Source organism: Pseudomonas sp. WC2, from assembly GCF_050586545.1.
Classification (GTDB): Bacteria; Pseudomonadota; Gammaproteobacteria; order Pseudomonadales; family Pseudomonadaceae; genus Aquipseudomonas.
In genome coordinates this window covers 343,204-385,882 of sequence record NZ_JBOBDR010000003.1, presented here as the reverse complement: position 1 = coordinate 385,882, position 42,679 = coordinate 343,204, and the positions used below count along the sequence as shown (strand labels likewise).

Below are 42,679 nucleotides of genomic sequence, written 5' to 3'. Positions count from 1 at the left end.
CATATCACACACCACATGTCTCAGGATTGCCCCGGCACATTCGGCCAAAGATTCGACACCAGAAACAACCGCTCCGCCTCTTCCCATTCCCCCCGCGCATTTTCGGTCAGGCGCACCAGCAACTGCGCTGGCGCCAGCGGCTCCAGATCCTCCAGCCACATCCGCAAATGTTCAGTGGTCCACGTCTGATCCGCCGGATAATGCGCCGGTGCCAGCCAGGCATGGCGGGGCAGGGGCTGCCAGCGCCCGGCCGGGCGTTGCGCGACGAACGCCGCCCAGTCTTTCTGATGCAACCAACTGCCACGCAAATGTTGCGGGTGCGCACCGCTCGGCGATTCAGCCTGACCCGGCCACGGATAGAGCAGATAACCGCCCAGCCACAGCTGTGCACTGAACACCTCGATATCCAGCTTCGCCAGCACTTCACGGCTCTCCGGGCGCGCCGAAATCGGCAATTGATGTTGCGCCAGATGCGCCAGTTTGCGGTCCAGTCGATCATGGCAACCCGGCCCCAACCATTGCGCCGAGTCACGACCGTCACCCTCCTGCGGGCCGAGGTAAAGCTTGATCGCCAGTTCCAGGTGATGCACGCCATCGCGATCACGCAGCAGCATGTCCAGTTCGCCGAGGGTGTGGCCCTCGCGGCGAATCGGCAGGTTGGCCGCAATCAATTCGATGCCGGGCGCATGCTCCACGGCGAACTGCCACAGCCGCTCGTAATACAGGCCCAGGCGCCGCGTGCGCGCCTGCGACAACCAATGCAGCAAGCCATAACTGTCGCGGTCGAGCTCACGCAACCAGTGCTCGAGGCGTTCGGGGTCATGCACCCAGTCGCTGCCGGCCAACGGATGGCGTTGCGGCCATGGCGTGGTGGCGAGCATCGGCGGGGCGAGGATCACCCACGCCAGATCCCGCACCTCCGGGTGACGTAATTGGTGGGGCAACTGGAGCAAATCTGGAAATAGGATCATCTTGCGAGCATAGCCGTAAACACGAGCACACCCTTGAGGCTGAAAGGATTTTGTCTAACCGGCGCTTTCGCCCATAATCGTGGTTTTCGCGTTTTCGATTGTCCGCAGAGGTCCCATGGAGCAATTTCGTAATATCGGCATCATCGGTCGCCTGGGCAGTTCCCAGGTGCTGGATACCGTCCGCCGACTGAAACGGTTTCTGCTCGATCGTCACCTGCATGTGATCCTCGAAGACACCATCGCCGAAGTCCTGCCGGGCCACGGCTTGCAAACCTCGTCGCGCAAGATGCTCGGCGAAGTCTGCGACATGGTCATCGTCGTCGGCGGTGATGGCAGCCTGCTCGGCGCCGCCCGCGCGCTGGCCAAACACAATATTCCAGTGCTCGGCATCAACCGTGGCAGCCTCGGGTTTCTCACCGACATCCGCCCGGACGAGCTGGAAGTCGAAGTCGCCAAGGTGCTCGACGGCCACTATCTGGTGGAAAACCGCTTCCTGCTGCAAGCCGAAGTTCGCCGTCACGCCGAGGCCATCGGCCAGGGCGATGCGCTCAACGACGTGGTGCTGCACCCGGGCAAATCGACGCGGATGATCGAGTTCGAGCTGTACATCGACGGCCAGTTCGTCTGCAGCCAGAAGGCTGACGGCCTGATCGTCGCCACGCCGACCGGTTCCACCGCGTACGCGCTGTCTGCGGGCGGGCCGATCATGCATCCCAAGCTCGATGCCATTGTGATCGTGCCGATGTACCCCCATATGTTGTCAAGCCGGCCAATCGTGGTCGATGGCAACAGTGAGCTGAAAATCGTCGTGTCGAAAAACATGCAGATTTACCCGCAAGTCTCCTGCGACGGGCAGAACCACTTTACCTGCGCGCCGGGCGATACCATCACCGTCAGCAAAAAAGCGCAGAAGCTGCGCCTGATTCATCCGCTCGACCATAACTACTACGAAGTCTGCCGCACCAAGCTCGGCTGGGGCAGCAAGCTGGGCGGTGGAGGCGACTGATGCTCGATCCCGCGCGCAGTTATGACCTGATTGGTGACGTGCACGGATGCGCCCTGACCCTTGAACACTTGTTGGACCGCCTCGGTTATCACAAGCAGGGCGGGGTCTGGCGGCATCCATCGCGCATGGCCGTGTTCGTCGGCGACATCATCGACCGTGGCCCGCGCATTCGCGAGGCGTTGCACATCGTCCATGACATGGTCGAGGCCGGTCAGGCCCTGTGCATCATGGGCAACCACGAATTCAACGCGCTCGGCTGGAGCACCCCGGCGCCACCGGGCAGCGGCAAGCAGTTCGTCCGCGAACACACGCCGCGCCATGCGCGCCTGCTCCACGAAACCCTGACTCAATTTGAAGGCCATCCGGCTGACTGGCATGACTTCCAGCGCTGGTTCTACGAATTGCCGTTGTTTGTCGATGCCGGGCGTTTCCGTGTCGTCCACGCTTGCTGGGATGCCGGATTGATCGAACCGCTGCGCGCGCTGTTTCCCAATGGCTGCATCGACGAGCACTTCCTGCAAGCCTCGGCGGTGCCGGACAGTTTCGCCTGCACCGTGTTCGACCGTTTGCTGCGCGGCACCGACATGCGCCTGCCGGATGGTCTGACCATGACCAGCGGCGATGGTCTGGTGCGTTCGTTCTTCCGCACCAAGTTCTGGGAAGACGATCCGAAAACCTACGGCGATATCGTTTTCCAGCCTGATGCACTGCCAGATCCGGTGGCGCAGAAGCCGCTAACCTCCAGTGAAAAAAACAACTTGCTGCGCTACGGCGTCGACGAGCCGTTGTTGTTCGTCGGCCATTACTGGCGCAGCGGCAGACCGGCGCCGATCCGCCCGAATCTGGCGTGTCTGGATTACAGCGCGGTGCTGTACGGCAAACTCGTTGCTTATCGTCTGGATCAGGAAACACGTCTGGATCCCAATAAATTTGTCTGGGTCGATGTCGAGCGGCCGGAGGTGCTGCAATGAGTGCGGTAGCGGTATTGCGTCTGCCCTTGGCGGTGGATTTGAGCGGTTTCGTCAAGCTGCTGCAGCGCATGCAGGTTCCCCATCGGGTCAGCGAAGAGGCGGGCGAACAAGTGTTGTGGGCACCGTCTGAGATCAGTGAAGACGTGCGTTCGCTGTACGAGCGGTTCCCAGCCGGCGATCCCGATCAGCAACTGGATATCCCCGTCGCGCAGACCGCGAAGCGCCCGAGCTTCGCGGAACAATTGAAGTACGCCAAAGCCACCGGGTTTATTCTGCTGCTGTGCCTGATTGTCGGCGGCCTGACGTATCTGGGCGAAAACCTGCAAACCTTGCGCTGGCTGACCTTCCTCGATTTCCAGGTGGTCGGCGAGTACATCCATTTTGTGCCGTTGGCCGACAGCTTGGCGGCGGGGCAGTGGTGGCGGCTGGTCACGCCGATGCTGATCCACTTCGGCATCCTGCACCTGGCCATGAACGGCATGTGGTATTGGGAGCTGGGCCGGCGCATCGAGTCGCGTCAGGGCAGCATCAACCTGATCGGCCTGACGCTGTTGTTCAGCCTCGTTTCCAACTACGCACAATTTGCCTGGAGCGGCGCGACCCTGTTCGGCGGCTTGTCCGGCGTGCTCTACGGTTTGCTCGGGCACTGCTGGATCTTCCAGCTGCTGTCGCCGAACCCGGCTTATCGCCTGCCGCGCGGCGTGCTGGTGATGATGCTGGTGTGGTTGCTGGTGTGCATGTCCGGGCTGATCTCGATGATCGGCTTCGGCGAAATCGCCAATGCGGCGCACGTCGGCGGGTTACTCATCGGATGCTTCACCGGTTTGTTGGGCGGTTTGTATAACCGCCGTAAACTGGCCGCCTAAATTTTCAGCAGATAAAGAGCACGGAGACCCTGATGTCCTCTTTTAACGACATGATCAACAACATCACCCCGGACATCTACGAGAGCCTGAAACTGGCCGTGGAAATCGGCAAGTGGTCCGACGGTGGCAAGCTCACCGCTGAACAGCGCGAACTGTCGTTGCAGGCGATGATCGCCTGGGAAATCCAGAACCTGCCTGAAGACCAGCGCACCGGTTACATGGGCCCGCAGGAATGTGCATCGAAGTCGATCGAAGTGCCGAACATCCTGTTCAAGTCGGATGCCATCCATTGATCGAGATTGGCCGCGGTGCAATCAGTAAAATGTCGGCGCGCCTCGACGGGCCGAACGTGCAATACGCGTTTCGTCTGGATGACGTCGAGGTGCCGGTCAACCCATTGATCGGCACCACGGTGCGTCTGGAATACCTGGGGGCGATCCATTGCACCCATTGCGGGCGCAAGACCAAAACCAGTTTCAGTCAGGGTTATTGCTACCCGTGCATGACCAAACTGGCGCAGTGCGACCTGTGCATCATGAGCCCGGAACGCTGCCACTTTGATGCCGGCACCTGCCGCGATCCAGCGTGGGGCGAGCAGTTCTGCATGACCGACCACGTGGTTTACCTTTCCAACTCGTCGGGCATCAAGGTTGGCATCACTCGTGCTACCCAGTTGCCGACTCGCTGGATCGATCAGGGTGCCTGTCAGGCGTTGCCGATCATGCGCGTCTCGACACGGCAGCAATCGGGCTTCGTTGAAGATCTGTTCCGCAGCCAGGTGGCCGACAAAACCAACTGGCGTGCATTGCTCAAGGGCGATGCGGTGACGGTGGATCTGGCGCAGGTGCGTGACCAGTTGTTTGAAAGCTGTGCTGAGGGTCTGCAAGGTTTGCAAGAGCGATTCGGCCTACAAGCTATTCAGACGATTGCCGATGTCGAACCGCTCGAGATCCGCTATCCAGTCGAGCAATACCCGGCCAAAATCGTCAGCTTCAACCTGGACAAGAACCCGATTGCCGAAGGCACGCTGTTGGGGATCAAAGGCCAGTACCTGATCTTCGATACCGGCGTGATCAACATTCGCAAGTACACGGCTTATCAGCTCGCCGTGCATCAATAAGGACTTCAGCATGCGCACCGAACAACCGAAGATGATTTACCTGAAGGACTATCAGGCGCCCGAGTACCTGATCGACGAAACACACCTGACCTTCGAGTTGTTCGAGGACCACAGCCTGGTTCACGCGCAACTGGTGATGCGCCGCAACCCGGCCCGTGGCGCGGGCCTGCCGCCGCTGGTGCTCGATGGCCAGCAGCTGGAATTGCTTTCGGTGACCCTCGCGGATCAGCAGTTGGCTGACGCCGATTACCAGCTCACGGAAAACCACCTGACCCTGCAACCGACCAGCGAAACCTTCACGGTCGACACCAGCGTCAAGATCCACCCGGAAACCAACACCGCACTGGAAGGCCTGTACAAGTCCGGCACGATGTTCTGCACCCAGTGCGAGGCCGAAGGTTTCCGCAAGATCACCTATTACCTCGATCGCCCGGACGTGATGAGCAAGTTCACCACCACCGTGGTCGCCGAACAGCACAGCTATCCGGTGCTGCTCTCCAATGGCAACCCGATCGCCTCGGGCCCGGGCGAAGACGGCCGCCACTGGGCGACGTGGGAAGACCCGTTCATGAAACCGGCGTACCTGTTCGCGCTGGTGGCCGGTGACTTGTGGTGCGTCGAAGACAGCTTCACCACCATGACTGATCGCAACGTTGCATTGCGCATTTACGTCGAGCCGGAAAACATCGACAAGTGCCAGCACGCGATGAACAGCCTGAAGAAGTCGATGCGCTGGGACGAAGAGGTCTACGGTCGCGAGTACGATCTGGACATCTTCATGATCGTCGCGGTCAACGACTTCAACATGGGCGCGATGGAGAACAAAGGCCTCAACATCTTCAACTCCAGCGCCGTGCTCGCTCGCGCCGAAACTGCGACCGATGCTGCACACCAGCGCGTGGAAGCGATCGTCGCTCACGAATACTTCCACAACTGGTCGGGCAACCGCGTGACCTGCCGCGACTGGTTCCAGTTGTCGCTGAAGGAAGGCTTCACCGTGTTCCGCGACTCGGGCTTCTCTGCCGACATGAACTCGGCCACGGTCAAGCGCATTCAGGACGTGGCTTACCTGCGTACCCACCAGTTCGCCGAAGACGCCGGCCCGATGGCCCACGCCGTGCGCCCGGACAGCTTCATCGAGATCTCCAACTTCTACACCCTGACCGTTTACGAAAAGGGCTCGGAAGTGGTCGGCATGATCCACACCTTGCTCGGCACCGAAGGCTTCCGTAAGGGCAGCGATCTCTACTTCGAACGCCACGATGGTCAGGCAGTGACTTGCGATGACTTCATCAAGGCGATGGAAGATGCCAACGGCGTCGACCTGACCCAGTTCAAGCGCTGGTACAGCCAGGCGGGTACACCGCGTCTGGCGGTGAGCGAGTCGTACGACGCCGCGGCGAAAACCTACAGCCTGACCTTCCGCCAGAGCTGCCCGGAAACCCCGGACAAAGTTGAAAAACTGCCGTTCGTGATTCCGGTGGAACTCGGCCTGCTCGACAGCCAAGGCAACGAGATTGCCTTGCGTCTGGCTGGCGAAGCATCGGCGCAGGGCACCACCCGCGTGATTTCGGTGACCGAAGCTGAACAGACTTTCACCTTCGTCGACATCGCTGAACAGCCACTGCCATCGCTGCTACGCGGTTTCTCGGCGCCGGTAAAACTGAGCTTCCCGTACAACCGCGATCAGTTGATGTTCCTGATGCAGCACGACAGCGACGGTTTCAACCGCTGGGATGCCGGTCAGCAACTGTCGGTGCAGGTGCTGCAAGAGCTGATCGGCCAGCATCAGAAGGGCGAGAGCCTGAAGCTTGACCCGCGTCTGGTGTCGGCGCTGAAAACCGTGCTGTCCGATGAGTCGCTCGATCAGGCGATGGTCGCGGAGATGCTGTCGTTGCCGGGTGAGGCCTACCTGACTGAAATCAGCGAAGTGGCGGATGTCGAGGCGATTCACACCGCTCGCGAATTTGCCCGCAAGCAACTGGCGGACAGTTTGTTCGAAGCGCTGTGGCTGCGTTACCAGGCCAACCGTGATCTGTCGAAGCAAACGCCTTACGTCGCTGAAGCCGAGCACTTCGCCCGTCGCGCATTGCAGAACATCGCGCTGTCGTACCTGATGCTCAGCGGCAAAGCGGAAGTCCTCGCGGCGGCGCTGGAGCAGTTCGAAAACGCCGACAACATGACCGAGCGCCTGACCGCGCTGGCGGTGTTGGTCAACTCGCCGTTCGAAGAGCAGAAGGCGCTGGCGCTGGCCAGTTTCGCCGAGCACTTCAAGGACAATCCGCTGGTCATGGATCAGTGGTTCAGCGTGCAGGCCGGCAGCACCTTGCCGGGCGGTCTGGAGCGCGTGAAGGCATTGATGCAGCACCCGGCGTTCAACATCAAGAACCCGAACAAGGTGCGTGCATTGGTCGGCGCGTTTGCCGGGCAGAACCTGATCAACTTCCACGCCGCGGATGGCTCTGGCTATCGCTTCCTCGCGGATCTGGTGATCGAACTGAACGGCTTCAACCCGCAGATCGCTTCGCGCCAACTGGCGCCGCTGACTCGCTGGCGCAAATACGACAGCGCTCGTCAGGCGTTGATGAAGGCTGAGCTGGAGCGGATTCGGGCGTCGGGGCAGTTGTCGAGTGATGTGTACGAAGTCGTCAGCAAAAGCTTGGCGTAACGCATAACGAAATGTGGGAGCGAGCTTGCTCGCGAAAAGGGCGTGTCAGTGACGCAAATGTCATCTGATACACCGTATTCGCAAGCAAGCTCGCTCCCACAATGGTTTACGTTTAGTCAGTTATTTCAGGTCAAAACGATCCAGGTTGGTGACTTTCGTCCACGCTGCGACGAAGTCCTTAACAAACTGCTCCTTCGCATCCGCACTGGCATACACCTCGGCCAATGCGCGCAACTGCGCGTTGGAACCGAATACCAGATCCACGCGGGTCGCCGTCCATTTCACGCTGCCGCTTTTGCGGTCACGTCCCTCGAACTCATCCGCATCCCTCGAAGTCGGCTTCCACTCCACGCCCATGTCCAGCAGGTTGGTGAAGAAGTCGTTGGTCAGCGCTTCAGTCTGGCTGGTGAAAACACCATGACGGGTTTGCCCGACGTTGGTGTTCAACACCCGCAAGCCACCGAGCAACACAGTCATTTCCGGCGCAGTGAGGGTGAGCAGTTGCGCCTTGTCGATCAGCAGCGCTTCGGCGGAAACGGTGTACTTGGCCTTGCTGTAATTCCGGAAGCCATCGGCAATCGGTTCAAGAAACCCGAACGACTCAACGTCGGTTTGCTCTTGGCTCGCATCGGCACGTCCCGGCGTGAAGGGCACTGAAACCGAATGACCGGCGTTCTTCGCCGCTTGTTCGATACCGGCGTTACCGGCCAGCACGATCAGGTCGGCCAGCGAGACTTTCTTGCCAGCGGCACCGCTGTTGAACTCGTTCTGAATCCCTTCGAGTGCGCTCAGCACCTTGTCCAGCTGCTCAGGCTGGTTGGCCTGCCAGAATTTCTGCGGCGCCAGACGCAGACGTCCACCGTTGGCGCCGCCGCGTTTATCCGAACCCCGGAACGTGGAGATGGCCGCCCAAGCGGTCGAGACCAGTTGCGATACCGAAAGACCCGAGCCGAGGATTTTGCTTTTCAGGCCGGCGGCGTCGCTGTCGTCGATCAGCGGATGCGTGACATCAGGAATCGGGTCCTGCCATAGCAGTTCTTCGTTCGGCAGTTCCGGGCCGAGGTAGCGTGACAGCGGGCCCATGTCGCGGTGAATCAGCTTGTACCAAGCGCGGGCGAAGGCATCGGCCAGTTGATCCGGGTTGGCGAGGAAGCGCCGCGAAATCTGCTCGTAAGCAGGGTCGAAGCGCAGCGCCAGGTCAGACGTGAGCATGGTCGGCGAGAGTTTTTTATTCGGATCATGGGCGTGGGGAACGGTGCCGGCACCGCCGCCATTTTTCGGAATCCACTGATGCGCGCCGGCCGGGCTTTTGGTCAGTTCCCATTCGAAACCGAACAGGTTTTCCAGGTAGTTATTGCTCCAGCGTGTGGGCGTGGTGGTCCAGGTCACTTCCAGGCCGCTGGTGATGGTGTCGGCACCTTTGCCGGTGCCGAATGCGTTGCGCCAGCCGAGGCCCTGTTCTTCAAGGCCGGCGGCTTCCGGCTCAGGGCCGACGTTGTCGGCCGGGCCGGCGCCGTGGGTTTTACCGAAGGCGTGGCCGCCGGCAATCAGCGCCACGGTTTCCTCGTCGTTCATGGCCATGCGGCCAAAGGTTTCACGGATGTCGTGGGCGGAAGCGACCGGATCCGGATTACCTTCAGGGCCTTCCGGATTCACATAAATCAGGCCCATCTGCACGGCGGCCAGCGGGTTTTCCAGGTTGCGTTCGCCTTGGTCGGTGCGGCTTTCTTCTTTGCCGTGCAAATCCGGTTCGGCGACCAGTGTGCCGTCACCGGGCTCCTGCATGGGTGCCTTGTCTTTGCCATAGCGGCTGTCGCCGCCCAGCCATTCATGCTCCGAGCCCCAATACACGTCTTCGTCGGGTTCCCAGACATCCGGGCGACCGCCCGAGTAACCGAAAGTCTTGAAGCCCATGGATTCCAGCGCGACGTTGCCGGTGAGGACAATCAAGTCAGCCCAGGAAATGTTGCGGCCATATTTCTGTTTGATCGGCCACAGCAGACGCCGGGCCTTGTCGAGGCTGACGTTGTCTGGCCAGCTATTGAGTGGGGCAAAGCGTTGCTGGCCAGAGCCCGCGCCACCGCGGCCATCGGCGGTGCGATAGGTGCCAGCGCTGTGCCAGGCCATGCGTACGAAGAGCGGACCGTAGTGCCCGAAGTCGGCCGGCCACCAATCCTGGGAGTCGGTCATCAGCGCGGTGAGGTCTTGTTTCAGCGCCTGGAAATCCAGGCTCTTGAAGGCTTTGGCGTAGTCGAAATCCTTGCCCAGCGGGTCGGACTTGGGCGAATGCTGGCTAAGGATTTTCAGATTGAGTTGATCCGGCCACCAGTCACGGTTCGTCGTACCACCACCGGCAGCGTGGTTGAACGGGCATTTCGATTCGTTTGCCATGTTCGGGTCCTTATCAGGTCTTCTACGGCCGGCTCGTGCCGACTTCGGACTAGTAAGGCTAGACCCGACTTGGCAAGTCAGCTAATAGCCCGACTATTGGACGTTGATAGGGAAAGTCTCTCAGGTGCTATGAACGGAGGTGGTTCGGATCTGCTTTTTTATTCCGAAAGGTTCTAATTAACCTGTCACAAATGACAGTTGTGGGCAGGTTGTTTAATACGTCTACTTTCATACGTCGCGGAAACTCTCGAAGTCCGCTGGATAAATGCCAAGGAATTGATTATGACCACGCAGGAAAAAAAGCCAGGGGTTGGTGAATTCACCGCAGAGGTCGACGGTGTGCCATTTCTCAAGACAAACGTAGTTGTGCTTCATTTTGCGAACGAGGATTACTTTATTCTGGGGTATGAAGGGGATATGAATAAGGTGGTTTTTTCCGTTCCCACCGCACTGCCGGGTGAGGGGCCGCATAAGGTGGAACATTACCACGATGGGCTGCAATGGGATGTCACGATCAACGAACGCAAATCTCTGGTGGGATCAGGCTCAACAACAGTGACCTTCGATAAAAATCGAGACAGTATCGAAGGAACTATTGATTTCACGTTGGAGGATAAAAGGAAAGTGACCGGGAAATTCAATATTACCAACAAGTGGTGAGTCCATTGTGGGGGCGCCCATTTGCGCCCCGTTTAACGTCACTTACTTCAACTCGATTGCGCCGTATCATCCTCCGGCACTTCGTCAATGATGTCTTCCTGCCCCGGCAATTGCGTGATCACGCTGAAATCGGTCACTTCGACTGAGCCTTGCCCATATCCCAATAGATGAAAAGAGAAGGCTTTGCGCGGCTGCGGGTTGTCGAAACTGAAATCCATTTCCAGCGGTTGGTCGGCCGTGGCGACCATTTCTGCCGGCAGCCCCAGCTGCACGTCCTGCTCGAACTCTTTGGCCTTGAGCTGAATGTACGCCGCTTGCTGCGGGTCGATCGAGCGCACGGTCAAGCGTACGCGGGTGTGCGAGCCCTTGGGCATTTCCAGGTATTGCGCGCCGATCAGGTTGTCGGCCCAGTCATCCTTGATCTGCGCTTGCAGCGGGATGACGTTGGTGCTGCCGAACTGGTAGCGATGATTGAGCGGTGTGCGCAGCAGCGACAGGTCCAGCGCGTTGGCGCGCGCGGCAATCTGCCGGGCCGGGTGACCGCTGTAGTTGCCTTTGTAGGTGGCGCTTTCGGCGATGAAACCGGCGCTTTCGTAGTAGCGGCAGCGGCGCGGCATGTCGCACTCGGAGAAGATCCCCTGACCGTTGTGGTAGCGCAGTTTGCCGTTGGTGAACGACATGATTTCGCGACCGGAATCGTAATCACGGAACAGCGAGCGACCGCTCAACGCTGAAGGCACTGGCAGATCGAAGTAGTCGAGAATTGAGGTGCTCAGATCGACGTGGCCATAAACCCCTTTGTTAAGCCGTGGCAGTTGCTCGTGCTCCGGCGCCAGGGTCAGGTTGAAGCCCCACGAAGAGGCCAGACGCACGCCGTCGATGCCGTGGGATTCGTCCGAGGTGATCACCACCAGCGTGTCTTTCAGCACACCTTGGCGTTCGAGACCGCTGAGGAACTGGTTCAGCGCATCATCGAGATAGCCGACGGCGGCCTGTTTAGGCGTTTCGTAGCGCTCCAGATACTCCTCCGGGGCGGAGTAGGGCTGGTGGGTGCCGACGGTCAGCAACGTCAGCATCCACGGCTTTTTCTGCTTTTTCAGTTGGCCGACGTAATCCAGCGCGCCTTCGAAGAACGCCTTGTCATCCTTGCCCCACGGGAATTCGAGGTAGTTGGTATTGGTGAACCATTCCAGGCCATGGGTCGCATCGAAACCGATGTGCGGCATGATTTTGTCTTTGGCCATGAAGCGCAGCCCGGCGCCTTGCAGGTAATGGGTGCTAAAGCCGTGCGCACGCAGTTGCGCTGGCAGACAGGCCTGATTGCGCTCGTGCAGGGTGAGCATTTCCACGCCCTTGGGCGTGCCGTTGTTGAGTTTGTCGTAATCGCCACACAGCATCGCGTACAGGCCGCGAATGGTCTGGTGGGTGTGCAAGACGTAATCCGGCGTGTTCATCCCGCGCTCGGCCCAGCGGCTGAGATTGGGCATCAGGTCTTCCTGATAGTGACTGCCGATGGCCTCGCGGTTGGCGCGAATGTAAGCGCCGGGAATGCCTTCCAGCGCGATGATCAGTACGTTGCGCGCCTGACCGGGCGCGGTCAGCAATGGCTGGCCGTTGAGATCGACATCGGTGAGCCCGGCCATGGCGGGGGCGGCTTCTTCAACATCGCCGTCGAGCCATTCTTCGGCCTGAATCTGCAGGTCGGCGACCTGTGAGGCGAGCAATTGGTGCGGCAGGTTGTATTGGCGCCACGGGTCGTCTTCGTTGGGCCATTGGTTTTGCACACCCCAATGTGCCGCGAACAGCACCAGTGGAACGCTCCACAACGCGCGGGGCAGGGCGGGGCGGGAAACACCGCGTGCGGTGAACCGGGTCAGCAGCCAGAATGCCAACGCCAGTAACAGACTGATGCCGACGGCGGGATGGGCCAGCCCGCCACCGGTGGAGTTTTCCACGAATTGCGGGTCGATCAGGTAATGAATGTCGCCAGGCGTCGGCAATCGGCCAACGGCACTGACCAACTCGGCTGTCGCCACCGCCAGCAGTCCCCAGAACAGCAACACCGGCAAGGCGAGCCACCACGCCCGACGATGCAATAACACCACCAGCAGGCTGCCGATGGCGAAGTCCGACAGGTAACCCACTGGCGTCGACCAGCCCAATGCCGCGCGCAGGCCTGCCGGCACGATCAATACCAATACAATCAGAGAGAAGAGGCGGGCATTGGGCTGCCGCAACCGGTGAAAAAGAGCACTCACAAAAAAAGACCTTCCAGTCATCAAAACGTCAAAAAAGTGTGGGCGATGATACCAAGGGTGGGCGGTCTGATCGCCCTTTTAAACGCTGGGGCGGTCCGCTGTCCGGGTCGCTGATGACGATGAGGATCGTCTGCAGCCCGGACGGGCTCTCAGGTTGCACGGCAATCGGCCGCATTGGCGTAATGGGATTTATTGTTTCAGGCTGTTTAAGCAGTCGAGACCGAAGAAGATCCCGCGTGAAAACGGGCCGACGTTTTGTGCCGGGCAAACGTCCTCGTGCTATCGATATGCGATAAAGGTATTTAATTTCTGTTTTTTATAGCGATAAAGTCAGGCCTTTCAGCACACCACTTCCTGCTGCGAGGTTGTCATGGCCACACCGTTCAAACGTTCCGCGCTGACTCTGTTGGCCGCTTCCCTAGCAGCGAGTGCGCTGTTCAGCACTGGCGCCCAGGCCGAAGGCAAGATCAGCATCGCCCAGCAATTCGGCATCGGTTATCTGATTCTCGATGTCGTGCGCGATCAGCAGCTCATCGAGAAGCACGGTAAAGAGCAGGGCCTCGACATCAAGGTCGACTGGAACAGCATTTCCGGCGCCACGGCGATGAACGAAGCGCTGCTGACCGGTTCACTGGACGTGGTTTCCGCTGGCGTGCCGCCGATGCTCACCGTGTGGGATCGCACCAAAGGCAAGCAGAACGTCAAAGCCATCGCTGCGCTGGGCTCGATGCCCAACTACCTGCTGACCAATAACCCGAACATCAAGACGCTCAAGGACTTCAGCGACAAGGATCGTATCGCCGTGCCAGCGGCAGGCGTGGGCTTCCAGTCGCGCACTTTGCAGATCGAAACCGCCAAGGAATTCGGTGACGACCAGTTCAAGAAATTCGACAACATCTCCGTCAGCCTGCCGCACCCCGACGCCACAGCGGCATTGATTGCCGGCGGCTCGGAAATCAACTCGCACTTCTCCAGCCCGCCGTTCCAATACCAGGCCCTGCAAAACCCCAACGTGCACAAAGTGTTGAGCTCCTACGACATCCTCGGCGGCCAAGCGACGTTCAACGTGCTCTACACCACGGAAAAATTCCACGACGAAAACCCGAAAACCTACAAGGCGTTCTACGACGCATTGGCTGAAGCCGAGAAAATCATCAAGGCCGACAAACCCGCCGCAGCCCAGGCCTACATCCGCGTAGAGCAATCGAAGTTGCCGTTGGCGCTGGTCGAGCAAATCGTCAAAGACCCGGAAATCGATTTCACCGTGGTGCCGCAACGCACGTTCATCTACGCCGAGAAACTGCAGGAACTCGGCGTGCTGAAGAACAAGGCGGGGAGCTGGAAGGATTACTTCTTTGAAGAGGCGCATGGTGGCGCGGGTAGCTGACTGGGCGATTAACAATGAGGGGGCGGAGCGTTCTGGACAGGGAGATGGCCACTTAGTAGCATTCGCGGCCTATGGATTTCTATCCCGAACGTCGGCCGACGCACCAAGGACCCCTCAATGCACAAGTTCACCCATGGCGATGTAACCGTTGATTTCACCGTGTTGAGCGGTGAAGTGGTGGGCAGCGAGAAAATGAGCGAAACCCGCATCACCTCCACCGGTGGTAACGGTCAATTCGACAGTAACGGTCAGCCCATCGCGGTGCACATCAACTCGGTGATGGTGATCAACCATGAGTTCTGGATCAGAACGGCGGATGGCATCGAGCACGATGTAAGTTTCCGTGGGCTCGATATTCCTTTGCGCAGCGGCCAGCACATTTCGCTGATCAGCGCAGTGAGCAACGATGGCGAGAAGTTGCTGCACACTCATCTGCAAAACCATTCCTCGACCAAGACCTACTTGATTCGCGACGCCAAAGCGCTGAACACCGATCTGGGCCTGTCACCGTTTCGCTGGAAGCCCTTGCTGATTGCCTTCGCCATGTGGGTCGGCATCGGTTTGCTCGCCGGTGTGTTGGGCTTTCTGGTGGGCACGGGTTATTACATCTATGAGTGCGTCAAAGGCTCCAAGCGCAAGAAGCTGTTGATTGCCGAACTGGAAGCCTTTATGGCCCGTTTGAACCAGCAGGTCGAAAGCCAATACCACGCAGGGCGCTCCGGCCAGGTGCAAATGCCTGAGCAAGCCGCTGAGCAACCTCAGGCCCAAGCTGTCGCCGAACCTGCGGGCATGACCAGCAGCAGCGTGCGTAAAGCGCTGTCGCGTAACGGTTGAGTTGTTTGGGTTGTCTTCACGCACAAAAAAAGGGGCGGTCCGATCATCGATCAGGCCGCCCCTTTTTATTGCCGCTCAGTCAGATCAATGCATCTTGCTGTGATCGTGACCTTCCATGTTGGTCAGCGCGCGAACCGGCGCTTTGACTTCGATGGTTTCTTTCTCACCCTTGGCGTTCTCGACGGTCAGGGTCAGCGGCACGCTTTCGCCTTCTTTCAACTGAGCGCTCAGGCCCATCAGCATCACGTGGTAGCCATTCGGATCAAGCTTGACGGCTTTGCCGGCCGGCAGTTCGACGAACTTCACCGGGCCCATGCTCATGACGTCGTTCTTCATGGTCATTTCGTGGATCTGCACGTCTTTGGCCACAGGCGTGGCAACGCTGAGCAGCTTGCTGTCGCTGTCGGCGGTGACGGTCATGAACGCGCCGCTGGCGGTTTGGGTCGGCACGGTGGCACGGACCCAGGCGTCGTCGATTTTGGTCTGTGCCGAGGCCTGGAACGCCAGGCCCATCAGCGACAGGGTCAGTGCGGCACGTTTGATGTGGTTCAGAACAGGGTGCATCAGCAAACCTCCATAACAGTAAGCAAGTCTTCCGTGCATTCTTCTGCCGAAAGCGAGGTGGACAGGCCCATGCGCAAGCCGCCACGGGAATCGTAGACGTAGCTGGTCGACGTGTGCGAGATGGTATAGGTGTCGCCCGCCGGGACTTTCTCGTAGAACACGTCGAATTCCTTGGCGGTGGCCTTGGTTTCCTCAACGGTGCCGTACAGCGCGACGAAACTCGGGTCGAAGGCCTTCATGTAGGCGTCGAGGATTTCCGGCGTGTCGCGTTCGGGGTCGAGGGTGATGAAGATCACCTGCAGACGATCGCCGTCCTTGCCCATCAGTTTCTTGATTTTCGCCGCGCGGGCGAGGGTGGTCGGGCAGACTGCCGGGCACTGGGTGAAGCCGAAGAAGATCATCGGCATCATGCCGCGAAAGCTCGACAGCGACATGGTTTCGCCGTCGGTGTTCTTCAGCTTGAAGGTGCGTCCGAGGATCTTGTCACTCAGATCCTTGCCGTACTTGTACGACAGTTGGCCGCGGGTGTCGCAGCCGGCGAGCAGGCCGAGCCCGAGTACGCCCATTCCCGCAAGCACCTTGCGGCGAGTCAACAAAGCCGTCATCTAATACCGCCTTTTGCAGCCCGTCAGTCGGCAGGACTGGCGGGGGGTTAGCCGTAAAAGCGGCGCATGATACCAAACTGAGACCAGACGACGGCTGCGGATCGCCGTGCGGCGCAGGATAGGGCGACAAAAGGTGTAAGAAAAAGTGACGACTGCTCACTGCATCTGCGCTGCATCGGGCCTCGGTCACGAATTCCAGCGCAGCCGCGCCGTGATGAACAGCTACTCGGCGTTGACGGCTCAGCAAAAACAAGCCGACGCGAGGCAATCTGAAGCCTGCCCTGACAAGCGGGCTTCAGCTTTTTGCAGTACCGAGGACATCGCTCAATGGTCGTCGATGGCCAGCAGACCACTGACCCGTGAAACCAGTGTGTCGACGGCGAACGGTTTGGTCAGCACCTGCATGCCCGGGCCGAGTTGGCCGTTGCCGATCACCGAGTTTTCCGCATACCCGGTGATGAACAAGGTCTTGAGTTTCGGCCTTATTTGCCGGCCTGCATCGGCCATCTGCCGGCCGTTCATGCCGCCCGGCAAGCCGACATCGGTGATGAGCAAGTCGATGTGTTCAGTGGAGCGCAGGGTTTCCAGGCCCTCGACGCTGTCGCCCGCTTCCAGCAGGTGATAACCGAGGTCGCTCAGGACATCCTTGAGCAACATGCGCACGGTGGGTTCGTCGTCGACAATCAGGATGGTCTCACCCGCTTTTACCTGCGCAGAGGTGGTGCTTTGCGCATCATCGTGAGGGTTGATTGCATCGCCGCAGTATCGTGGCAGGTAAATCAACATCGTCGTGCCCTGACCCACGCTCGATTGCACCCGCACCTGACCACCGGATTGCTTGGTGAAACCGTAAATCATCGAAAGCCCCAGCCCGGTGCCTTGGCCCAGGGGCTTGGTGGTGAAAAACGGGTCAAAGGCTTTGGCGATCACCTCAGCACTCATGCCGGTGCCGGTGTCGCTGACCGACAGGCACAGGTATTGCCCTTCGGGCATGTCCAGCGCCCGCGCCGCTTCAGCATCCATGGCGCGGTTGGCGGTTTCGACGGTGATGCTGCCGCCATCGGGCATCGCATCGCGGGCGTTGATGCACAGGTTGAGCAGGGCGTTTTCCAGTTGACTGGCGTCGACCAAGGCCGGCCAGAGATCAGCGGCGGTGACCGTCTTCAGGCGAATGCTCGGGCCAACCGTGCGCTGGATCAGCTCGCTCATGCCGGCGATCAGCGCATTGATTGCGGTCGGTCGCGGATCGAGGGTCTGGCGTCGAGAGAAAGCCAGCAAGCGATGGGTCAGGGCGGTCGCGCGTTTAGCGGCGTCCTGGGCGATCAGCATGTATTTGTCGATGTCGTTCACACGACCTTGGGCGATGCGTTTTTCCATCAGCTCAAGCGATGCGCAAATGCCCGCCAGCAGGTTGTTGAAGTCGTGCGCCAGACCGCCAGTGAGTTGCCCGACCGCTTCCATTTTCTGCGATTGGCGCAGCTTTTCTTCGGCCTGCATCAGGTCTGCGGTGCGCGCTGAAACCCGCTGTTCCAGTGTGTCGTTGAGCGCTTTCAGGGCGGCGGTGACGCGGTCGCGTTCGGCTTCGACATTGCGCCGGTCTTCGACGTCGATAAGCACGCCGGGAAAGCGCAGCGGCGTGCCGTCTTCGGCGCATTCGACGCGACCGTTCGCCTCAATCCAGGTGTAATGACCATCGGCACCGCAGACCCGGTACTGGTGAGAGTAGGGACCGCCGCGGGCGATGACTTCATTGATCGCCGCCGTGAGTCCATCGCGGTCATCGGGATGCACGGTCCTCACCACTTGCTCCAGACTCAGACCGTCGCGGCCCAGCGCTGGATCAAGGTTGAACACCCGGGCAAAGCCTTCATCGACGCTGAAACGATCGCTGGGCAAATGCCAGTGCCAGGTGCCGATAATGGCGCCGGCGGAGAGGGCGAGTTGCACCCGTTCGACGTTTTCCCGAGCGACTGCTTCGCTGATGCGCAAGCGCTCCTGCGCGGCGCGGCGCTCGGTCACGTCGCTGAAGAAAATCGCGATCTGCCGTTCGGCCGGGTCGCCGACACGCACGGCGCGCACGTCGAACCAGCGTTCGAAGGTATTGGCGTAGTTCTCGAAGTTCGCCGGCTCGCCGGTCTTGGCGACGTGGCCGTAAGTCTCGAACCAGAAGCTTTCCAGGTTGGGCGCAAACTCCGTCACCCACTTGCCGCGCAGGTTGACCCCGGCCTGACGTTCGAACGCCGGGTTGGCCTCGACAAAGCGATAATCGATCGGGCGGTCGTCGGCGTCGAATTTGACTTGGACGATGGCGAACGCGGCTTCGATGGTTTCCAGAATGGTGCTGAAACGCTCCTCGCTGCGGCGCAGTGCGGATTCGGCGCTGCGCGAGCGCGTCAGGTCGAGCATCGCCCCGATCATGCGTTCGGCCTGGCCGTCGGCGTTGCGAATCAGATGGCCGCGATCCAGCACTTCGGCGTAGGAACCGTCCTCACAGCGGAAGCGATACTCAGCGCTCCAGAGGGTGCCCGCGCCATCAATTGCCGCGCGAATCGAGGCCTCGACCCGCGCACGATCCTGCGGGTGGATCTGCGCAAACCGCCAGTCACAAGTGGGTGCGATGGCCGCCAACGCATAGCCATACGCTTCCTGCAGTGCGTCGCTCCAGAGGATCTTGTCTGTCGTCAGATCCCAGTCCCAGACGGCATCGCTGGTCGCCTTGACGGCCAGGCGCAGGCGCGTGACCTCGGACTCAAGCTCCTCGCGAGTAAGCTGTTTCAGGATGTCCACCCTTCATGCGTTGTGTTTGTTTGCCTTGCGCGCAATCAGCGAACTGCCGTGAGCTTTCACAAGTTTTGTCAGGCATTGACCCGAGGCGTCTGGTTTAAGTTGCACGGGGGCCACGGCTCAAGCGCTTTCATAACGATTCGCCGCGATCCAGTCGGTCCAGCAGGCTCTGCCCGCGTTGCCAGAGTGCCTCCTGCTTTTCTGGCGACATGCGATCGAGGTTTTTGTAGATCATGCCCATGCGTTGATTGCCGCGCAGCAGGTCGCCGTGGCGCATCAGAAAATGCCAGTACAACGCATTGAACGGGCAGGCGTTGTCAGCCGTGGTTTCGCGCACGGAGTAAGCACAGTCGCGGCAGTAGTCGGACATCCGATTGATGTACTGGCCGCTGGCGCAATAAGGCTTGGAACCGAGGTAACCGCCATCGGCGTGCATGACCATGCCGAGGGTGTTGGGCAGCTCGACCCAATCGAACGCGTCCATGTAAATGGCCAGATACCATTCACAGATCTCGCTGGGCGCGATGCCGGCGAGCAGGGCGAAATTGCCGGTCACCATCAGGCGCTGAATGTGATGGGCGTAGGCGTGTTTGAGGCTTTGGCCGATGGCTTGGCGCATGCAGTTCATCTGCGTGGCGCCGGTCCAGTAAAACTCGGGCAGAAGCCGCGTGTTGCCGAAAGCGTTGCCTTCGGCGTACTCAGGCATGGCCAGCCAATAAACGCCACGGACGTATTCACGCCAGCCGATCAGTTGACGGATAAAGCCTTCGGCAGCATTGAGGGGAATGCTGCCTGCCCAATAGGCCGACTCGACATCGCTGCACAACTGCCGCAAATCCAGCAGGCCAATATTGAGCGCGGCGCTGATGCGCGCATGGAACAGAAACGGTTCGTCACTGGCCATGGCATCCTGATAATCGCCGAACCCGGCCAGGCCATAGTCGAGAAAGTACGCCCACAACGCTTGGGCGTCGGCGTGGGTCACCGGGTAGTTGAATGTATCGAGACTGCCGTAGTGATTGGCGAAGCGTTCCTTGACCAGTGCGAGCACGTCGTGGGTGATTGCATCGTTGGCAAACCCCACCGGGTAGGGCGCCTTGACGGTTTTGGGCAAGCTTTTGCGATTGTCTTCGTCGAAGTTCCACGCGCCGCCGACCGGGGTGCCGTCACCGTTGAGCAACAGACCGCTTTTGCGGCGCATCTCGCGATAGAAGAACTCCATGCGCAGCTGTTTTTTGCCAGCAGCCCAGGCGCGGAATTCGTCGCGACTGCAGAGGAAACGGTTGTCGGCATGCCAGTGAATCGGCAAGCCACAGTCCTTGAGCGACTGCTCCAGACGCCAGTCGCCGCATTCGGTCAGGTGCAATTCGCTCGCCTGCAGGTGCGCCTGCCAGCGGCGTAACTCGCCGGGCACCGAGCCGCTGTTCTGCGGGTCGTCGAGGGTCACGTAATGCACACGCTGGCCTTGGTTCTCCAGCGCCTGCGCGAAGTGACGCATGGCGCTGAAGATCAGCGCGATTTTTTGCGGATGATGGGCGACATGGCTGGCTTCCTCCATGACCTCGACCATCAGCACGCTGTCGCGTTCGCGATCCAGACCGGCCAACGAGGCCAGATCAAAAGACAACTGGTCACCGAGGACCAGGCACAGCCGATGGATTTTGTTCATGGGCACGGATTCAGCGTAATGAGCGGCAGCAGGGCGCCGAGCGGACGTTTAGACGTTAAGTCCGGATAGTTGTACAGATTGTAGTTGGTGTATAGGTTTTTGTGCGTGAGATCGATATAAAAGCACAGCCAGCGCGCCTGAGGTTCCAGGTGCGCTGGCTGTTTTAGAAGAGATGTTTAACGTTTAACCGGGATAAACCGGGTAATCCACATAGCCCTCGGCATTGCCGCCGTACACGGTGGCCGGGTTCAGTGCATTTAGCGGCCAGTCATTGGCAATGCGTGCCGGCAGATCGGGGTTGGCCATGAACGGGCGACCGAAAGCGACCAGGTCCGCCAGCCCCGACTCAAGCAGTTGCGCACCGGATTCCGCGGTGTAACGCCCGGCATAAATGATCGCGCCGCTGAAGGTGTCGCGCACTGCCTGACGAAACGTTTGCGGCATCGCCGGCGCGTTGTCCCAATCGGCTTCGGCGATGGACAGATAAGCGATGCCGACGTCCTGCAGCACTTTGATCGCTTCGATGTAGGTGGTATGCGGATCTTCCTCGACCATGCCCAGATAAGTCCGCGCTTCATCGGTGGTGGTGAACAGCGGAGCGAAACGCACGCCGACTTTTTCCTTGCCGATGCACTCAGCCACGCCAGCGACCACTTCTTTCAAAAAGCGCAGACGGTTTTGCAGCGAACCACCGTATTGATCGGTGCGCAAATTGCTGTGGGCAGAGATGAACTGGTTGACCAGATAGCCGTTGGCACAATGCAATTCGATGCCGTCGAAGCCGGCGTCCATCGCGTTGCGTGCCGCCTGGATGTACAGCTGAACCAGCTTCTGAACTTCATCGGTGCTCAGTGCACGAGGGGCCGACGGCGGGACCAGTTCACCGGCGCCGGGCGCGGTTTCGATGAACACGCTGACACGGTCAGTGGCCACGGCGGAGGCGGACACGGGAGCGGCGCCACCCGGCTGCAACGCGGTGTGGGAGACGCGGCCCACGTGCCAGAGCTGAGCGAAAATCACACCGTCGACGGCATGGACAGCCTCGGTGACTTTGCGCCATCCGGCGATTTGCTCCGGCGTATGAATGCCCGGCGTCCACGCGTAACCCTGGCCACGAGGCTCGATCTGCGTGCCTTCGGTGACCAGCAAACCGGCGCCGGCGCGCTGTTGGTAATACTCGGCCATCAACTCGTTGGCGATGTTGCCCGGTTGAGTGCTGCGCTGGCGCGTAAGGGGCGGCAGGACAATGCGGTTTTTCAGGGTGTGGTTGCCCAAAGTGGCGGGTGTGAAAAAAGGGCTGTGGGTCATGGGTTACCTTGTCTGTGGTTTATTAGACCAGTCGACTATTTATTGAGCGAAAAAATAACGCCGAGCAATACGCGCCCGGCGTTCAGAGGGTTGTGCGAGGGTTTCAGCCGAGCATTTCCAGCAGCTTTTTGGCGACAGCCGCGGAGCTGGCAGGATTCTGGCCAGTGACCAATTGCCCGTCAGCAACCACATGAACCTGCCAGTCAGCGACTTTCGAGTAATGGCCGCCGAGACGCTGGAACTCGTCCTCGATCAGGAACGGCACCACATCGGTCAGGCCGACGGCAGCTTCTTCGGCGTTGGTGAAACCGGTCACCTGACGATGCTGCACCAGTGGGTTGCCGTCGGCTTTAAGAGCGTGACGCAACACACCCGGTGCATGGCAGACAAAACCGTGTGGCTTGTTGGCGCGGTCAAAGGCTTCGATCAAGGCGATCGATTGCTTGTCTTCGGCCAGATCCCACAGCGGACCGTGGCCACCTGGGTAAAACACGGCATCGAAGCCATCAGCGCTAACGTCGGCCAGGCGACCGGTGTTGGCCAGTGCCTGTTGCGCGGCCGGATCCTTGCGGAAGCGATCGGTCTCGGCAGTCTGGGCATCGGGCTCATCGCTTTTCGGGTCCAGCGGCGGTTGGCCACCGGCCGGAGAGACCAGGGTCACATCGGCGCCGGCGTCCTTGAAGGCGTAGTAGGGCGCGGCGAACTCTTCCAGCCAGAAGCCGGTTTTCTTGCCGGTGTCGCCGAGTTGATCGTGGGAAGTCAGAACCATCAAGATTTTCATAGAGCACCTTGTTTGGAGCGGGTGTCTTCGAAGGAGCGAAGGATTCGCACATCGGCCACACCGGTCAGAATACGTTTGTCGGGGCGCAGCATAGATTCCAATTAGACCAGTCGTCTAGTAATTTTTTATCCTGGGGTTTTTCATCGACAGGTGTGGCAAACTTCCGTTCCTCGAAATATACGACTGGTCTATTGCCTGGTAATGTGCGCCCCATGAAACCGACCTACGACGACACCCGCCAACATTTGCTCGACACCGGCCACCGGATGATGGCCGAGAAAGGCTTCACCAGCGTCGGCCTCAACGAAATCCTGCAAACCGCCGGCGTGCCCAAAGGCTCGTTCTATCACTACTTCAAATCCAAAGAGCTGTACGGCCAGGCCTTGCTCGCGGATTACTTCGTTAGCTACCTCGCCGACATGGAGCGGCGCCTGACGCTGCCGGGGTTGAGCGCCTACGAGCGGCTGATGGATTACTGGCAGGGCTGGCAGAACCGCTGCACCCTCGAAGGGCATGGCGATGAGTGTCTGGTGGTCAAGCTCAGCGCTGAAGTGGCCGACCTGTCGGAGTCGATGCGCCTGACGTTGCGCGATGGCGCCGAGCAAGTGGTGGCGCGCATTACCCTGTGCATCGAGCAAGGCCAGGCCGAAAACAACCTGCCTCAAGGCGACGCCCGGCATCTGGCGGAAACCCTGTATCAGCTGTGGCTGGGCGCGAGTTTGCTGAACAAGCTGCAGCGCACCGGGCAGTCGCTTGAGACTTCGATGGCGATGACGAAGCAGCTTTTAGGCGTTTGAGCTGATCCCTCGGGTATTCCCTACAACCGCGCATCATTGTCCTGTCTGAGTGGACGGTGAAACACATTCCAGCCGATTTATCCCTTTTCGATGCGTCAGTAATCTGTGTCCAACTTGAACGCAACAACACACTCCAACATCGAAAAGGGACGCAGACCATGACCACTCCAACTTACAACCGCTTGAACAAAGACGACGCCATCGTGCTGCTGGTCGATCACCAGACCGGTTTGATTTCGCTGGTGCAGGACTTCTCGCCAAACGAGTTCAAGAACAACGTGCTGGCCTTGGCTGATCTGGCCAAGTTCTTCAACTTGCCGACCATCCTCACCACCAGTTTCGAGCAAGGCCCGAACGGTCCGCTGGTGCCGGAGCTGAAAGAGATGTTCCCGGACGCGCCGTACATTGCTCGCCCAGGTCAGATCAACGCTTGGGATAACGAAGATTTCGTCAAAGCGATCAAAGCCACCGGCCGCAAGCAGATCATCATTGCCGGTGTGGTCACGGATGTGTGCGTAGCGTTCCCGACCTTGTCGGCGCTGGCGGAAGGGTTTGAGGTGTTTGTGGTGACCGATGCATCCGGCACCTTCAACACCACTGTGCAACAAGCCGCGTGGAGCCGCATGACCCAGGCTGGCGCACAGCTGATGAACTGGTTCTCGGTGGCGTGTGAGTTGCACCGCGACTGGCGCAACGACATTGAAGGCTTGGGCAATCTGCTGTCGCAGCGTATCCCGAACTACCGCAATCTGATGAACAGCTACTCGGCGCTGACGGCTCAGCAAAAGTAAGCCGACGCGATGCAAACGAAAAAGCCTGCCCTGAAAAGCAGGCTTTTCGTTTTTCCGCGATTGCTGTTTAGCCTGCCAGCGTCGCGTTATCGATCACGAAGCGATATTTCACATCGCCCTTGAGCATACGTTCGTAGGCGTCGTTGATCTGATCGGCGCGGATCAATTCGATGTCGGAAACGATGCCGTGCTTGGCACAGAAATCGAGCATTTCCTGAGTCTCGGGAATGCCGCCGATCATCGAGCCGGCAATCGTGCGGCGCTTCATGATCAGGTTGAACACGTTCGGCGATGGGTGCGAAGTGGCTGGCGCGCCGACCAGGGTCAAGGCGCCGTCGCGTTTGAGCAGCACGAGAAAAGCGTCGAGGTCGTGTGGCGCAGCGACAGTGTTGAGGATCAAGTCGAATGTCTTGGCGTGCGCGGCCATTTCTTCGGCATTGCGCGACACCACAACTTCGTCGGCGCCCAGTGCTTTAGCCGCTTCGCGCTTGGATTCTGAAGTGGTGAAGGCCACCACATGCGCACCCATGGCGTGGGCCAGTTTGATGCCCATGTGACCGAGGCCACCGATGCCGACTACGCCGACTTTTTTGCCCGGGCCTGCATTCCAGTGACGCAGTGGCGAGTAGGTGGTGATGCCCGCACACAACAGCGGCGCAACGGCGGCCAGTTGCGCTTCGGGATGACCGATACGCAGCACGTAGCGCTCGTGCACGACAATGTTTTGTGAATAGCCGCCCAGCGTCCAGCCCGGCGCGTCCGGGGTCGGAAAGTTGTAGGTGCCGATCATGCCGTCGCAGTAGTTTTCCAGACCCGATTCGCAGTCGTCGCAGTGTTTGCAGCTGTCGACGATGCAACCGACGCCGACCAGATCACCGACTTTGTAATCGGCGACATGGGCGCCGACGGCCGAGACGCGACCGACGATTTCGTGGCCCGGTACGCAGGGGAATTGGGTGCCGGCCCATTCGGCGCGCACCTGATGCAGATCCGAATGGCAGATGCCGCAGAAGGCGATATCGATCTGCACATCGTGGGCGGCCGGGGCGCGGCGGGTGATCTGCATCGGCTCAAGCGGTTTGTCGCCAGCGTGGGCACCGTAGGCTTGTACAAGCATGGGAACATCCTCAATCGGTTGGTCGTGTTGCCATTCTTGCTGTTCTGCCCGCCAGCGAAATAGTGCATTCCTGTGCAATCCTTGCCTGATCCTGTGAGCGGTTGTGACGTTGCGTTGACAGACGCCCGCGGTGTTTGCCGTTAATCTGCCGACTCGCTGACTAAAACAAGATAAAAACGGAGTCATTGATGCAACCGATTCGTCTCGGTCTGGTGGGCTACGGCAAGATTGCCCAGGATCAACATGTGCCGGCGATCAACGCCAATCCGGCGTTTACGCTGGTGTCTGTCGCCACCCAGGGCAAGCCTTGCCCGGGTGTAGAAAACTTTCAGTCGTTGGGCGAGTTGCTGGAGAACGGCCCGCCGGTTGACGCGATTGCCTTCTGCACGCCGCCACAAGGCCGCTTCGCCTTGGTGCAACAAGCGCTGGCGGCGGGCAAACATGTGTTGGTGGAAAAGCCGCCGTGCGCGACCCTGGGGGAAGCGCTGGCGCTGGTGGATCAAGCGGCGGAGCAGGGCGTCAGCGCCTTGTTCGCCTGGCATTCGCGCTACGCGCCGGGCATCGCGGCCGCCCGCGACTGGCTGGCCACGCGGACACTGCAGAGCGTGCAGATCGACTGGAAAGAAGACGTGCGCAAGTGGCACCCGGGGCAAGCGTGGATCTGGCAACCCGGCGGCCTCGGCGTTTTCGATCCGGGCATCAATGCCTTGTCGATCGTCACCCATTTGCTGGCGCTGCCGCTTTTCGTCGAATCGGCGGAATTGCGCGTGCCGAGCAACTGCCAGTCGCCGATTGCTGCCTCGATCAAAATGTCTGACCCACGCCTTATCGACGTGCGTGCCGAATTCGATTTCGACCATGGCCACGACGAACTCTGGAGTATCCAGATTCGCTGCGCCGAAGGCACGTTGCGCCTGGACAACGGTGGCGCGCTGTTGAGCATCGACGGGGTGCGCCAGACCGTTGCCGAGGAGGGCGAGTACGCGGCGGTGTACCGGCATTTCCAGCAGTTGATTGGCGAGAAGACCAGCGACGTCGATGTGCAACCGTTGCGTTTGGTCGCGGACAGTTTTTTTGTCGGCAGCCGAGTCTCGGTTGAGGCGTTTTACGATTAGAGGGTGTTCGGCTGTCCCGGCCCAGTGATTTGGGTCGCCCAGCGAAAGCCTGCCCTTAACGGCAGGCTTTTTCGTTTGTACACCGTTCGTCCAGTGCCCGGCACTTGCGCTGCGCGGTCGTCTCTCACGTTTAGGCACGGATTTCCCGTGTACCCGTACGGAGCAGCAAGCATGGACATCGATGAAAATGCACCGGGCAACCGCTCACAGCAAGACGTTACCCGCACCACCGACAATGAGACGGGGCATGATCCGAAACGGGATGCCCCCGAGGCTCCATTGCCTGCCGACGATGAGTCGCCGGTCGATGAAGACATGACGGATGTAGAGGCCAACAACTCGGTGTCGAGCGAGCATCCTGAGTCGCAATGACTGGACTGAACAAGTGTGAGGGGCAAGCCATGACCACGTCATTCAAGGTCGGCGACGCGGTTCACTGGAACAGCGAGGCCGGCGAGATTCGCGGCAAGGTTGTCAAAGTGCATACCCGGGATGTCGAGTTCATGGGCCGCCATCGGCCGGCTTCCAAGGATGATCCGCAGTACGAAGTCAAAAGTGACAAGACCGGGCATCTGGCGATGCACCACGGCGCCGCGCTTCATCGCGCAAAATGACCGATCTAATGCGACGAAACGAACTCGGATGGCTTGGCTGGCGCCGGTAAAGCATACGTCGCCTTCATCCATTCAATTTCCGCCTGCGGCGTCCGGCCAAAAAAGCGTTTGAACTCGCGACTGAATTGCGAGGCACTTTCATAGCCGACGTCGAACGCCGCCGCCGAGGCGCTTATGGCTTGGCGCAGCATCAGCAGGCGCGCTTGATGCAAACGGGTCGACTTCAAATATTGCATCGGCGAAGTGTCGGTCACGCTGCGAAAATGCAGGTGAAAACTCGGCACGCTCATGCTCGCTTCGTGGGCGAGTTGTTCGACGTCGAGGCGCTGCTGATAGCAGCTGTGAATCTTGCGGATCGCCCGGCTCACCTTGCCGAAATGCCCCTGACGATGCAGCGCGGCGCGCATTGATCCGCCTTGCTCGCCGGTGAGAATGCGGTAATAAATCTCGCGCACCAGCGCCGGCCCGAGGATCTGCGCCTCACCGGCCACGCTCATCGCCTCAAGAAAACGCAAGGTCGTGGCGCGCAGCGAATCGTCCATCGGCGAGGCGTACATGCCTTTGGGCTCGGCGTCGCTGGGGCCATGCACCTCATCGACTTGCAGCATCAACTCGCTGGCCAACTGGAAATCCAGGTGCATGTAAATCGCGAGCATCGGCTCGGCAGCCGTGGCGTCCGTTTCCATGGTGAACGGAATCGGCACCGACACGACAAGATAATGCTGGGCGTCGTAGACGTAAGTGTCTTCACCCAGATAACCGCGCTTGCGACCCTGGCAGAGGATGACGATGCCGGGGTCGTAGAGCACCGGGGTGCGGGTCAGCGGTCGATTCGAACGCAGGAAACGCACATCATCGAGCGCGCTGAGGTTGTAGCCCTCGACCGGGGCGAGGGTTTCCATCAAGTGCACCATGCGCGCGGTGCTGGCATCGGCCTGCGTCATTGCTTCCTCTCTCAGTGATCGGTGGAGCGGCTCAGCGCTTGCCATTGATCAATCTCGTCGAGCGCCTGTTGCAGTCGGTCACGCACCAGCGCCAACGCATCGCTGCCGAGCAGCAGATGGGCGGGCGGCGCGGGGCTGGCGATAATCTGCAGCATCGCTCGCGCAGCCTTTTGCGGGTCGCCGAGCTGCTTGCCGCTTTTCGCTTCCCGGGCTTGGCGGATCGGGTCAAAACTGGCGTCGTAATCGGCAATGCTGCGCGCAGTGCGTTGCATCGAACGCCCGGCCCAGTCGGTGCGAAACGAGCCGGGCGCCACCGCCGTGACGAAGATATTGAAGGGCCTCAGCTCTTTGCTCAGGGTATCTGAGATCCCTTCAAGCGCAAATTTGCTGCCGCAGTAATAGGCGATGCCGGGCATCGTGATGGTGCCGCCCATGGATGTGATGTTGAGAATGTGGCCGGCGCGACGCTGGCGGAAGTAGGGCAGGAAGGCCTTGGTCACGGCGACCGCGCCGAACACATTGACGTCGAACTGACGGCGCATGTCCTCCAGCGGCGATTCTTCGAAAATGCCTTCGTGACCGTAACCGGCGTTGTTGACCAGCACATCGACCGGGCCGTGCGTCGCTTCCACTTGGGCGACGACGCTGTCGATGCGCTGGACGTCGGTGACATCGAGCATGACTGCGTAGGCGTTATCGGGGGAAAGTGACTGAACGCTTCGCAAATCGGCTTCGTTGCGCACGGTGCCGATGACGCGGTGCCCGGTAGCAAGCGCTTCTTTGGCCAGAGCATGGCCAAAGCCGCTGCTCGCGCCGGTGATGAACAGGGTTTTGCTGCGACTCATGACAATCTCCCAAGCTCAGGTGTGGAGCCATGGTAGCGATCTGCATACGGCGCACCTATGCCGGTTCGTCTTCGAGCCTTGCCTATTCCTATCAGGCGCTGTGGCGTTCTCGCGTGGCCCACCAACACAACAGCGAGCCTACGGTCACCAACACCGCCCCTTGCCAGAACTGTAGGTTCAGCGCCGCGCCCAGCCACACCGCGGCAAATGCCGAGGACAACACCGGAGCCGAATACGAGGCGGTGGCAAGCAGGGTGAGGTTGCCGCGCAGAATGCCGATGTTCCACAGCGCGTAACCACCGGCCATGGCGGTACTTGCGGCAATCAATTCCAGGCTGTTGCGCAGGTTGAAAGCAGGCAGAACTTCGTTGCTCAACGCGTATTTGCCCCATAGCACAAGCGCAGTCAGAGCGAAAAACAACACCACCAGATTTTGTCCGCCCGCATAGCGTCGAGTGATGTTGCAGTACAACGCAAACGTGATTGCGCAGGCCAACGCCAGGCTGTAGCTCAATGGATTGGATTGAACGTTGGCCACAATCGAATCAACGGAAAGGCCATTGCCACTGACCACCCAGACAATCCCGAACAATGCCAGCGCGGTCCCCGGCACAATCATCCAGCGCGCCTTTTGCCCGTTCATGACAATTGCCAACAGCACGGTCAGGCAGGGCCACAGGTAATTGACCACGCCCAACTCGATCGCCTGATGGCGGTTACTGGCAAAACCCAGCGCGAGAGACAGGCACACTTCATAGGCAACAAACAGCGCGCTGCCCCAGATCAGATAACGCCACGAGGTCGCGCGCAGTCGCGGTCGGCCGAGCAGGGCCACGAGCATCACGGCACCGAGAGAATAGATCAGCGCCGAACCACCCAGAGGGCCGAACATCTCGCTGACGCTGCGGATCAGGGCAGCGGCGGTGCTCCACAACAGGATCGCCAACAAGCCACAGGCTGTGGCGCCTCGCTCACTTCTGACTGACATCAACGTTCTCTATCGCGACGGTTTGTTCACTGCGCTGGCTGATCAGGCAGCGCCACACTTTCAGCTCAAACCGTGTCGTTGTTTCCAGTCTCCCGGATAAACCACGTAGCCAAACAATGCATGGCCGCCGTAAACGAGCTCGGTGCCTTCGGGAATCCACAGCATCTGTCCGGGTTCGACCCGATGATGCTCGCCGTTGGCCTTAAGCTCGAAGCAGCCTTCGATGACAAAGATGACTTCGTCATAGAGCAAAGTCCAGCTGACCTCGGCGCCTTCCCAGCGAGCGAAGCCGACGCCGAGATTCGGCGAGACTTCGTTGCTCAGCGCGCGAGCAACCATCGCGCCGCCGGGCGGGCCGCCGCGATGAACGAAGTCGAGGTCGCGATGGTCGATCCGCCGCACTGGGCCTTTTCCAGAGGCGCTGCTCACAGTTCGCTCCGGCTGTTCCACGCGGCCAGGCGGATGCGAGTGCGGACGCCCATCCCGAGTAACGGCTCGGGCGGATTGCGCGACGGCATGCCGGTGACATTGCGAATATCGCTCAGCGATTGCGAGTCGGCGCCGACGGCCAGATCTGCCAGCAGCGTCCCCGACACCGTGCCCCACGCAGCACCGACACCGTTGTCGCAAGCGGTCGCGTAGACACCGTCTTCCAGCTCACCGAAGAAGTTGGTGAAGTTGCGCGAGATCGCGTAGACGCCACCCCAGGTGTGGGTGAATTCAACGTTGGCCAGTTGCGGATAGCGCGACACCAGCGCCTTGCGATGCCCGGCGCGGATCTCTTGGCGAGTGCTGTCACTGACGCTTTTGCCGTAGCGCGGCACATGCTTGTAGGTGTTGCGGATCATCAAACGGCGATCCTGGGTCATGCGCACCGTGGTGCCAGCATGGTCGGCCGGCGTCAGGCCCCAGTCTGCCTGGATGCCGATGGCGTCCATTTCGGCCTGCGTCAGCGGGCGGGTCCAACTGGCAAACGTCATCACCGGCAACAGACGGCTGCGCAGATAGCCGAATTCCTGGGTGAAAATGCTCGTCCCCAACAACAGGCGCGGCGTGCGGATTTGCCCTTCGCGACCTTGCAACAGCCATTGGCCTTGAGCGTCACGTTGCAAACCCTGAATCGGCGATTCTTCGAGCAACTCGACGTTGCCCGGCAACGAATCAGCCAAACCGCGCACCAACGCCGCCGGTTGCATCAGATAGCTGCCCGGCGTGTACACCGCACGGCTGTAATGGCGAGTGCCGAGAACGTTGGCCAGTTCATGACCCTCGACACTGCGAAACGGCTCGCCGAGTTCGCGCATCAAGTGTTCGAAATGCTCGAGATACGCCAGGCCGCGCGCACCGACTGCACCCTGGTATTTACCGGCGTGGGACCATTGGCAGTTGATCCGGTGTTCCCCGATCAAGCGCTGCAACTGGGCGATGGCGGAACGGTTGAGGCCGAGCAGGCGCTGCTTGTGCGCGGGATCGGGATGTTCCAAGGCCATTTTGTGCGGCAAGTCGATGACGAAACCCGAGTTGCGTCCCGACGCGCCATAACCGACACGCTGAGCATCGACCAGCACAATGCGCGCATCGGGCTGGTGTTCGGCGAGTTGGCGGGCGGCGGCCAGTCCGGCGAAACCGGCGCCGATCACGGCGTAGTCGACCTGTTGCCGACCCGTCAACCGGCGTGGCGCGGCGGGCGCGGGCAGGGCGGCGTACCAGCCGCAGTCCTGGTCATCGTGTGGCAGGTGAATAGCGCGGTTGTTCATATTGTTGTTCTCAGGCCACGTTGGATTGAGCGAGTTGGCAGTTCTGCAGCCAAACGCTGCGTTGTTGCTGTGCCTGCCGACCGAGCAGGGCAAAGGCGCGCAGGGCACCGGCGTCGTCGTGAAACGCCGCGCTCATGCCGTCGGCAGTCGGTTCGATGCGCCATTCGCCTGTGCAATCGAACGGCACCGGCAGCAGGCACAACGGCGCCGCCGGGGTTTTCACCGTCACCGGCATCAGCGGATAACGCACGGCGGTCGGTTGGCCCAACAGGGTGCGGGCCAAGGCCTCGATGCCCTGATTGATCGGCGCCAGATACGGCAGCAGTTGCCCGTTTATCTCGATGCAGTCACCCAAGGCATAAATTCCCGGTGCGGACGTCTGCAGATAGTCGTCGACCTTGATCCCGCGTCCGCACTCCACGCCGCTGGCCATAGCCAGATCATGGTTGGGGCGCAGGCCGACTGCCGACAACACCAGATCAGCCTGATGCTTTTCACCGTTGGCCAGGCTTAGGTTGAAGCCATCTTTACGGCGATCGATGCGCTGCAAAGTGGTTGCCAAACTCCATTGCACGCCCAGATCGGTCAGGGCCTTTTGCAGATGCTCACCGGCCGCTTGCGGCAACAGGCGCTCCATCGGCCACGTGCCCAGGCCGATGACATGTACCTCGTAGCCACTGCTGGCCAGGTCGTTGGCAAACTCGCAGCCGATCAGTCCATCACCGAGAATAGCGATGCGCCGCACGCCTTCGAGTTGCGTACGGAAGGCCTGGTAATCGGCGAGGTTGTTGACGCTGACCATGGCCTGCGCATCGCCCTCGACCGGGATGCGAATTGGCGCCGCACCGCTGGCCAGCACCAATTGGCCGTAACTCATCTCGCCGAGATTGGTGTGCAGGCGTCGTGACTGCACGTCAATGCGCTCGACATGGCAGTGCGGGTAAATGCGAATGCCCAAGCGCTGCTCGATGGCCAACGGACTCTCACTGGCCAGGGCTGCCGCACTGCGCCCTTGAGCCAGAGCAATCGAGAGACCCGGTTTCGAGTACACATGCCCGCACTCACGGGTCAGCACGCGAATGTCAATGTTCGGATCCTGCTTGCGCAGCGCAGCTGCCAAACCATAACCGGCATGACCGCTGCCGATGATCACCACAGGGCCGGCAATAGCGGCCAAGGGTTTTGGTGCGACGGCGGGCGCGATCACCGGTTTGACGCCGACGGCGACGACCGGAGCCGGGCCTTCACTGATCTCGATCATCTCGAAATCACTTTTACCGACCTTGCACTCCGGGCACAGCCAGTCTTCGGGCACATCTTCCCACCGGGTACCGGCGAGGATGCCGTCCTCGGGCCAGCCGAGGGCTTCGTCGTAGATCAACCCGCAGATAATGCACAGCCACTTTTTCATGGTTCAGTCCTCACTCGCCCTGGATACGCACGGCCAGATTCTTGGTGCGCACATAGCTGTAGAGCGCTTCCTGACCTTTTTCGCGACCGTAGCCGGACAGGCCGACGCCACCGAATGGCGTCTCGATGCCGCCGGCATACCACTCGTTGATGAACACTTGCCCGGCGCGCAAACGTCGCGCGCAGCGCAGGGCACGGTTCAGATCCTGGGTGAAGACACCAGCCACCAGACCGAAATCCGTGCCGTTGGCCAAGGCAATCGCTTGTTCTTCGCTGTCGAACGGCATGATCGCCAGCACCGGGCCGAACACTTCGCTGCTGGCAATTTCCATGTCCGGGGTGACGTCGCAGAACACCGTCGGCTGCATGTAGTTGCCGTGGGTGCCGCTGACGGCTTCGCCACCGGCGACCACCCGCGCACCTTGCGCTTGCGCCCGTTGGCACATGGCTTCGATCCCGCGCAACTGGCCGGCGGAAATCACCGGGGTCAACTCGGCGTTTTCGACGCCCGGGCCAACCCGCAGATTGCGCGCCATGTCGGCGACTTGCTCGACCACTTCGGCGTAAATCGAGCGCTCCACCAGCAGTCGCGACATTGCCGAGCAAACTTGCCCGGCATTAAAGAAAATCCCACTGCGCACGCTGCTCAGCAGTTGCTCGCGATCAACATCGGAGAATGCCAGTGCGGCAGATTTGCCGCCCAGTTCCATCACACTCGGCACGGCGTTTTCAGCGGCGGCACGGAGGATGCTTTGCCCGGTCGGGACCGAGCCGGTGAAGACAATCTGGTCGACCTGCTTGTGTCCGGCCAGATAAGCCCCGACCTCGCGGCCTCGGCCACAGATCAGGTTGACCGCACCTTGTGGCAGACCGGCGCGCTCGATGGCTTGCATCAACACGCACAGACCCAGCGGCGAAAGCTCAGGCGATTTCACCACCACTGCATTGCCCGCCGCGAGGGCCGGTGCCAGTGAGCGCGCACAGATCGACACGGGGAAATTCCACGGCACGATCTGCAGGGAAACGCCCATCGGTTCGTACACGGTGAAATCCATGTAGCCGTGGCCCAGCGGCACGGAGATGCCTTCGATCTTGTCGGCCATCCCGGCGTAATACTCGAAGTACCGCGCCGCTTCGGTGAACTCGTCGCGAGCGTCGTTCAGGGGCTTGCCGTTTTCGGCGCAGAGAATCTGCGCGCCTTCATCGGCCACCAGACGAATCTGCCGGGCGATTTCCAGCAGCCAAGTGACGCGCTGCGCCGGCCGCACACGCGTCAGTTCGCCGCTGTCGGCGCAACGCCGGGCGGCTTGCAGCGCGCGCTCGGCATCAGCGACGCTGGCCTGGGCCATGGTTGCCACCGGCTGATTGTCCGCCGGGTTGAGAATGGTCAGTTGCTGATCGCTGTCGAGCCACTGTCCGTCGATGTAGTTGAGCCAATGTGTGGTGGTCATGGTGGTTCTCCGGCTCAGGCTGGTTTGACGGTGTCGAGCAACGAACGCGCGGCCCACTTGTGGAAGTAGTGAGTCGGCAGGTCCATTTCCGGCGAGAACGCGCCGCCGTTATAGCCCGGTGAGCTGCGACCTTTCTGCATGCCTTCAACCGAAGCGATGTCCTCGGCAAACACCACGCGCCAGGATTCCATCACCGCGTTGCGCGCGGCTTCGTAATGCGGGTCGAGCGCTTCGTCACCGACATAGAACAGGCGCAGGTGCTCGACGGTTTTGCCGGGGGCGATTGGCTCCAGCATCATCGCGAAGGCGTGGTCGGCCTGGATGCCCAGCAGCACGTTAGGGAAGAACGCCACGTATTCGGCGTTGCGCAGTCGGTCGGTCGGCCACGACGGGAACATCGGCAAATGCGTGCCGGCGACGTCCGAGAGGTTGTAGGCGTAGCTGCCCTGACCGGCGAACTGGTCGAAGAGAATGTTGTAGTGATCTTCCAGGCGCGAGTAGGTATTCAGGCTCGGGTGCACCCACGGCAGGTGATAGGCCTCGCAATAGTTCTCGACCGCGAGTTTCCAGTTGCAATTGACTTCGATCGCCATCGCACCGCTGTGGGCTTCGCGACGCATCAGACTCATGCCGTCGTCGCCGAGGAATTGCTTCCAGCGTTCAGTCAACGGGGCGAGGGCGTCTTCCAGTGGCGGGGCATCGCCGGACAGGTTGATGAAGACCATGTCCATCCAGATCGCACTGCGCAATGCTTTCAGACCGTGCTTTTCACAGGCGAAACGTTCGTCCTTGTGCTGGTTGATCCCGCCCACATGCGGCGTGCCGCGCAGGGCACCGTTCAGGTCATAAGTCCAGGAATGGTAAGGGCAGCGGATCATGCCTTGAATGGTCCCGGCCTCCTGCACCAGTTTCACGCCACGGTGGCTGCAGACGTTGTGGAACACCTGCACCTGGCCTTCGCGGTTGCGCATCATCAGCAGCGGCAGACCCATGAAATCGACTGGTTTGACGTAGGCATTGGTCGGCAGGTCAGAGGCAAAACCGATGCACGCCCAGTTCTTGCCCAGTACCTGATCACGGTCCATTTCGAAGTAGCGTTGTTCGGTATAGAAGTCGTTGGTCAGGCCGTGGGCGTGCTCGATAGGGGCGAGGACGTTTTCCAGGCTGTGGACGGGAATGAGGTTGGCGATGCCCATTATTGTTTTCTCCAGATCGCACGGTAGGTCGGCCTTTTCGGCCTGTTGTCTGGAGTGATTCTTCAGGGCGTGGCGGGTGGCGAACAAACCATTTTTCAACGCCGATTGATGAGAAAAAGTCATTTATGACGAGGTGAAAATTCTCGCGGATATTCATGCTGAAATCTCATTAATTCATGAGATTAAATGGTTTGTTGAGCGCTCAAGGCTCGCTCATTGTTGGCCGCGCAATGAGTGACAGACATTGCCTACAAAAAATCCCGTAAAGCGCTGTACTACAAAAACAAGGGAGACAGCTGATGCGTGCCACCAGTGGCCTTTTCAAAGGGCTCAATCCAACCGTGACTGTCGTGTCGGTCGCCATGGTCATTGCCTTCGTTCTGCTCTGCGCGTTGAAAGGCGATCAGGCAACCGTCGTGTTCAAGACCGCTTCCGATGCCATCCTCCACAACTTCAAATGGTTCTATCTCGCCTTGGTCAGCGGCCTGCTCGGCGTACTGCTGATGATTGCGTGCAGCCGATACGGCGCACTCAAACTGGGTCGAGAGCATGACGTTCCGGAGTTCAGTTTCAGCGCATGGATTGCGATGTTGTTCAGTGCCGGCATGGGCATTGGCTTGATCTTCTGGTCGGTCGCAGAACCGGTTCTGCACTACGCCAATAATCCCTTCGCACCCGGCCTGAGCGACGAAGCCGCCACCGTCGCGATGCGCCTGACCCTGTTCCACTGGGGTCTGCACCCGTGGGCGATCTTCACCATGATCGGTGTCAGCCTGGCGTATTTCGCCTACTGCAAAGGCTTGCCGCTGGCGCTGCGTTCGATTCTTTATCCGCTGATTGGCAAACGTATCTACGGGCCGATCGGCCATGTGGTGGACATCCTCGGCGTGGCGATCACCGCGTTCGGTGTGTCGCAGTCGCTGGGTCTTGGCGTGGTGCAGATCAACACCGGGTTGCATCAGGTGTTTCAGTTGCCGGTGAGTATCGGTTTTCAGCTGTCGATCATCGCCTTCGTCAGCTTGATTGCGGCGGTGTCGCTGGTAGCCGGATTGTCCAAGGGCATGAAGCGCCTGTCGACGCTGAACATGTGGATGTCGTTCGCCTTGATGCTGGTGGTGCTGTGGCTCGGTCCGACCCGTTACATCCTCAACTTTTTCTTCGAAGCTACGGGCGATTACGTTCAGCACATCGTCGGCCTGAGTTTCTGGACGGACACCCAGGCCGACAGTGGCTGGCAGAACAACTGGACCGCGTTCTACTGGCCATGGTGGATGACTTGGGGGCCGTTCGTGGGCTTGTTCATCGCGCGAATTTCCAAGGGCCGGACGATTCGCGAACTGATCCTCGGCGCGCTGGTGGTGCCGACGCTGGTGACCATTCTATGGATGTCGGTGTTCGGTGGCTCGGCCCTGAATGATGAGCAACAGGCCCGCCACGCCCATACACAATTGCCGGTGGCCGAGCAGGTTGAAGCAACGCCGTTTACTGGTGGCCCGGTGTTGCAGGCAACCCAGAAAGAAACCACCGCCGCGATGTTCACATTGCTGGAACGTCTCGACGGCCCGGTCACTGGCGGCATTCTTTGCGTGATCGTCTGCCTGCTGTTGGCGGTGCATTTCGTTACCGCCGCCGATGCCGGGACGCAAGTGCTGTGCATGCTCAACTCGGTGGGCAGCATCAATCCGCCGAACTGGATCCGCGTGCTGTGGTGCGTGCTGGAAGGGGCGATTGCTGGGGGATTGTTGTTGGCTGGTGGCCTGGTGGCGATTCAGATGGCAAGCATCATCATCGGTTTGCCCATTGCAGTGTTTCTGTTGGTCACTGGCTACAGCCTGCTGCGCAGCTTGCGCGCCGACACCATGAGTTCTGCGGAAGGATTGATGGTGATGCGTGCGACGGCCAATGAGCCGGTGGCGGCAGACAACAACGGTGCATTCGCGGCGGTGATGCCATCCCGAGAATTGGCATAAATCACCTTGCAGCGAACCCTTGAAAAAACCGGCGAATCATTCGCCGGTTTTTTTCAGCCGTTGATCGTTTCTGCGATGTGTTGCATCAACCATTGGCGGAAGCGGTTGACGCTTTGGCGATTGGCCGCGCGCCCGATGGGCTCCAACAAGCAGAATTGCGCCTCGGTGCGCAAATAAATATCCACGGGTTTGACCAGATTGCCGGCCTGCAAGTGATCGCCCATCAGGTTCGACCACGCCAGCGCGATCCCTTGGCCGGCCAGTGCCGATTGGATCAGCATCGAATAACTGTTGATGTTGATCCGCCGGCGCGGCTCCGGCACCGGGTAGCCCAGATGATTGAACCAATCCTTCCAGCCGATCCAGTCACTCTGCGGGTCTTCCAGCCATAACCAAGTGCATTCGCCGAGGTGCTGCGGGTCGGTGATTTGCGGGTGTTGCGCCAGATACGCCGGGCTGCACACCGGGAAAATCTCCTCGCTGAACAGCGGCGTCACCTGCATGTTCTTCGGTGGCTTGCTGCAGTAGTACAGCGCCAGATCACAATCCAGTCGTGAGAAGTCACTGATCTGATCCGTGGCAATAATGCGCAGGTCGATCTCTTCATGCTGCCGTTGAAACGCTGAAACCAGCGGCAGCAACCATAGCGATGCCATCGCCGTACTCGTCACCACGGTGACCTGCTGCGCGCCGCGCCAATGCCGCACGCCGGCGGTGGCATGGGCGATCTGTTGCAGATTTTCGCGGACGGTTTCGCAGTAACTCTTGCCGGTGACGGTCAGGTTGATTTCGCGGGTGGTGCGGGCGAACAAAGGCGTGCCCAGATAGTCTTCAAGCACACGGATCTGGCGGCTGATGGCGCCTTGGGTAACGTTGAGTTCACGAGCGGCCAGGGTAAAGCTCAAATGCCGAGCGGCGGCCTCGAATGCCACCAGGCTGTTGAGCGGTGGCAGGGGTTGCAGTTTCATCGGGCGATCACTTTCTTATAGGTTTTGTGCAGCGTGCGCCGATTGTGCAGAAGGCGTTCAAGGGCCGCCAGTTTTTTGTGACCGGGCAGTACCGGGTACGACAGATGGCTTATGCCAGCATTTCAGTGATCCACTGCGCCTCTCGATGAACGTCCGCGATTTTGTCTGCTGGCAACGCCTGCTGCGCGCGGGCGAGGTGGCTGAGGGTCTTCTGCTTGTGGTGAAGTTTGTGCTGCCATTTGATCAGGAATGCCGGGCTGCGCGTCTGCATCTGCAAGGGCCCAAAGTACAGTTCCTTGTCGGTGTAGCTGACCGCTTCGGCGCGTTCGGCGACGATGATTTCGTAGTCGAAGCGGCTTTCGCGCAGCACTTCCTCGCTGAGGATGCGGTAGCCGTTTTCCATCAACCACAGGCGCAACGGTTGCTCGCCGCCGTTGGGTTGCAGGATCAGACGCTCGTCACCGCTCAGGTGCGTTTTGCCGCTTTCGAGGATGTCGCGGATGGTTTCGCCGCCCATACCGCAGATGCTGATCGCGGTGATCCGGTCTTCGGCTTTGATCGCTGCCAGACCATTGGCCTGGCGCACGGTAATCTGCGCCTCCAGGTTGTTTTCGCGCACGGTGCGCTGCGCCGCACGAAACGGCGTCAACGCCACCTCGCCAGCCACCGCCGCGACAATCGCACCACGCCGCAGCAACGCCACCGGCAGATAACCGTGATCGGAACCAATATCGGCCAGCCGCGCGCCGGCCGGCACGTGCGCGGCCACACGTTCAAGGCGCATGGATAAAGTGTTTTCGTTCAACGACAACCCCTGATGTGCCTGATGCGTGCGGCATCGTGGGCGGGAAAAGGGGTGCGACTTTGTCGGGGTATGTCTGGCCTGTCAAATTCAGTCGACGAAATTGAATAATCAATTGGCAACGCTGAGCACTGAATGGATACAGGCGCTTGTTTCAGGTCGCGACGCCGAGGAGTTATCTTGTAATAGAAACCTGAACATCGAACTTCACATCCCTTCGTGACTAGTCAACAATGCGCGCTCTGTTCCGGGGTAGTTCAGCGGTGGAACGCTCGGCTCTGGACCGAGTGGGCGCTGGTTCGAATCCAGCCCCCGGACCCATTTTTACATTGCAGAGTCACAGGGAAGTATGTCCAGGCACGACAGTGAATTCGACGAGCGCGATGGAGTGAGTGCCGGTTATGCGGTGTTCCAGCTCTCGCGGGCGTTGACCGCTTCGCGGAACGATGCTGGTCAGCAGGCAAGAATTCGTATCGAACGCTGGCAACGGGTTATCGAACATCTGCGGCAGGGCAGCGCACTGTACGGTTCACGCGCGCCATTCGCCGATTTGCCGACGTGGGTCACGCTGGAAGTGGTGACAGGTGGATTTGCCACTGGGCGACTGCTGGCTGGTGGTGCTTTGACTGCCTACGAACGCCAGTTAGCCGCGTCGATTCCTGGCATTCGTGCCGGTCATGAACGGCTCGATCTGAATGCCTGGCATCTTTCAGATGCAGGAGTCGCAGCGCTGCAAGAGCGTTTGGCAAAAGGCGACTATCAAATCGATGTTCCGGAGGAGGCCGCACTGCTGACAGTGTCATGGCTTCTGCGGCATCAGCGTGATGACGAAGCGCGAACGCTGATCGAACAGATCGCACCTTTCTTCGAAAGCCTGCGTTTCTTCCCGTCTGCCGTTGACGAGCCACTGATTTCGACCGCTGAGGTGCATGTTTTTGATACCGCCAGTGTCAGGCAGCGGCTGACAGGGCGATTGGCTCAACCGCGTCTCGCTATTCAAAAACATGTTGTTGAAAACCGGCTACCTCTCTACGACGCGGCGGTCTCGCTGTTTATTTTGACGTATCAGGACGGCTGGCCTTGCAGACACTATCCTGACGGTTGGTTTGAGCGCGCAACCTTGCTCGGCAAGCAGATCGCTGAAACCTGTGGTGCTGAATTCAATAGTCAAAAACCCTTCAAGAACCGGGCAGCAGAACTGTTTGCTTTACTCGCTCAGAGTTCCCGTGATCAAACATCATTGACGGGCCGAGACGTCGGTCGCATCCGGCGAATTGTCGATGACTTTGTCGCCAAACATGGCCATCCCGAATCCTGCGCGCTCTCGATTAAACGAGAAGAGCAGCGAAATCACGTGGCTGCCCCCGGACATCATCTGATCGCCCATGCTGTAGCGCAGCGTCTGGAAAATTATCCGGGTGCGGACGGCGTCGCTGACTTTTCTCCGCTGCTGAAACCCATCACCGATGAGGAGGCCAAGTGTTACGCGCTGACCGTCGGGACGATTATTCCGCCTGCTATTCGCCGGCGCCTGGAGCGTTGCCGCAAGGGCACAATCGCCGAGCTGATTGGCCATGGCTTGATCTCCTCCGGCGATACTGTGGCGCGAGTTCTGCCTGCGATGACGGCTGAAATCTGTAGCGCCGGATATCGAGACGAGATGCTTCAGACACTGGGAGGTGCTACGTACCGTGCCTTCCGCCGTCGCCGGTCATCGTTGCTAGTCAATCTGCAAAGTCAGGTGAAAATTGCAGAGCTGCCTTGGGTAATGGCTTTAGAAAGTGAGCGTGAGACGAACGTCAACTCCATTACCGGCGCCAGACAAGCTCTGGTTGAAGCCTCCGCATTAACTCTCTCTGCGTTTCCGCAGGCGATTCTTCCTAACAAGTTACTGCAGGAATTTGTTTCTCTGGCTCAAACTGCTGAGTTGGACCTTCCCTTCGTCGAGGAAGTGGCTGCTGACATTTTCATGGGGACTTTCTCCAACAAATTTTCGAGAGCGGCCAGACAATCGGCCAAGCTGATCGCCGGAACGCTTTACGCCCGCTATTACGACATTGATACGGATGGACTGGCGTGCCTTCCCGATCACCACCGATCGCGGCGTAGGAAAAACAACTCTGACGCATTGGCGACGCTGTGCGCACAGCGAGCAAATGCCGCCCTAGGCACGTGGCAGCCAGCAGTCAACGGTACGATACTTGAACAGCAACAGATCCTGACAACACAAAACCTTGCGGTCTTGTTTGGCGAACTCGAGCTCAAAATACTGCTGCAACACCGTTTAAGTGCATTGGCGCTGTCGTGCTTTGAATGGATCTGCAAGCGCCACCAAACGCACTTATCCCTCTACCATGCTCGTCTGCTGATGTTGAAAAACACGGCGTATGCCTGGCGTCAGATGATTTTTTATCTGTCGATGCTGGATCGAGAGCTTTTGCATTCGGCTCTAGAAAGTCTTGAGGCGCATTTTGCGACGCAATCCAGTGAGTTCCGGGAAAGATTTCTGCCCGCCATGGTCGGGTTGCGTGTTGCCGCTGCAGGACATCGGCTGACGTTGAGTTGCCAAAAAGATGAGGGTGCAAAGGTTTTTTTGGGTTGGACCACTGAGCGACATTGGCTAATGCCCTCGTAACGCCTTTGTCTCCAGACCACAGGGAATCTCCCCGTGCATAAAAGCCTGCTCTCGAAAGCAGACTTTTGGACCAAGCTTCCGTTTCAAAAACGATTCAGCCTGTACGGTTCGCTGACTGGCAGGCTGCAGGCCTTTTGTACCACCGTGGCCAAAGCCATCCGCACAATCATCTCCGCCGTCACCGCCGCCTGCGTCAACCCCAGATGCTGATGCCCGAACGCAAGCAACACCTTGCCATCACACACCTGATCAATCACCGGCAACGAATCCGGCAGTGACGGACGAAAGCCCATCCACGGTGTCGCCGCTTCAGCATTCAGGTCTTTGCGAAACAACCCCTGACTCAACCGATGAAGCTGCCACGCACGCTCCATGCTTGGTGGCTTTTCCAGCCCCGCGAACTCGACCGTGCCGGCCAGGCGCAGGCCTTCGGTCA

37 protein-coding genes, 1 tRNA gene and 1 pseudogene (1 of these 39 cut by a window edge) are annotated in these 42,679 nt (G+C 59.8%); 17 read left to right on the top strand and 22 right to left on the bottom strand.

Going from position 1 to position 42,679, the window contains the following annotated elements; genetic code table 11:
• Window positions 1-20 precede the first annotated feature (20 nt).
• Window positions 21-971 carry a DUF1853 family protein gene (locus tag ACQ4OE_RS05680; RefSeq protein ID WP_430946040.1) on the bottom strand — a complete coding sequence of 317 codons (951 nt, stop codon included), beginning with the start codon at window positions 969-971 and terminating at the stop codon, window positions 21-23.
• Between the two features lie 115 nt (window positions 972-1,086).
• On the opposite strand from ACQ4OE_RS05680, the gene ACQ4OE_RS05675 reads away from it, so the two are divergent.
• The 6 genes from ACQ4OE_RS05675 to pepN are packed head-to-tail and all read left to right on the top strand — an operon-like array spanning window position 1,087 to window position 7,602.
• Window positions 1,087-1,977: an NAD(+) kinase gene (locus tag ACQ4OE_RS05675; RefSeq protein WP_003224174.1), complete on the top strand. Its 891-nt coding sequence runs from the start codon at window positions 1,087-1,089 to the stop codon at window positions 1,975-1,977.
• On the top strand, window positions 1,977-2,948 hold the full coding sequence (locus ACQ4OE_RS05670) for a metallophosphoesterase (protein WP_122595514.1): 972 nt from the start codon (window positions 1,977-1,979) through the stop codon (window positions 2,946-2,948). Before ACQ4OE_RS05675 ends, ACQ4OE_RS05670 begins: the two co-directional genes overlap by 1 nt.
• A complete protein-coding gene (locus ACQ4OE_RS05665) occupies window positions 2,945-3,814 on the top strand; it encodes a rhomboid family intramembrane serine protease (protein ID WP_122595515.1) in 870 nt (289 codons plus the stop codon). The genes ACQ4OE_RS05670 and ACQ4OE_RS05665 overlap by 4 nt, the downstream gene beginning before the upstream one ends.
• Window positions 3,815-3,846: 32 nt before the next feature.
• The gene (locus tag ACQ4OE_RS05660; RefSeq protein ID WP_007919229.1) at window positions 3,847-4,107 is read left to right on the top strand and encodes a YeaC family protein; all 261 of its coding nucleotides are present in this window, start codon (window positions 3,847-3,849) and stop codon (window positions 4,105-4,107) included.
• Window positions 4,104-4,934, top strand: a complete 831-nt coding sequence (locus ACQ4OE_RS05655; RefSeq protein ID WP_430946039.1) for a DUF2797 domain-containing protein — start codon at window positions 4,104-4,106, stop codon at window positions 4,932-4,934. Before ACQ4OE_RS05660 ends, ACQ4OE_RS05655 begins: the two co-directional genes overlap by 4 nt.
• A gap of 10 nt (window positions 4,935-4,944) precedes the next feature.
• The gene (gene pepN, locus ACQ4OE_RS05650) at window positions 4,945-7,602 is read left to right on the top strand and encodes an aminopeptidase N (protein WP_430946038.1); all 2,658 of its coding nucleotides are present in this window, start codon (window positions 4,945-4,947) and stop codon (window positions 7,600-7,602) included.
• 120 nt (window positions 7,603-7,722) lie between these two features.
• Here the strand turns inward: pepN and katG are convergent, their stop codons facing one another.
• Window positions 7,723-9,993, bottom strand: coding sequence for a catalase/peroxidase HPI (gene katG / locus ACQ4OE_RS05645; RefSeq protein ID WP_430946037.1), 2,271 nt, complete (start codon window positions 9,991-9,993; stop codon window positions 7,723-7,725).
• A gap of 282 nt (window positions 9,994-10,275) precedes the next feature.
• Here katG and ACQ4OE_RS05640 point away from each other — a divergent pair, with 282 nt between their 5' ends.
• Complete coding sequence (locus ACQ4OE_RS05640) at window positions 10,276-10,653, top strand: hypothetical protein (protein WP_430946036.1); 378 nt, start codon at window positions 10,276-10,278, stop codon at window positions 10,651-10,653.
• Between the two features lie 47 nt (window positions 10,654-10,700).
• Here ACQ4OE_RS05640 and ACQ4OE_RS05635 read toward each other — a convergent pair whose 3' ends face one another.
• On the bottom strand, window positions 10,701-12,911 hold the full coding sequence (locus ACQ4OE_RS05635; RefSeq protein ID WP_430946035.1) for an LTA synthase family protein: 2,211 nt from the start codon (window positions 12,909-12,911) through the stop codon (window positions 10,701-10,703).
• Window positions 12,912-13,281: 370 nt separating this feature from the next.
• Between ACQ4OE_RS05635 and ACQ4OE_RS05630 the strand changes: the two genes are divergently transcribed.
• The gene (locus ACQ4OE_RS05630) at window positions 13,282-14,298 is read left to right on the top strand and encodes an ABC transporter substrate-binding protein (RefSeq protein WP_122595520.1); all 1,017 of its coding nucleotides are present in this window, start codon (window positions 13,282-13,284) and stop codon (window positions 14,296-14,298) included.
• 117 nt (window positions 14,299-14,415) lie between these two features.
• Window positions 14,416-15,132, top strand: a complete 717-nt coding sequence (locus tag ACQ4OE_RS05625; RefSeq protein ID WP_430946034.1) for a hypothetical protein — start codon at window positions 14,416-14,418, stop codon at window positions 15,130-15,132.
• An 84-nt stretch (window positions 15,133-15,216) separates the two neighbouring features.
• Here ACQ4OE_RS05625 and ACQ4OE_RS05620 read toward each other — a convergent pair whose 3' ends face one another.
• From ACQ4OE_RS05620 to ACQ4OE_RS05595, 6 genes are all read right to left on the bottom strand, one after another.
• A complete protein-coding gene (locus tag ACQ4OE_RS05620) occupies window positions 15,217-15,696 on the bottom strand; it encodes a copper chaperone PCu(A)C (protein WP_122595522.1) in 480 nt (159 codons plus the stop codon).
• Window positions 15,696-16,301: an SCO family protein gene (locus ACQ4OE_RS05615; RefSeq protein WP_122595523.1), complete on the bottom strand. Its 606-nt coding sequence runs from the start codon at window positions 16,299-16,301 to the stop codon at window positions 15,696-15,698. The genes ACQ4OE_RS05620 and ACQ4OE_RS05615 overlap by 1 nt, the downstream gene beginning before the upstream one ends.
• A gap of 324 nt (window positions 16,302-16,625) precedes the next feature.
• Window positions 16,626-19,088, bottom strand: coding sequence for a PAS domain-containing protein (locus tag ACQ4OE_RS05610; protein WP_430946033.1), 2,463 nt, complete (start codon window positions 19,086-19,088; stop codon window positions 16,626-16,628).
• 127 nt (window positions 19,089-19,215) lie between these two features.
• Window positions 19,216-20,754, bottom strand: a complete 1,539-nt coding sequence (locus ACQ4OE_RS05605) for a cryptochrome/photolyase family protein (protein WP_430946032.1) — start codon at window positions 20,752-20,754, stop codon at window positions 19,216-19,218.
• A 183-nt stretch (window positions 20,755-20,937) separates the two neighbouring features.
• Window positions 20,938-22,062, bottom strand: coding sequence for an alkene reductase (locus ACQ4OE_RS05600; protein WP_430946031.1), 1,125 nt, complete (start codon window positions 22,060-22,062; stop codon window positions 20,938-20,940).
• Between the two features lie 103 nt (window positions 22,063-22,165).
• Complete coding sequence (locus tag ACQ4OE_RS05595) at window positions 22,166-22,843, bottom strand: type 1 glutamine amidotransferase domain-containing protein (protein ID WP_430946030.1); 678 nt, start codon at window positions 22,841-22,843, stop codon at window positions 22,166-22,168.
• Between the two features lie 212 nt (window positions 22,844-23,055).
• Here ACQ4OE_RS05595 and ACQ4OE_RS05590 point away from each other — a divergent pair, with 212 nt between their 5' ends.
• Together ACQ4OE_RS05590 and ycaC are read left to right on the top strand one after the other, a co-directional pair.
• A complete protein-coding gene (locus ACQ4OE_RS05590; RefSeq protein ID WP_430946029.1) occupies window positions 23,056-23,640 on the top strand; it encodes a TetR/AcrR family transcriptional regulator in 585 nt (194 codons plus the stop codon).
• 158 nt (window positions 23,641-23,798) lie between these two features.
• Window positions 23,799-24,431 (top strand): isochorismate family cysteine hydrolase YcaC, encoded by a 633-nt coding sequence (gene ycaC, locus ACQ4OE_RS05585; protein ID WP_122595530.1) that lies wholly within the window; start codon window positions 23,799-23,801, stop codon window positions 24,429-24,431.
• Between the two features lie 67 nt (window positions 24,432-24,498).
• Here ycaC and ACQ4OE_RS05580 read toward each other — a convergent pair whose 3' ends face one another.
• Window positions 24,499-25,548: an NAD(P)-dependent alcohol dehydrogenase gene (locus ACQ4OE_RS05580; protein WP_122595531.1), complete on the bottom strand. Its 1,050-nt coding sequence runs from the start codon at window positions 25,546-25,548 to the stop codon at window positions 24,499-24,501.
• A gap of 188 nt (window positions 25,549-25,736) precedes the next feature.
• Here ACQ4OE_RS05580 and ACQ4OE_RS05575 point away from each other — a divergent pair, with 188 nt between their 5' ends.
• The 3 genes from ACQ4OE_RS05575 to ACQ4OE_RS05565 all read left to right on the top strand — a co-directional run bounded on the left by ACQ4OE_RS05575 (window position 25,737) and on the right by ACQ4OE_RS05565 (window position 27,277).
• Complete coding sequence (locus ACQ4OE_RS05575) at window positions 25,737-26,663, top strand: Gfo/Idh/MocA family protein (protein ID WP_430946028.1); 927 nt, start codon at window positions 25,737-25,739, stop codon at window positions 26,661-26,663.
• 171 nt (window positions 26,664-26,834) lie between these two features.
• Window positions 26,835-27,035, top strand: coding sequence for a hypothetical protein (locus ACQ4OE_RS05570; RefSeq protein ID WP_122595533.1), 201 nt, complete (start codon window positions 26,835-26,837; stop codon window positions 27,033-27,035).
• 29 nt (window positions 27,036-27,064) lie between these two features.
• Window positions 27,065-27,277 (top strand): DUF2945 domain-containing protein, encoded by a 213-nt coding sequence (locus ACQ4OE_RS05565; protein ID WP_430946027.1) that lies wholly within the window; start codon window positions 27,065-27,067, stop codon window positions 27,275-27,277.
• A gap of 5 nt (window positions 27,278-27,282) precedes the next feature.
• Here the strand turns inward: ACQ4OE_RS05565 and ACQ4OE_RS05560 are convergent, their stop codons facing one another.
• From ACQ4OE_RS05560 to ACQ4OE_RS05520, 9 genes and pseudogenes are all read right to left on the bottom strand, one after another.
• Window positions 27,283-28,221, bottom strand: a complete 939-nt coding sequence (locus ACQ4OE_RS05560) for an AraC family transcriptional regulator N-terminal domain-containing protein (RefSeq protein ID WP_430946026.1) — start codon at window positions 28,219-28,221, stop codon at window positions 27,283-27,285.
• Between the two features lie 11 nt (window positions 28,222-28,232).
• On the bottom strand, window positions 28,233-29,066 hold the full coding sequence (locus tag ACQ4OE_RS05555) for an oxidoreductase (protein WP_430946025.1): 834 nt from the start codon (window positions 29,064-29,066) through the stop codon (window positions 28,233-28,235).
• Window positions 29,067-29,157: 91 nt separating this feature from the next.
• A complete protein-coding gene (yddG, locus tag ACQ4OE_RS05550) occupies window positions 29,158-30,054 on the bottom strand; it encodes an aromatic amino acid DMT transporter YddG (RefSeq protein ID WP_430946024.1) in 897 nt (298 codons plus the stop codon).
• A 60-nt stretch (window positions 30,055-30,114) separates the two neighbouring features.
• Complete coding sequence (locus ACQ4OE_RS05545) at window positions 30,115-30,483, bottom strand: ethanolamine utilization protein EutQ (protein WP_430946023.1); 369 nt, start codon at window positions 30,481-30,483, stop codon at window positions 30,115-30,117.
• Window positions 30,480-31,811, bottom strand: a complete 1,332-nt coding sequence (locus ACQ4OE_RS05540; RefSeq protein ID WP_430946022.1) for an NAD(P)/FAD-dependent oxidoreductase — start codon at window positions 31,809-31,811, stop codon at window positions 30,480-30,482. Before ACQ4OE_RS05540 ends, ACQ4OE_RS05545 begins: the two co-directional genes overlap by 4 nt.
• Window positions 31,812-31,821: 10 nt before the next feature.
• A complete protein-coding gene (locus tag ACQ4OE_RS05535; RefSeq protein WP_430946052.1) occupies window positions 31,822-33,072 on the bottom strand; it encodes an FAD-dependent oxidoreductase in 1,251 nt (416 codons plus the stop codon).
• Window positions 33,061-33,222: pseudogene (locus ACQ4OE_RS05530) on the bottom strand (rubredoxin); the annotation flags it as partial. The pseudogene ACQ4OE_RS05530 and the gene ACQ4OE_RS05535, both read right to left, overlap by 12 nt.
• Before the next feature lie 10 nt (window positions 33,223-33,232).
• The gene (locus tag ACQ4OE_RS05525; RefSeq protein ID WP_430946021.1) at window positions 33,233-34,672 is read right to left on the bottom strand and encodes an aldehyde dehydrogenase family protein; all 1,440 of its coding nucleotides are present in this window, start codon (window positions 34,670-34,672) and stop codon (window positions 33,233-33,235) included.
• A 14-nt stretch (window positions 34,673-34,686) separates the two neighbouring features.
• Complete coding sequence (locus tag ACQ4OE_RS05520; protein WP_430946020.1) at window positions 34,687-35,868, bottom strand: aromatic ring-hydroxylating oxygenase subunit alpha; 1,182 nt, start codon at window positions 35,866-35,868, stop codon at window positions 34,687-34,689.
• Between the two features lie 299 nt (window positions 35,869-36,167).
• Here ACQ4OE_RS05520 and ACQ4OE_RS05515 point away from each other — a divergent pair, with 299 nt between their 5' ends.
• The gene (locus tag ACQ4OE_RS05515) at window positions 36,168-37,838 is read left to right on the top strand and encodes a BCCT family transporter (protein ID WP_430946019.1); all 1,671 of its coding nucleotides are present in this window, start codon (window positions 36,168-36,170) and stop codon (window positions 37,836-37,838) included.
• Window positions 37,839-37,891: 53 nt separating this feature from the next.
• Here ACQ4OE_RS05515 and ACQ4OE_RS05510 read toward each other — a convergent pair whose 3' ends face one another.
• Both ACQ4OE_RS05510 and ACQ4OE_RS05505 read right to left on the bottom strand, forming a co-directional pair.
• Window positions 37,892-38,806 carry a LysR substrate-binding domain-containing protein gene (locus ACQ4OE_RS05510; RefSeq protein ID WP_430946018.1) on the bottom strand — a complete coding sequence of 305 codons (915 nt, stop codon included), beginning with the start codon at window positions 38,804-38,806 and terminating at the stop codon, window positions 37,892-37,894.
• 109 nt (window positions 38,807-38,915) lie between these two features.
• The gene (locus ACQ4OE_RS05505; RefSeq protein WP_430946017.1) at window positions 38,916-39,611 is read right to left on the bottom strand and encodes a tRNA (adenine(22)-N(1))-methyltransferase; all 696 of its coding nucleotides are present in this window, start codon (window positions 39,609-39,611) and stop codon (window positions 38,916-38,918) included.
• 243 nt (window positions 39,612-39,854) lie between these two features.
• Between ACQ4OE_RS05505 and ACQ4OE_RS05500 the strand changes: the two genes are divergently transcribed.
• Together ACQ4OE_RS05500 and ACQ4OE_RS05495 are read left to right on the top strand one after the other, a co-directional pair.
• A tRNA-Gln gene (locus ACQ4OE_RS05500) sits at window positions 39,855-39,929 on the top strand.
• A 28-nt stretch (window positions 39,930-39,957) separates the two neighbouring features.
• Window positions 39,958-42,243, top strand: a complete 2,286-nt coding sequence (locus ACQ4OE_RS05495; protein ID WP_430946016.1) for a hypothetical protein — start codon at window positions 39,958-39,960, stop codon at window positions 42,241-42,243.
• A gap of 83 nt (window positions 42,244-42,326) precedes the next feature.
• Here the strand turns inward: ACQ4OE_RS05495 and ACQ4OE_RS05490 are convergent, their stop codons facing one another.
• A protein-coding gene (locus ACQ4OE_RS05490; protein WP_430946015.1) for an FAD-dependent oxidoreductase crosses the window boundary here: on the bottom strand, window positions 42,327-42,679 show its 3' portion. The gene runs 913 nt beyond the window's last position; only the last 353 of its 1,266 coding nucleotides appear in the window; its start codon lies beyond the right edge, outside the window; its stop codon occupies window positions 42,327-42,329.

Bases quoted from the DNA above. Each gene is read 5' to 3' on its own strand.
- ACQ4OE_RS05680 (WP_430946040.1), bottom strand. From the start codon at position 971: ATGATCCTATTTCCAGATTTGCTCCAGTTGCCCCACCAATTACGTCAC.
- ACQ4OE_RS05675 (WP_003224174.1), top strand. From the start codon at position 1,087: ATGGAGCAATTTCGTAATATCGGCATCATCGGTCGCCTGGGCAGTTCC.
- ACQ4OE_RS05670 (WP_122595514.1), top strand. From the start codon at position 1,977: ATGCTCGATCCCGCGCGCAGTTATGACCTGATTGGTGACGTGCACGGA.
- ACQ4OE_RS05665 (WP_122595515.1), top strand. From the start codon at position 2,945: ATGAGTGCGGTAGCGGTATTGCGTCTGCCCTTGGCGGTGGATTTGAGC.
- ACQ4OE_RS05660 (WP_007919229.1), top strand. From the start codon at position 3,847: ATGTCCTCTTTTAACGACATGATCAACAACATCACCCCGGACATCTAC.
- pepN (WP_430946038.1), top strand. From the start codon at position 4,945: ATGCGCACCGAACAACCGAAGATGATTTACCTGAAGGACTATCAGGCG.
- katG (WP_430946037.1), bottom strand. From the start codon at position 9,993: ATGGCAAACGAATCGAAATGCCCGTTCAACCACGCTGCCGGTGGTGGT.
- ACQ4OE_RS05640 (WP_430946036.1), top strand. From the start codon at position 10,276: ATGACCACGCAGGAAAAAAAGCCAGGGGTTGGTGAATTCACCGCAGAG.
- ACQ4OE_RS05630 (WP_122595520.1), top strand. From the start codon at position 13,282: ATGGCCACACCGTTCAAACGTTCCGCGCTGACTCTGTTGGCCGCTTCC.
- ACQ4OE_RS05625 (WP_430946034.1), top strand. From the start codon at position 14,416: ATGCACAAGTTCACCCATGGCGATGTAACCGTTGATTTCACCGTGTTG.
- ACQ4OE_RS05620 (WP_122595522.1), bottom strand. From the start codon at position 15,696: ATGCACCCTGTTCTGAACCACATCAAACGTGCCGCACTGACCCTGTCG.
- ACQ4OE_RS05615 (WP_122595523.1), bottom strand. From the start codon at position 16,301: ATGACGGCTTTGTTGACTCGCCGCAAGGTGCTTGCGGGAATGGGCGTA.
- ACQ4OE_RS05605 (WP_430946032.1), bottom strand. From the start codon at position 20,754: ATGAACAAAATCCATCGGCTGTGCCTGGTCCTCGGTGACCAGTTGTCT.
- ACQ4OE_RS05600 (WP_430946031.1), bottom strand. From the start codon at position 22,062: ATGACCCACAGCCCTTTTTTCACACCCGCCACTTTGGGCAACCACACC.
- ACQ4OE_RS05595 (WP_430946030.1), bottom strand. From the start codon at position 22,843: ATGAAAATCTTGATGGTTCTGACTTCCCACGATCAACTCGGCGACACC.
- ACQ4OE_RS05590 (WP_430946029.1), top strand. From the start codon at position 23,056: ATGAAACCGACCTACGACGACACCCGCCAACATTTGCTCGACACCGGC.
- ycaC (WP_122595530.1), top strand. From the start codon at position 23,799: ATGACCACTCCAACTTACAACCGCTTGAACAAAGACGACGCCATCGTG.
- ACQ4OE_RS05580 (WP_122595531.1), bottom strand. From the start codon at position 25,548: ATGCTTGTACAAGCCTACGGTGCCCACGCTGGCGACAAACCGCTTGAG.
- ACQ4OE_RS05575 (WP_430946028.1), top strand. From the start codon at position 25,737: ATGCAACCGATTCGTCTCGGTCTGGTGGGCTACGGCAAGATTGCCCAG.
- ACQ4OE_RS05570 (WP_122595533.1), top strand. From the start codon at position 26,835: ATGGACATCGATGAAAATGCACCGGGCAACCGCTCACAGCAAGACGTT.
- ACQ4OE_RS05565 (WP_430946027.1), top strand. From the start codon at position 27,065: ATGACCACGTCATTCAAGGTCGGCGACGCGGTTCACTGGAACAGCGAG.
- ACQ4OE_RS05560 (WP_430946026.1), bottom strand. From the start codon at position 28,221: ATGACGCAGGCCGATGCCAGCACCGCGCGCATGGTGCACTTGATGGAA.
- ACQ4OE_RS05555 (WP_430946025.1), bottom strand. From the start codon at position 29,066: ATGAGTCGCAGCAAAACCCTGTTCATCACCGGCGCGAGCAGCGGCTTT.
- yddG (WP_430946024.1), bottom strand. From the start codon at position 30,054: ATGTCAGTCAGAAGTGAGCGAGGCGCCACAGCCTGTGGCTTGTTGGCG.
- ACQ4OE_RS05540 (WP_430946022.1), bottom strand. From the start codon at position 31,811: ATGAACAACCGCGCTATTCACCTGCCACACGATGACCAGGACTGCGGC.
- ACQ4OE_RS05535 (WP_430946052.1), bottom strand. From the start codon at position 33,072: ATGATCGAGATCAGTGAAGGCCCGGCTCCGGTCGTCGCCGTCGGCGTC.
- ACQ4OE_RS05525 (WP_430946021.1), bottom strand. From the start codon at position 34,672: ATGACCACCACACATTGGCTCAACTACATCGACGGACAGTGGCTCGAC.
- ACQ4OE_RS05520 (WP_430946020.1), bottom strand. From the start codon at position 35,868: ATGGGCATCGCCAACCTCATTCCCGTCCACAGCCTGGAAAACGTCCTC.
- ACQ4OE_RS05515 (WP_430946019.1), top strand. From the start codon at position 36,168: ATGCGTGCCACCAGTGGCCTTTTCAAAGGGCTCAATCCAACCGTGACT.
- ACQ4OE_RS05510 (WP_430946018.1), bottom strand. From the start codon at position 38,806: ATGAAACTGCAACCCCTGCCACCGCTCAACAGCCTGGTGGCATTCGAG.
- ACQ4OE_RS05495 (WP_430946016.1), top strand. From the start codon at position 39,958: ATGTCCAGGCACGACAGTGAATTCGACGAGCGCGATGGAGTGAGTGCC.